Genomic DNA, 55,851 nt, shown 5'->3' with positions numbered 1-55,851 from the left:
CCGCCTGGATCGCGGAAAAATAGCCCCGGGGCGGCACGATCGCCCCGCCCGCGCCCATCACCGGCTCGGCAATGAACGCCGCCACCGTGTCCGGCCCCTCGCGCAGGATCGTCTCTTCCAATTCGGCGGCGAGGCGGGCCGAATAGGCCTCCTCGCTCTCCCCCGGCTCGGCGCCGCGGTAATGGTGCGCGCAGGATACGTGCAGGAAGCCCGGCAGCGGCAGGTCCCAATCCGCGTGGTTCGCCGTCAGGCCAGTCATCGAGGCGCTCGCCACCGTGACACCGTGATAGCCCTTCTGCCGCGCGATGATCTTTTTCTTCTTCGGCCGGCCAAGCGCGTTGTTGTAATACCAAGTGAGCTTCACCTGCGTATCATTGGCCTCCGACCCGGACGACGTGAAGAAAATCTTCGAGGTCGGGACCGGCATCAGTTCCTTGAGCGTCTCGGCGAGCTCGATCCCCGGATCGTGGCTGCGGCCGGAGAACAGGTGGGTGAAGGGCAGCCGCGCCATCTGCGCCTGGGCGGCCTCGACCAGTTCGGCGTTCGAGTAGCCGAGCGCCGTGCACCACAGGCCCGACATGCCTTCGATATAGGCGCGTCCCTCCGTGTCGTAGACGTGGACACCCTGGCCACGCTCCAGGACCAGCGGGCCGGTCTGCCGGTGCGTCGACAGGTTGGTGTAGGGGTGGAGCAGGGTTTCGACGTCGCGGGTCGCGAGATTGGAGAGCATCGGTCGCAAGGTCCTCGTGCGAGGGGATCCGCCACACTACCGACCCGATGCACCGGCAGGTAGCCCGGCGGACCCGCCTCCGGCCGTTGCCGGATGCATGCCGGACGCGCCATGCTCGAACCCGAATCCTTCGTCGCCCAGCCCGCCCCGGGCCGCGCCTGCGGGGCCTGCACGCTCTGCTGCAAGGTCTACGACGTGCCGGCGGTCGAGAGCGTGGCCGGCCAGTGGTGCCGCCACACGCGGGCCGGGCAGGGCTGCGCCATCCACGCCACGAGGCCCGACCATTGCCGCGCCTTCCACTGCCTGTGGATGACGGAGAGCTGGCTCGGCCCGGAATGGAAGCCCGATCGCGCCAAGATGGTGCTCGCCCTGGATCCGCTCACCCGGAACATGAACGTGCAGGTCGATCCCGGACAGGCCAATGCATGGCGGCGCGAGCCCTATTACGGCCAGCTCAAGCGCTGGGCCGCGGCCTCGGTGCCGCTGCGCCGCCACGTGCTGGTCCACGTGAACAAGACCACCACGGTCGTCCTGCCGGACCGAGACGTGAGTCTCGGGGAGGTCTCGCCCCGGGAGCGCATCGTCTCCCGGGAGCGGATGACGCCGCAGGGGCCGAGCTTCGACGTGGAGAAGGTCCCGGCCTGAGCGAGCCGCCGCGCTCAGCGGTCCGCGCCGGAGCAGCGGCGCATCACCTGGGATCCGGTCACCGGGACGGTCGTCCGGATCAGGATGAGGCCCGATTCATCGGTCACCGCGATGCGCCGGTCCTCGCTCAGGGCGATCCGGATAGCCTCGAGCCGGGCCGCCAGTTCAGTTCCCTCCGTGTCCAGCGCGGAACAGCCGTCATGGCCTGACGTGAAAGCGCGGCCGCCACGTCCTCGGATGACGTCGAGGCAGGGGGTACGGTCAACCTTCGCTCGCAGCCATGCCGCAGCGCTTTGCTGCGATTGACCGATTGCACATACCGATTGCGCCCGTGCCTCTGAGCCACAGGCCTTCATCGCTCACCACGCCGCGACGCATCGTCCCGCCGCGCGTCCGCCACGGGCTGGCACGGCCCATCTTGCGGACCGGACGGCTTTGCTCGACAGATCCCGCATGACGACGGTTTACGATTTCAGCGTCACCGCTGCCGATGGGACGCCCTATCCGCTCGCGCAGCATCGCGGCGAGGTGTTGCTGATCGTGAACACGGCCTCGCGCTGCGGCTTCACCCCGCAATACGAGGGGCTCGAAGCGCTCTGGCGGCGGCACCGGGAGACCGGCCTGACGATCCTGGGCTTTCCCTGCAACCAGTTCGCGGCGCAGGAACCCGGCGACGCCGCCGAGATCGCGCGCTTCTGCACCCTGCAATACGATGTCAGCTTCCCCGTGCTCGCGAAGGTTGCAGTGAACGGATCCGGGGCCGAGCCCCTTTTCACGTATCTCACCCGCGCCCGACGCGGGCTGCTCGGCACGCGGGCGGTGAAGTGGAATTTCACGAAGTTCCTCGTGGGGCGCGACGGCCGGGTCCTCGCCCGCTACGCCCCCGGCACGAAGCCGGCCGCCCTGGAGGCGGAGGTTCAGGCGGCGCTCGCCGCGGCGGCGTAAGGCTCGTCCGGCGCCGTCCTCAGGTCTCGCGCCCCACGGTCGCGGAGCCGCCCACGCACTTGTCGCCGGATCCGCAGACCCGCAGCACCGTCCGGAGGGACATCAGCGGGAAGGGGCGCACCGCCTCACGCAGGATCCCGGCAAAGAAGCGGATTTCCGCAATCTTGCGCAGCGTGGAACCCGAGGCGCCCTCGGTCAGGGCCCGATCTTCGAGGTCGCGCAGGGCATCGAACAGTGCATAGCGATCACGCCTATCGCCGAACGACTGTACACGCGCGGCGAGCGCGGTCATCTCACCCTCGAAGCTGCACGGGACGGACTGAGCGGCACACATGGTCGACCCGAACACGACGGGACTCGACCTTAAAACAGTCTTCGGGCCGAGTCAGCCGTCGGTACGGGACTTGCGCCGCAAGTTTCGGATTGTTGCGCGCGTGCATCGGTGGGACCGGCTCGTTCAGCGACGGGCCTCGACGAAGTCGGCAGCGGCCTCGAACTCGGCGCGGCGGGCCGCGAGACGCGCCTCCGCCTCGGCATCGCGGCCCCAGACCTCCGCCTGATAGGTCTCGTCGACATGGGCGGCGGCCCAGGCTTCCGCCGGCGTGAGACGGCCCCTGAGCACCGCCAGCGCGATCAGGAGGGAACCGGTGAGCGTCGTCAGCGTGTGCAGGCCGGCGAGGCGGAACGGGTCGGTCACCTCGGCCACCGCGGCGGTGAGCGCCCCCACCGTGTCGGCGGGCTGGGTGACGTGCATCACACCCTCGCTCAGGATCACCCGGGCGCCGAACGTCTCCCGCGCCCAGGCGAGGACCGGATCCCAGGACGCGGCCTGCGCCGCCACCAGCCGCTCCGGATCCCCGGCCCGGTAGGCGACCAGATCGGTGCCGGCATAGGCGCTCAGGTCCGCGGCGACCGCATCCAGCCGGGGGGCGACGCCGTCGATCGCCGTGTTGGCAAGGCGCGTCAGGGGCATCCGGGACGGATCGACCTGCTGGTCCTGGGCCGCCCATTCGGCCGCGACCCGCTCGGCCAGGGCGCGGGTGGGCAGGCGCAGCGGGTTGCGGGCCGGCGTGTTGGCCGGTCGGCCGTCGAGGGTCAGGCGGAACCCGTCCGGATCCTCCGCAAAGCCGGCCTCCGTGTAGAACCGCCGGGGCAGGGCGGGCTTGGCGTGGCCGCGGGCGGCCCGCACCGGGTCGGCTGTCTCGTCGTCGCGCGGCTGGCCAAGCCAGTCTGTCGTCTCATCGCTCATGGCAGCGAGATAGGCCTTCCCGGGCTCGCGCGCGAGCCTCAGGGACGCGCGGCCGCGGCGTCGAGGAGCCGGGCCTCCAGCGCGCCGGCGCTCGGCACCACGAAAGCGGCACCCGCCTCGTAGAGCGCCTCGGGCGGATGGTAGCCCCAGGCCACCCCGACGGCCTCGGCGCCGGCCGCGACCCCCATGGCGATGTCGAAGGTGGTGTCGCCGACCATCACGGTAGCCTCCGGCGCGCAGCCGGCCGCGTCCATGGCCTGCCGGAGCATGGTCGGATCGGGCTTGGACGGCGCGTCGTCAGCGCTCTGCGTCGTGACGAACCAATCCGTCCAGCCATGATGCGCGACGAGCCGGTCGACGCCGCGCCGCGACTTGCCGGTGGCCAGCCCGATCAGGAGGTCGTCGCGCGCCCGCAGCCGGGCCAGGAGCTCGGCCATGCCGGGGAACAGCGGCTCCGCATAGGCGGGATCGAGCCGCAGCCGGTTGTAGGCCAGCTTGTAGCTCTCCGAGAGTTCGGTGATCGGCCCGTCATCGCCGACGAGGCGGCGGAACGCCTGCGGCAGCGAGAGGCCCACGACCGACAGGGCTTCCCGCCGCCCGGGGGCGGGCAGGCCGTTCTCCGCGAAGGCGAGGCCCTGCGCCGCGACGATCAGGTGCTGGCTGTCGACGAGCGTCCCATCGACATCGAAGACCACGAGCCTCATCGCCGGCATCGGGCCGGAGACGGGTCGGCCGACCGGCATGCGCGTCTGCCGGACCGCATCACGGCTTCCGGCCCGGTTGTACCGATTGCCCGGCGGGCTGCCCCGGCTGCCCCGCGGCCGATCCCGCGGATTGCCCCGCAGATTGACCCGATTGGCCGCGGGTCCGCTCGTAGCCGAGCCGGCACCGGATCAGGAAGCGCCGGCGCTTGCCGCCGCGCAGCCCGCGCTGATGCGAGGCCCGGTTGCAGGCCGCGTAGGAGCGGCGTCGGCGTTCAACCCGGGCGCTGGTGCCCTGCCGGGCCTGCGCGGGCGCCGCCTCGCCGGGCGAATGCGGCATCGCGGTCTCGACCGGCCTGGCGCCGGTCTCCGGCATGGCCGGCTTGGAGGCCTCGCCGGGTGCGGCGTGCGCGATCGGCCCGGCGAGGCACAGGGCGGCGAGGCAGGCCAGCATCGCGAGCTTCATGCGTTCAGAGTCTCAAGCCGGGGACCAGCGCCGCGGCGGATCGGCGGCGCGCGGCAGCATATGAGGCGGCGCCTCCCCTTGCCAAGACGGGGGCCGGACATGAGACCCGGGCGACATCCGGATCGTGATCCGCGTTTCACCGGAGATTTCATCGGCCTGAACGCGGCCGGGATAGGGACGACGCTCCTGCAATGAATCTTCTGCTGCTTCCCGGCTTCATGACGGATAGCGACCTGTGGTCCGATCTTGCCGATGACCTCGCCCAGATCGGCCCGGTCACGTACGGCGATCCGAGCCGGGACGCCACGATTCACGCCATGGCGGAACGGGCGATCGCGGAGGCGCCGGCCCGATTTGCCCTCATCGGCTTCTCCATGGGCGGCTACGTGGCCCGCGCGATCGCCCGCCGCGTGCCGGACCGGGTGCACGCCCTGGTGCTCATCGCCACCTCGGCCCGGGCAGACACGCCGGCCCAGGCGCAGCGGAAGGCCGCCGCGGTCGCGCACGTCCGAAGCCGGGGCTTCGCCGGCCTCAGCCGGGGCGCGATCCTGCAATCGGTGCATCCGGCGCGCGCGGGCGATGCCGCCCTGATCGCGCGCATCCGGGCAATGGGCGACCGGCTCGGCGGCGCGGTCTTCCTGCGTCAAGCCGGACAGGCCCGCGGGTCCGACCGGGCGGAGCTCGGCCGGATCGCCTGCCCGACCCTGGTGGTCGCGGCCGCCCAGGATGCCCTGCGCAGCCGCGACGAGGCGCTGGAACTCCGCGACGGCATCCCCGGTGCGACCCTGACGGTCATCGAGGGATCGGGGCACATGCTGCCGATGGAAGCGCCCGATGCCCTGGCGGCGGCGATCGTGCCCTGGCTGCGGTCTCAGGCCTCCGGCGCCTCGACGATCGGGTCGTAGCGGGCGGCGTCGAAGCCGAGGAGGTTCCAGCTCTGGGCCATGTGGGGCGGCAACGGGGCGCTGACGTCCACGGGCTTGCCGGTGCGCGGGTGCGGGATCACGATCCGCCGGGCGAGCAGGTGGAGGCGGTTCTGGATTCCGCCCGGCAGCTCCCAGTTCTCGACCGAGAAGTATTTCGGATCCCCCACGATCGGGTGGCCGATATGGGCCGCGTGGGCGCGCAACTGGTGGGTGCGGCCCGTCACCGGCTTGAACGACAGCCAGGACAGCTTCTGCGCCGCCTGATCGACCATCGCGTAGTAGGTGAGCGCGTGACTCGCGCCCTCGTCGCCATGCTTGGCGACGCGCATCCGCGCGTCGGCATCGGTCGGCTCGTCCTTCGCCAGATAGGTCGAGACCCGCCCCTGGCGGACCCGCGGCACGCCGGCGGTGAGCGCCCAGTAAATCTTTCGCGCGGCCCGTGAGCGAAAACTCTTGGCGAGCGTCGCGGCGGCGAGCCTAGTCTTGGCGACGATCAGGCAGCCGGCCGTGTCCTTGTCGAGCCGGTGGACGAGGCGGGGCTTCTGGCCATCCGGGCCGGTGAGCGCCGCCAGCAGCCCGTCCACGTGCCGGACCGTCCCCGAACCGCCCTGGACCGCGAGGCCGAAGGGCTTGTTCAGGATCATCATGTCGGCATCCTCGTAAAGGATCAGCGAGCGGATGAAGTCGGCGTCGTCCTGGTCGCGCCCGGCGTTGCGCGGGCGCTCGGTCGGCTGATCGAGGCGGAGCGGCGGCACGCGCACGCTCATGCCGGGCTCCAGCCGGTCGTTGGGCTTGGCGCGCTTGCCGTCGACGCGCAGCTCGCCCTTGCGGACGATGCTCTGCACCCGGGTGAAGGGCAGGAGCGGGAACCGGGCCGTGAGGAACCGGTCGATCCGCATGCCGGCCTCGTCCGCCTCGACCGTCAGGGTCTGCACCCCGGAGGCCAGGGTCGCGGATGCGGCCGCGCGCTGCTCGCGCCGGGTCGGTCCGGCCTGGGGGGCGGGGGGGCGCTCCGTCGGACCGGGCCGCGCGGCGACGGCTTTGGTCCCGAGCCGCGACGGCCCCTTCCGCGTGGCGGCGGCAGGCTGGCCGCGCGCCTCGCCGGACGCGGCGCGCGGCGCCGGTTTCTTCGTGGCTGGGGCAGCACGCTCGGCGGTTCGTGCCGTCCAGGGATCGCGGGCCCCGGCATCGTCACAGCGGTTGCGGGCCGCGCGTTCGGCGGCGTCGCGGGCGCTGGTGCGGGGGCCCGTGCGGGCACGCCCGTCGGGCCGAACGGCGCCGGGCGGGGACCTGCGTCCCTTCGGGCCGCCGCGTGAGGGGGGTCGTGTCGTCATGACTCTGCCAGAACCCGTCCCGCTGCGGACGGACCATCCGGGCGCAGCCGCCTCCGCTTCGCGGGACCGTGCGGACCGAGGGAGGGGAGGGTCTAGCATTGCGGACAGGTCGCGGCAAAGGCGCGGGACCGATTGCCGGGCGGCCCGGTCACGGGCCGTCTTTCTCGATACGGCGAGCAGTCGTGAGCTTCGCCGATGCGGCAAGCCCGAGACCGCACACCGATCGTCAGACTCAAAGACCCAGGCGCCGGCATCCGGCAGCAGCGCGAGGCGTGAAGCCGTCCGGCCGCATCCATGACGGTCAGGTCGCGCGGCTCGATGACGTTCCGGAGAACGTAGCGGCCAGGATGGCCGGGATTCTGCAGTCGATAGGGCATAGTCGGCATACCTTTGTCGCGAGAGATCTCGGGGCGATACGTATCTTCGACTACAACTCGAAATCAAAACCCAGTTATCTTTCGCGATCCTCTCCAGCTGAAGCAGATTTATTAACTACGCGGAACACGGAACGAGGTTCGATGATCGCGCCTGACCTATCTAAATTAAATCATAAGTGCATGATAAGACATTATATCGGTGGTGTTGATAGATATATTGCGGCACATTTTACGAACATATCGGAAAAGATATGACTTTTGAGATCTCAAGACCGAGATAGCATCCTTCGCAACGGCAAGCGACGAGCCCTTCACCGCCACGACACTGGGTCGAGCGGCCCGGAAAGACGGCGTCAGGGCGGCGATCCGCGAGCCGGCGGACCTGCCGCCAGCCATGGTCACAGGCGGGACGCGGCGGACGGGGTGACGTGCCACGGCCAGGCGCCCGCGACCCCGTTGCCGAAGGGTCGGCAGGCCCCCGAGGCTGTCCCCGCGCAACGGCGCACACAGCCTTGGGTCCGACCGGCAAGGCAGATCTGCTTGCTCTATGGAAAGGCTCGACCCGGCAATCCCGGCTTGGTCTTCTATTGTCCGTCGGTGGGGCGCTCGCCGCGGGGTGCTTCGTCCGCGCAGTTTCCGCAGGCCCACATCCCGAGATAGCGCGGCAGCGTCTTGTCGGTGACGAGGTCGAACGGGATCCAATCGTATTGCTGGACCGGCTCGTGCCGGATCAGCTTGACCGCGTCGTCGACCGCGCGCCCGCCTTCCAGCGCCGCGTCCTGGAAGACGGTCACGTGGATCCGCTCGCGGTGCATGGCCGCGATGCCGTCGCGCGTCCCATCCACACCACCGATCAGGATCTGTCCCAGGGGGATCTTGGCCGCCTCCAGCGCATCCGCGGCGCCCATGGCCATCTCGTCGTTGTTGGCGGCGATCGCGTCGATCTTCCGGCCGTTGGCGAGCCATCTCGACACGAGGGCCGCGGCCTGCTTCCGGTCCCAGTCCGCGGGGGCCTCTTCGACGACCGTGATGCCGGCGAAGTCCGCCAGGACCTCCTTGACGCCCTGCGTCCGCAGGGCCGAAGCCGAGTGAGACGCCGGGCCCCGGATGATCGCGAGCCGTCCCTGGCCATTCATCATCTGCGCCAGCATGGTCATCTGCAGGCGACCGGCGACGAGGTCGTTCGGGAGGGCGAGCGCCACCCGCCCGGCAAACCAATCCTCGCGCGGTCCGTTGTTCACGTAGACCAGGGGGATGTCGGCCTCCTGCGCGAGCCGGGTGATCTCCTTGGTGGCGGCGGCCTCCACCGGCAGGACGATCAGCGCGTCGACCTTGTCGCGGATGAACGCCTTGATCTGCTCGATCTGCTTCGCGCCGTTCCCGGTCTCGGCGTGGGCGAATCGCATGGACTGGCCCGGATGGGCCTTCACCCGCTCCTGCATCCCGTCGCGAAGGAGCTGGAAGAACGCCTCGGGGGGAACCATCGTGACGCCGATCGTGCCGGCGGCTGCGGGGGACGCGCCCACGACCAGCGCGATTTTGAGGATCAGCGCGCGCGCCGAACGCCCGAAGCGGCTGGGAGGGGCCGCGGGAAATCCGTGTGTGGTCACCATGTGCTCGTGTCTCTGGGAGGAATCGTGGGGGCGAGGTCGGCGATGCCGTCGACGACCCCGGAGGCGGTGCGGGCTGGGATCAGGCCGCCCGGATGGTGCGGAGGAACTGCGCGACCTCGGTGCCGAGGTTCTCCGCCTGGCCGGACAGCGCGTTGGCCGCCTCCAGCACCTGACCGGCGGCGGACCCGGCATCCTGAGCCCGGCTCGCGACCCCGGTGATCGTCGCCGTCACCCCCCCGGTTCCGGTCGCGGCCTGGGTGATGTTGCGGGCGATCTCCCGGGTCGCGGAGTTCTGCTCCTCGACCGCCGCGGCGATCGAAGCCGCCGCAGCGCTCATGTCCTGGATCCGGCTGGTGATGCCGCCGATGGCGGCCACGACATCCGAGGTGGACCCCTGGATCGTCGCCACGAGGCGCGCGATGTCGTCCGTCGCCGCGGCGGTCTGGGCCGCCAGCGCCTTGACCTCGGACGCCACCACGGCGAAGCCGCGCCCGGCGTCCCCGGCACGGGCGGCCTCGATCGTGGCGTTCAGGGCCAGCAGATTGGTCTGCTTGGCGAGGGTGGAGATGATGCCGACGATGTCGCCGATCTGTGACGCCGCGCCGGTCAGCGCCTGCACCAGGGCGGCCGTCTGCGCGGCCTCCCCGGCGACGCCGTTGGCCATGGCGGAAGAGACTTCGGCCTGACGGCCGACTTCGCGAACCGACGTCTCCAGATCCCCGGCCGCGCGCGCCACCCTGTTGACGTTGGCGGCGGCTTCCTCGGCCGCGCTCGCCACCGCGGTGGATTGCATCGCCGTCTCGCTGGCGATCCCGGTCATCGACTGGGCCGTCCCGCGCAGCTGTGTGGAAGCTGCGGCGAGCGTGTTCACGATCCCGCCCACGGCCGTCTCGAAGCGGCCGGCCAGCGCGACCATCTCCTGGCGGCTCCGCGCCTCGGCCTCCACACGCGCCTCCGCCGCCTCACGCTCCAGGGTCTTGGATCGCCGCATGTTGTCCTGGAACACCCGCAGGGCTCCGGCCATGGCACCGATCTCGTCCGTGCGCCCGCCCCCCGGGACCGTCACGTCGGAGTCGTTCTCCGCGAGGCGCCGCATCACGCCGGTCATCGTCATGATCGGCGTGGCCACCCTGCGGATGATGAAGCCGCTGACGACGAAGGTCAGGATCGCCACGATGCCCAGGGCGGAGGCCACCGAGAGCATCGAATTGCGTCCGACAGCGTCGGTCGCCGCGGTCTCCTCGGCGACGCGCGCCTGACGAAAAGTCAGGACCGCGCGCACCGCCTTCCGGAATGCGTCGGCGTCTGCGCCGAAGGCCCCGAATACGACGGTGTCGGCGAGCGCGCGCTCGCCGGCCCGATCGAGGGCTGAGACCTGACTCTCGACGGCGAGAAAGTGCTGCCATGCGTCCCTCAGGCGATGTGCGAGCGCCTGCTCCTCGGGACCGGACACGGTCGGCGCATAGCGGCTCCAGGCGGCCGAGAAGACTTCCTGCGCCTTCTCGAGTTGGGCCGTGTAAGACCGCGCCTCGTCCTTGCCGCGGGCGTTGTGGGCGAGGATATCCAGGGCGCGCAGTTCCTGGCTCACCTCGTTCATGAGGCCCAGGTTCGCGACGGCATCGATCTCACCGACCACCGACTGTGTCGCCCGGTTGATCGAACCGACCCGCGTGATCGCAAAAATTCCGATCATCATAGACAATAAAAATAAGATCACGAATGATCCTGCGATCAATTTCCGCAGGCTGAAAAATGATAACTCACCAACACGATGGACCTCGCGCGTCATTTTCCTGGATGTCCTGAAAGCGAATCACATTCGAGCGGAAGATTATAGAGCACAGGCGCGCTCATTTATGGAAGGCAGCGGATCTTACAAGGAAATATTATACTATTAAGAATATTTGGCAGCCATATCGTTGTTCAATGATAAAATCGATTTGATTATAAAATACAATATTTTGCAAAGATCACAACTATGGGCGTACAACTCCAGTCTTCATCGTGCCTGTGCCGCGCCGTACGATCAGATCCGATCGCCGCTCTACCGAGGACGACGGCCTGCCGGATGCCGCGTTGCCGCGGCCACGGGTAGCGCTTTCCCAGAGCTTGACGCGCCGGATGCTCACGGCCAAGCTCAGCCGCGACGGTTCCCCTCGGGGATCAAAAGGGAACGCGGTGAGGGGTTCGCCCCGAGGCCGCGGCTGCCCCCGCAACTGTAAGCGGCGAGCCCTTCACCACAACGTCACTGGATCACCAGATCCGGGAAGACGGTGTCAGGGCGGCGACCCGCGAGCCAGGAGACCTGCCGTCAACCGTGGTCACACGCGAAACGCGTCGGGCGGGGTGTCCTGACGGGTGTCGAGACGCCCGTGCGCGCACGGGCGACGAGGCCTCGTTCGCGGTGACGTGCCACAGCAAGCGCGCCCGCGTCGCCCGTTCCGATGACCGTTCACGCCACCGCCATCCGGTTCCACTCGTCCGGACCGACTGCCCACGCTGGGATGCGCCCGCGTTCGCGGATGGCGGAAAATTGTAATGTTATTACAATTCCTGTACGGCATGGGGCCGGCGCCGACCGCGCCAGGATCACGTTTCCCATGATCTCGTCGACCCATCGCACCCGCGCCAGCGGTACGGCTCCGCTTTGCGGCGTCCTCCTCGCGTTCCTGGCGAGCCCGGCCGCCGCTCAGGAGAGCATCGCCCTGGATCAGCTCTCCGTCGAGGGGGAGGGCGGGGATCCGAACCGCGCCAGCCCGACCGGCCTCAACCTGCGCACGCGGGACCGCACCGCGAGCCGGATCGGCCTCACGCCCCTGGAAACGCCTGCGAGCCTCGACATCGTGTCGGGCGACACCGCGCGATTGCGCGGCCAGGACACGATCGCCGAGGCCGTCACCCAGGACGCCACCGGCATCACCACGATCGCGGCGCCCGGCAACGGCAACGGCGCGTTCACGTCCCGGGGCTTCGCCGGGCCGAACTCGATCCAGCAGCTCTACGACGGCACACGCTTCTACGTCGGCGCCAACACCGTGACCTTCCCGTTCGACACGTGGAACGTCGAGCGGATCGAGGTGCTGCGCGGACCGTCCTCGGTGCTCTACGGCGACGGCGCGATCGGCGGCGTCATCAACGTCGTGCCGAAGCGGCCGGTCTTCGTGCCGATCAACGCCGCCCGCGCGGTGGTGGGGACGGATGGCGTCGCGCGGCTCGCCCTCGATTCGGGCGGTGCGATCGGCCAGGCGGAATTCGGCGACACCTTCGCGTATCGCCTCAACGTCAGCGGCAACCGCGCCGACGGTTGGATCCGGCCCGAGGGCGATTTCCGCAATCTCGCGGTCTCGGCCGCCCTGCTGTTCCGGCCGAGCGCGGATCTCGCGTTCACGCTGAGCCACGACCTCGGCTACCAGGAGCCTGCCCGCTACTGGGGCACGCCGCTGCTCGAGGGCCGGATCCCGGACATGATCCGGTTCAATAACTACAACGTCCGCGACGCGAAGATCACCTGGGCCGACAACTGGACCCAGCTCAAGACCGAGTGGTCGCCCTCGGCCGACATCACGGTGCGCAACACCGCCTACCGGCTCACCAGCCGGCGGCACTGGCTCGACGTCGAGCAGTATTCCTACAACCGCGGCACCGGACTGGTGGACCGGGGCGATTACCTGGAGATCTATCACAGCCAGGAGCAGGTCGGGGACCGGCTCGACGCGACTGTCCGGGGCAGCCTGTTCGGGTTGCCCAACCAGTTCGTGGCCGGCTTCGACGTGAACCACATCGACTTCCGGCACACCAACAACTTCTATTTCGATCAGACCACCAGCGTGCCGCTGACCGGCTACGATCCGGGATACTTCCCGCAGAATGGCCGGGCGCGCCCGGCCTACGCCACACAGACGAGCCAAGCCTCGGTCTTCGCCGAGGACCGGGTGATCCTGTCCGACAAGCTCTCGTTCCTGACGGGCGTTCGCCTCGACGTGCCGAGCCTCCACCGGGAGGACCTGCAGACCGGTTCGCAGTTCGACAAAACCTACCGTGCCCTCGGCTACCGGTTCGGCCTCGTCTACAGCCCGACGCCCGACAGCGCGCTCTACGCACAGTACAGCTTCGCCACCGATCCGGTGAACAGCCTGATCACGCTGTCGCAGTCGCTCGCGGGCTTCAAGCTGGCCACCGGCGATCAGGTCGAGATCGGCGCCAAGGGTCTGGCCTTCGACGGCGCCCTGGAATGGACGATCGCCGGCTACCGGATCGTCAAGGACAACCTGATCTCGGCCGTTCCGGGCCAGCCGACGCTCTCCACGCAGGTCGGCAGCCAATCCGCGCAGGGCTTCGAGCTGGCGCTCGGCTGGCGCTTCGCCCCGGGCTGGCGGCTCGACGGCAACCTCGCGCTGCTGCACGCGCAGTACGACCGGTTCGACCAGGGCGTGAACGGCGCCACGGTCTCGTATGCCGGCAATCAGCCGATCGACGTGCCCGAGCGCGTCGCCAACCTCTGGCTGACTTGGGATTTTGCGTGCGCCTGGACCGCCCGGGTCGGGCTGCAGAACGTGGGCCAGGTCTACAGCGACTTCGGCAACACGGCGCGCCGCCCGGCCTACAATCTCGTCAACCTCGTCCTCGACCGTCAGGTCACGGCGGAGTCGCGCCTGTCCCTGCGGGTCTATAACCTGTTCGACAGGGTCTACGCGATCAGCGGCAACGCGGTGAACGGGGTCGGCACCAACTGGCTGCTCGGGCGCCCGCGCTCGGTCGAGGTCGCCTACACGGTGACGTGGTGAGCCTGCGGCGACGGCTCGGCAAGGCGGGGCGGCGCTGGCTGCTCCTGTTCCATCGCTGGGCCGGGATCACCGCCGGGCTGTTCTTCGCCCTGTGGATCTTTTCCGGGCTGGTGATGCTCTACGTGCCGTTCCCGACGCTCACCGGAGCCGAGCGCTTGGCGCGGCTCGCCCCGATCGCCTGGGATCGGGTCGCGGTCGCACCGGATGAGGCGCTCCGCGCCGGCGGGCTCGGCGGTGTGCCGGCCGAGTTCGATCTGGAGATGCGGGGCGACGAGCCGGTCTATCGGATCGCCGGCCGCGACGGGGCGCGTGCGACGGTCTCGGCGCGGACCGGGGAACGGCTCGGCCCGCTGACGCCCGCAGACGCGCTGCGTCTCGTGGCCGAGGGGGTGCCGGAGGCGCGGGTCGAGCCGGTCGCGCGCGATCAGTGGACCGTCACGGCGCGCTACGACCCGCTCCGGCCGTTCCTCAAGGTCGCCCTCGGGGACGCGGCGGGAACCGAACTCTACGTCTCGCAAGTGACCGGCGCTGTCGCCCTCGACACGACCCGGTCCGAGCGGGCCTGGAACTGGGTCGGTGCGGTGACGCACTGGATCTACCTAACGCCGCTGCGTGCCCGCGCGGAGCTGTGGCGGACGGTCCTGCTGTGGCTCTCGGGCTTCGCGGCCCTCGGGGCGCTGAGCGGGTTCGCGATCGGGGTCTGGCGCCTGCGCCTCCGGCGGCGCTACGCGGGTGGGGACGTGACGCCCTACCGCGGGCTCGCGCGCTGGCATCACCTGTTCGGCCTCGCGGGTGGGCTGGGCTTGTGTGCCTTCATCGTCAGCGGCTGGATCTCGATGAACCCGAATCGCTGGTTCACCTCAGCCAGCCCGCCCGCGGACCTGCGCGCCGCCTACGCGGGAATCCCCCCGGCCTTCGGGCTCGATCCGCAGCAGTTGCGGAGCTTCGCCGTGCCGGAGACCCGCGCCCTGCGCTTCACGCCCCTCGGCGGACGCTGGTGGGTGGTCGCGGAAGCACCCGGCCGCCCCCGTGCGGTCGGACTGGACGGTGCGACCCTCCTCGATGCCGGCACCATCGCGACCGCGGCCGCGCGGGGTTTCGTGGACGGGGCACTGTGGTCGGTCCGCCCGCTCACCGCCTACGACGCCTATTGGTACCCGCACGGGACCGACCCGCGGCCGCTCCCGGTGCTGCGCCTGTGCTTTTCCGATGCGGCCGCCACGTGGCTCCACATCGATCCCCGCGACGGCGCGATCCTCCAGCGCCTCGACCGCTCGGGCCGGATCAACCGCTGGCTGTTCGACGCGGCCCACCGCCTCGACCTGCCGGGGCTGATCGACAACCCGCCCCTGCACGATGCCGCCCAGTGGGTGCTGAACCTGCTGGCGGCTGGGATCGCGGCCACCGGAATCGTCGCGGGCTGGCGGCGGCTGCGCCGGACCCGATTCGTCTGAGGGCGGTCCCGCAGGTCCGGCAGGGCAGCCGATGCCGGTCCGGTCGGCGACGGCGATCCAGGCCGATGGTGGGCGAGCGTCTCGTGCAACGGGGCCGTTGCGGCCCGCGCGCTGGCGCGCTATCGAAGGGGTGTCGGAAAAGGCAGACTTGGTTTGGTAAGCCCAAGTCCTTTCGGTAACGAAAGCTCTGGTCTTTGGCCCCGTGCCGCGGATCCCCACGACGAACGACGGACGCGTGCGCGTCCGGTTGTTCGTCCGCGCGGGTCTCGGATTCGGGAAACGCTCCGGTCGAACATCGACTCCGGAGCCCAGCCATGCCCGCATCATCGACGCTCTACGATACGATCATTGCGGGCGCAGGGCCCGTCGGCCTGTTCCTCGCCTGCGAATTGTCGCTGGCGGGTTGTTCGGTGCTGGTCCTCGAACAGGCGCACGATCCCGGCTCACCGTTGAAGCACGCGCCGTTCGGACTCCGCGGCCTGTCGGTCCCGACGATCGAGAGCCTCGACCGGCGCGGTCTGCTGAACGCGATCGAGGCGCACGCGGCCGGCCGCGCCACGCCCGGGACGGCGCACTGGATGACGCAGTCACGCCGGCCCGGCGGCCATTTCGCCGGCATCCCGTTCTTCCACGACCGGATCGACACCGCCCGCTGGCCGCACCGCCTGCCCGGTCCGGTCAGCAGCGTTGCCGTGGAACTGGCGCGCATCGAAGCCGTCCTGGCCGAGCGCGCGGAGGCGTCGGGCGTCGCGATCCTGCGGGGCAAGGGCGTCGAGGGCTTCGCCCAGGCGGATGAGTCCGTCACCGTCCAGGCGGGCGGCGCGGCGTTCCGCGGCCGCTGGCTCGTCGGCTGCGACGGCGCCCGCAGCGCGGTGCGCAAGGCGGCGGGGATCGGCTTCGCCGGAACCGAACCGGAATTCACCGGCTACTCCGTTCAGGCCGAACTGGCCGACGCGGACGCACTCAAGCCCGGCCGTCACTACACCGCGCAGGGCATGTACCTGTTCACGCCGCCCGGCACGGTCGCGATGGCGGACTTCGACGGGGGTGCGTTCCATCGCTCCGCGCCGATCACGCGCGCGCATGTCGAGGCGGTCCTGTGCAGGATCTCGGGCACCGATCTCACGGTGACGAGGCTCGACCGCGCCACGACCTGGACGGACCGTGCCTGCCAGGCGAGCGCGTATCGCAGCGGCCGCGTCCTGCTGGCCGGCGACGCCGCGCATATCCACGCGCCGCTGGGCGGACAGGGTCTCAACCTCGGGCTCGGCGATGCGATGAACCTGGGCTGGAAGCTCGCGGCCACGATCCGCGGCGATGCGCCGGCGGGCCTCCTCGACAGCTACGCCTGCGAGCGGCATCCGGTCGGCGTGCGCGTCCTCGACTGGTCGCGGGCCCAGGTTGCGCTGATGCGGCCGAGCCGAAGCGCCCGCGCGCTCGAAGCCATTATCCGCGACCTCATCGAGACGCCGGACGGCGCAACCTACTTCGCCGAGCGGGTCTGGGGCGTCTCGCTCCGCTACGATCTCGGCGGCGCTCATCCGCTGATCGGGTGCAGCGTTCCCGATCTCGCGCTGAGCGACGGCCGGCGCGTCGGCGACCTGTTGAGCGACGGCAAAGGCCTGGTCCTGGACTTCGACCCCAGCCCGTCGCTCCAAGCCCTCGCGAAACGGCGATCCACGGGGGTGCGCTATGTCGCGGCGGACGCGCGGGACCGGCTCGGCTTGCAAGCCGTGCTCGTGCGGCCCGACGGGATCGTCGCCTGGGCCAGCGCCGCCGCCCCCGACGAGGCGGCCTTCGACCGAGCCATGACGCGATGGTTCGGTGCATGATCGAGGCCGGTGGAGCTGGCGCGGAAGCGTCGACCTCGCGGCAAACCTCGCTCCGGTACCGGCAGGCTGAACCAACCGTCCCGGAGATCACCGCGGGCAGGCCGATCGCGTCGGCCGCCTACGGCATCGTGCGCCTCAGAACCGCGCCGTCAGGAACACCCGCACGTTCCGGCCCGGCAGCAGGATCTCATCCTTCTTGAAGGAGGTCGCGTTGCGGATGTCGTCGTTCAGGAGATTGCGCCCCTGCACCCCGAGGGTGATCGCGCTCGCCCCGTAGACCTTGGGATCGACAGCCTTCGTGTAGCTCAACTCGGCGCGCAGGTCGTCGTAGCCTGGGGTCGGCGTCTCGAACGACGCCGTGGCGTCGTGGCTGAAGGCGTGGAGCAGGTTCACCCGGGCGAACCAGCCGTCGGCCCGCAGGTAGACGCCGCCGCCGAGCCGGTAGGGCGGGATCCGCGGCACGTTGGTGCCGTCGTCGAACTTGGCGCGGACGAAGTCGAACTGCCCCTCGATGCCGGCAAACCCGTTGCCCACCGGCACGAGGTCGACCTGGCCGATGATCTCGGTGCCGTAGAAGGTGGCGTTCTGTTGCTGGTAGACGATTTGCCGGTTGTCGGTGCCGGTGCCGCAGGAGGCGAAATCGTCGTCGCAGGTGAGCCCGGTGTAGTTGCGGTAGATGAAGCCGGTATAGCGCGTGTAGTAGCCGGTGGCGTCCAGGCGGAACGGCCCCTCGGCCCGGCGGATGCTCGCCTCCACCGTGCGGGCGCGCTCCTTCTTGAGGTCCGGGTTGCCGATCTCGAACGTCGCGGTGGCATCGTGCGGCCCCTGTGAGAACAACTCGTAGCCGGTCGGCCCGCGCTCGACATAGGAGCCGGTCAGGCTCGCCACGAAGCCGTAGGGCAGGTCCTGCAGCGCACCGACGCTGGCGCTCTTCGGGGCGAACCGCCGGGTCCGGGCGTATTGAAACGGCTCCTGCCCGTCGACCGGGACATAGTCCGAGGGGAATTGAGCGGCCGTGCTCGACAGCCGGTCGACCTCGTAGCGTCCCGCCGCCTGGAGCCGCGTGCCGGGGCGCAGTTCCAACTCCTCGAACAGGTAGACCGCGTTGGCGCGGGACTCGGTCTGGGGCAGGAAGGATTCGAGCTGCGTGTTGATCACGCGCCGGTCCGACTGGAAGCCGAGCGCGCCGGTGAGCTTGCCCAACGCGGTGAAGACCGGGACGTGCTGGAGTTCCAGGCGGCCTTCCGCCTCGCGGTTCTTGAAGATCGCCTGGACGCCCTCGATCCCGTCCTCGCCGAAGCCGACCTCGTCGTGGCGATAGACCGAGTAGCCGGCCCAGTAGCGGATCACCTCGAAGAACCCGTCGAGCGGGCGGTACTCGCCCCGGGACAGGACCCGGTCCTGGTTCGGGGTGAGGCGGGTGCGGTCCTGCTCGGCCACGCCGCCGGGGATCGCATAGACCGCGTCGTAATGGCTGAACGAGATGCCGACGAAGCCGCGGTCGCCGATCGCCGAAATGCCGACCGCGCCGCCCTGCGATTCGTTGTAGGAGTTGCGCTGGATCCCGCCGGGGATCGCGTAACTGTCGTTGGCGGTCTTGAACCCGTCGGCATGGACCGCGATGCCGTCGCGGCCGGCATCCACCGTCGCGGCGCCGAGGCGGCCGTTGTCGACGCTGGAGAAGCCGCTGGTCACCTGTCCCTGAATGCCGTTCGCCGGGATGAAGGTCGGTACCCGGTTGTTGTCGGCCGAGACGACGCCGCCGATGGCGCCCGAGCCGTAGCGCAGGGTCGCGGGGCCGCGGATCACCTCGATCCGGTCGGCGACCAGCGGGTTCACCGGCACGGCGTGGTCCTCGCCGAGGTCTGAGACGCCGCCGTTGACGATGCCGTTCTCCTGGATGCGCACCCGGGCGTTGTCGAGGCCGCGGATGATCGGCCGCGAAGCGGCCCCCAGCGCGTAGGTCGTGCCGGAGATTCCGGGCCGGTCGAACAGCGCGTCGCCGAGGGTGCGCGGCTGATCGCGGGCGATCTGCTCCTGAGTCACCACCGTGACGGGCGAGAACGTATTGGTGGCCACCGGCAGCACGCCGACCGGCACCACGGCATCGGCCGCCACCGCCGCCCGCGTTGGCTGGATCGGGCTCGGGCTGGTGACGCTGATCTCGTCGAGGGCGACGGCTTGCTGGGCCCGTGCCGTGGATGTCGCCAGCAGGGCCGTGCAGAAGACCGACGGCAGGATCGTGCTGGCGAGAAGGCCGAAGCGGTGCGACGCGGACATCGAGATTCACATAGTGTTATATCATTTCATCTTGCCGTTCCACAGCGGGGACGCAATCGGGGAACGTCCCGGTCCAAGACGCAGTCCGGCAACGTCACATCATTGCAACATCGAGGTGACGAAGAGTGCTGGCGCTGCGAATGTCTCGTCCGGCGAGACGGGCCAGCAGCGAAGCCGAGCGCAAGGCGCCCACCGTCCCGGCAACGCGCACCAAATCTGTATTGCCTGTATGGTGACACGGGTTTCGCGATAGTGGCCGTCGGTTTTGCGACGAGACCCTGCGGTCCACCCGGGACGTGAGCGGACGAAGCGTCGGCCGGCCAGCGGTAAACGACAGCACGCGGTGACAGCTTGATCGCATGATCCCACCCGCCCCCATCATCCTGAGGTGCCCGCGTCAGCGGGCCTCGAAGGAGGGCTCCAGCCAACCGCGCCATCCCTGGCGGGCTCCCACGAGGTCTGCGCTCCGCACCGGCGCCCAGGATGTGAGGGGGTTGGGTGGGACAGCCGCTCGGAGGCATCCCTGTCCTGTGTCGCGTACCGTGTGGCCTGCCAACGCTAACCGGCTTCGGACGCGCGCGCGTCAGGCCGGCAGCGCCTCGACCTCGTCCTCCACCTCGGCCTCGATCTCGGCATCGACGTCGGTGGACTCGCCGGCGGCGCCCGCCGCCTCGGCGAGGCCGCGGGCGGCCTTGCGCAGGAGCTTGCGGAGCCGGCGGCGGTCGGTCTTGTCGAGGTTGTCGAGCAGTTCCGCCTCGACTTCCGCCTGGATCTGCTCGATGGCCTCGGCCTTCGCGAGACCGGCCGGCGTCAGCTGGACCCGCACCACGCGGCCGTCGCCCGATTCGGCCCGGCGCTCGACGATGCCGAGGGCGGCGAGCCGGGTCACGGTCTTCGAGGCCGTGGGCGGCCGCACCCGGAGGAGGGTGGCGAGGTCACCCATCGTCATCGTCCCGGCGCTGGCCAGAGCCTGCACCACCTGCTCCTGCCCAGCGAACAGGCCGAGCTTGGCCAGGCGGTCGCCCGTCCGGGCGCGATGCAGGCGCGCCGCCTGCACCAGCGCCCAGCCGACGCTCCGGATGCCGGGCGGCCGCATCTTCTTGGACGTCAGCTCCTGGGCCGCCGCCTCGCCGTCCTGTCGATCTCGTTTCTGCTTGTCGCCCACCGGAGCGCCCGCGTTTGTGCCGGCGGCCGCCGGGAGATCCAGAGTCTGCACGATCCACTCCCGTCGCCGACCGCCCAGGACCCTGTGGCCGCGGCCGGTGACGGTGAGATGACGGGTTCGCGCCGACGACCGGTCAGCAATGCATGAGGCGTTGGAGACGATCCAGAATGTCCTGGCCGGTGCAGGGCCGCGCGATGAAGTCGGCGTGCCCGGGCATGCGGGCCGGGTCGGGGGCCGCCCGGCCGGACACGATCAGGATCGGCAGGTTCGGCCGCGCCTCCGCGACCGAGCTGGCGAGGTCGAATCCGTCCGTCTTGCCCGAGAGCTGGACGTCCGTGACCAGCCCGCAGATGTCCGGGCGCGCCTGGAGTATGCTAAGCGCCCGCTCCGCGGAGGCGCATTGGACGGTGTCGTAGCCGCCCTCCTCCAAGACATCGCCGAGGTCCATGATCGTCAACGCCTCGTCCTCGACGAGGAGGATCACCGGCCGATTCCCACCCGAACCCGTCTGCTCACCCGCCACTGTGCACTCCCTCCGGCAACGTCCGGCTGCGAGGGCCGCCGCACGCGTCTTCAGCCTTAGGCCCAACGGCAGAAACGGCCTCGGGTTGCAGCCCGCTCTCCCGGCCGCTGACAGGCGGCCTCCTGCGCTCAGGATGCCGCCGACACCCCTTCCGCCACCACGAAGGTGATCGCCTCGATCAGTCGATCGAGGTCCGCCGCCCCGATGGTCAGCGCGGGCGTGAGGTACACGATGTCACCGAACGGCCGCACCCAGACGCCCCGGTCGAGCAGCCGGGCCTTGAGGGCGGCGAGGTCGGGCGCCTGCGCGAACTGCACCGCCCCGATGGCACCGAGCACACGGACATCCGCGACGCCGGGCACGCGCCGCAGCGGTTCGAGGCCGGCCGCGAGCCGGGCTTCGATGGCGCGGGCCTGGGCGAGGCGCGGCTCGGTCTCGAACAGGTCGAGGCTGGCATTGGCTGCGGCGCAGGCCAGCGGATTGGCCATGAAGGTCGGACCGTGCATCAGCGCGGCCGCCGGGTCGTCGGACCAGAAGGCCGCGAACACCTCCGTGCGGGCAATGGTGGCGGCGAGCGCTATCGTGCCGCCGGTGAGCGCCTTCGACAGGCACAGGATATCGGGCACGATTCCCGCCTGCTCGCAGGCGAACAGGGTGCCTGTGCGGCCGAACCCGGTGAAGATCTCGTCGGCGACCAGCGGCAGGCCGTGGCGCCGGGCGAGGCGCGCCACATTGGCCAGCACCTCGGGCGGGTGCATGCGCATGCCGCCCGCCCCCTGGACCAGCGGCTCGACGATCACGGCCGCCAGGGTCTCGTGATGGGCCGCGAGCGTCGCGTCGAGCGCTCCGGTCTCGGCCTGGGTCCGTGGCAGGTCACAAAAAATCTGGGTCGGCAGGTAGGCGCCGAAGCGGCGGTGCATGCCCTCCTCGGGGTCGCAGACCGACATCGCCCCCATCGTGTCGCCGTGATAGCCGCCCCGGAAGCCGAGCACCTTCGTGCGGCCGCTCACCCCGCGGTTGAGCCACATCTGAACGGCCATCTTGAGCGCGACCTCGACGGCGACCGAGCCCGAATCGCTTAGGAAAACGTGGTCGAGATCGCCCGGCAGCAGGGCGGCGAGCCGGGCCGCCAGCTGCTCGGCCGGCTGATGGGTGAGGCCGCCGAACATCACGTGCGGCATCCGTGCGAGCTGATCGGCGACAGCGGCGCCTATGTGGGGATGGTTGTAGCCGTGGACCGCCGTCCACCACGAGGCGATGCCGTCCACGAGTTCGCGGCCATCGGCAAGGACGATGCGGCTGCCCTGGGTCGCCACCGCCTCCAGGGGCGGGGCGGCGTGGCGCATCTGGGTGTAGGGGCGCCAGAGATGGGTTCGGGAGCGGTCGAACGACATGCCGTTGGGATGCGTGTCCGGGGTGGGTGGGTCAAGCGCGCGCCGCTCGGCTATCGTGCCGCCGCATCACACCCGATTCCCGATCGATCCACACGACGATGAGCCTGATCCACAACGAACGGACGAAGCTCTCGGCGACCGCACTGAACGGGACTGCGCTGGCATCGATCGCCGCCGGCTTCATCACGCCGCTGGCTGCCATTTCCTTCGACGTCCCCGGTTCGGCCGCCCGCGGTGCGTTGCCAACCACGCTGTTCGCGCTCGCTTGGCTTGTGACGGGCGGCATCTTACATTTGGCAGCTCGGTACCTGCTCGGGAGCCTACGGGAATGAGCTGGTCAGACCTTTATCTCATGGCCCTGGGACCGATCCTGGCGCTCGCTGCCGGCCTGTTCATTTTCGTGACGGCGACGCTCGGCACACGGCGGCATGATCGAAAAACCCTCGGGTCTGGCAACAGCCACCGGATCGTCCCCTAGGCGGCGAGGCTGGGGCGTCTGTTGCCTTGACTTCCCCGGGACAGCCGGCCCCATCACGGCACTATGGACAGCCTCGACGCCTTCGCCCGTACGAAACTCGACGCCCTGGACGCCGGCAGCCTGCGCCGCCGCCTCGTGCCGACCGAGCGCGGGACCGGCGCGGCGGCGGCGCGGCGGGGCCGGGCGCTGGTCTCGTTCTCCTGCAACGATTATCTCGGGCTCTCGCACCATCCCCGCGTGATCGCGGCCGCGCAGGCCGCGGCGGCGTCCTACGGGGCAGGGGCCGGCGGGTCCCGCCTCGTGACCGGCGACCATCCCTATCTCGGCGCGCTGGAAGCGCGGCTCGCGCGCCACAAGGGCACCGAGGCGGCGCTGGTTTTCGGGAGCGGCTATCTCGCCAATCTCGGCATCACCCCGGCGCTGGCCGGCCGCGACGACCTCGTCGTGCTGGACGACCTGTCCCATGCCTGCATGTGGGCCGGGGCGCGGCTGTCCGGGGCGCGGGTGCTCACCTTCCGGCACAACGACCCCGCCGATCTCGCCGCGACGCTGGCGGCGAATCGCGCCCGGCACGGCCGCGCCCTGGTGCTCACCGAGCGGGTCTTCAGCATGGACGGCGATCGGGCGCCGCTCGGCGACATCCTCGGCGTCGCGCAGGACCACGATGCCTGGACGCTGGTGGACGATGCCCACGGGATCGGCGTCGTCGAGGATGGGCCGCGGGCGCCCCTGGAGATGGGCACCCTGTCGAAGGCGCTCGGCTCCTACGGCGGCTATCTCTGCGCCTCGCGGCCGGTGATCGACCTGATGGTGAGCCGCGCCCGCAGCTTCGTCTACACGACGGGCCTGCCGCCGGCCTCGGCCGCCGCCGCGCTGGAGTCCCTGGCGATCCTGGGGGAAGAGCCGGAGCGGCGCGCCCGGCCGCTGGCCCTCGCCCGGCGCTTCACCGCCCGCCTCGGCCTGCCCGAGGCCGAGAGCGCGGTGGTACCGGTGCTGGTCGGCGAAGCGCAAGCCGCGCTCGACATCTCGGCGGCCTTGGAGGCGCAGGGCTACCTCGTGGTGGCGATCCGCCCGCCGACTGTGCCGGCCGGCACCGCACGGCTGCGGGTCGCCTTCTCGGCGGCCCAGGATGAAGCACAGGTCGACGGCCTCGCCGACGCGGTAGCGGCCCTGATCGGTTGAGCCTGCGCGCTTTCCGTCCACCGCGCCGACACTTCTCCACGCTGCTCCAACGGGTTGCCTCGAAAGTCGCGCGCCGAACCGTTCGACCCCTTCGTCTTGGCGAGCGGAGCGAAGCCATCCCGTGTCGCGCCATGACCTCCGAGATCGCGCGGCCCTCGGTTGCTTCGCGCCGCTCGCAAAGACGGTGAGGGTTTCGCGGCAACCTGCTAAGACGCTTCGCACAGCAAGAACCCGATCCGGCGCAGCCGAGATCGGGCCGCATCATCGAGAGGACGACGCCATGGACGCCACCGCGCTGCGAGCCCTGCAGGCTCCGATCAAGGACAAGTACCGCAGCGCGCCGGATGCGGCGGTCATCACCCTCAAGGCCAAGGGCACCCTCGACGACACGAAGATCGCCTGCAAGGTCGAGACCGGCCGGGCGATCGCGGAGGCCGGGCTCCACCCGGCGACCGGCGGCTCGGGGATGGAACTGTGCTCGGGCGACATGCTGCTGGAGGCACTGGTCGCCTGCGCGGGCGTAACGCTCAAGGCCGTGGCGACCGCGCTGGAGATCCCGTTGCGCTCCGGCACGGTCAGCGCCGAGGGCGATCTCGACTTCCGCGGCACGCTCGGCGTCGACAAGGAGGCGCCAGTCGGGTTCCGCAACATCCGCCTGTTCTTCCAGCTGGATACGGATGCCTCGGAGGAGACGCTGGCGCAGCTCCTGAAGCTCACCGAGCGCTACTGCGTGGTGTTCCAGACCCTGAACCACAAGCCCGCTCTGTCGGTGGCGGCCACCACGGCCTGAGGGAGGATCGAACCATGGCGGGCGGCATCACCCAGGCCGAGTACTGGAACGGCGAGGTCGGCACGCGCTGGGCCCGCAATCAGGCGGTGCTCGACGCCACGTTCGCGCCGCTGACCGAGGCCCTGTTCGACCGCGCGGGGCTGAAACCCGGGGCCACGGTGCTCGATATCGGCTGCGGCTCGGGCGCGACGACCCTCGAGGCCGCGCGCCGGGTCGGATCCGCCGGCCGCGTGACCGGGGCCGATATCTCGGCGCCGCTCCTCGCGGTCGCCCGGGATCGCCTTGGTGGGGAAGCCCCCGGAGGCGCCGCGGTCACCTTCGTGGAGGCCGACGTGGAGCAGGCGGAACTCGGCCTCTTCGAGGCGGCCCTGTCCCGCTTCGGCGTGATGTTCTTTCCGGACTCGCCGCGCGCCTTCAGCAACATCCGCCGGATGCTGCGGCCGGGCGGAAGCCTGACCTTCCTGTGCTGGCGGGCGCTCCCCGAGAACCTGTGGGTGCAGGTGCCGCGCGAGGCCGTGATGCCCCTGCTGCCGGAGATGCCGCCGCCCCCGACCCCCGATACCCCGGGGCCGTTCCGCTTCGCGGATGCGGACGCGCTCGGCGCGCTGCTGCGGGGTGCCGGGTTCGGGACAATCACCTGCGAACCGCTCGACCGGGACGTCGTCCTCGGCCGGGGCGAGACCGACGCCGCGGCCGCCGAGGCGGCGGCCCATGTGGCGCTGAACCTCGGCCCGAGTTCCCACCTCGTCCGCGAGGCCGGGCCGGATCTCCGGGCGCGGGCCGAGGCGGCGGTGACGGAGGCCCTGCGCCGACACGCGGCGGGCGGAAAAGTGCACCTGCGGGCGGCGTGCTGGCTGGTTCAGGCTGGGTGAGTCGCTTCCGGTTTGGTTTCGAGCCGCTTGCGCGGCACTTCCTGTGCTGGGTCCCGGATCAGGTTCCACTTCGCTCCACCTGTCCGGGAAAGGGGGTGGTGCAGGATGAAACGCAACACCCTTTCCCGGGCGCATGCAGCGTCAGCGGAATGCGACACGGGACCCAGCACAGGACTCGCCGCGCAGCGGCTCCATCCCCCCTCACAGCCCAGACGAGCCGCCATCCGAGCGCGGATCGTGCGTGGCCTCGATCCGGCCGTCGCGCGGGTGGCGGACCAGCATCCCCGCATGGCCCAGCGAGTCGATGTAGGCGCCGCCGAGTTCCTCGATCTCGTGGCCGAGCCGCCCGAGGGCCGCGATGCAGGCCGGATCGAACCGGTCCTCCACCTTCACGCTGAGCGAGGGCGCCCCCCAGGTCCGGCCGTAGAGGAGGCGCGGGGCGTCGACGGCCTCGGCCACCCCCATCCCGTAATCGGCGTAGCGGGTGAAGATCTGGGCCTGGAACTGCGGCTGTCCGTCGCCGCCCATGCTGCCGTAGCTCATCACCCGCCCGTCGTCGAAGGCGGCCAGCGCCGGGATCAGCGTGTGGAACGGGCGCCGGCCCGGCTCCAGCGGGTTCACGGCCTTCGGGTCGAGGGAGAACGACATGCCCCGGTTCTGCCAGCAGATCCCCGTCGTGGGCAGCACCGTGCCGGAGCCGTATTCCCAGTAGACCGACTGGATGTAGGAGACCGCGAGCCCGTCCGCGTCGATCGCCCCCATCCAGACCGTGTCGCCGTGGCCGGGCTCGGGCAGGGGCACCTGGGCGGCGCGGCCCCTGTCGATCAGCGCCGCCTCGCGGGCGAGGCGCTCCGGCGCCAGGAAGGCGGCCGGGTCGTGCCGCAGGCGGTCGAAGTCGGTGACCACCCGGTCGCGGATCGCAAAGGCCCGCTTCGTCGCCTCGATCAGGCCGTGGTAGTGGGCGGTGGTCTCCGGCTCCGCGATGTTCAGCCGGTCGAAGATCCCGAGGATCAGCAGCGCCGCGAGTCCCTGGGTCGGGGGCGGGAAGTTGTAGAGCGTCGCGTCGCGGCGGCGGATCGACAGGGGCGCCCGCTCGACCGCCACGAAGGTTTCGAGATCCGCCCGGGTCACCGGCGCGCCGAGGCGCTCCAGATCGGTGGCGATCTCCCGGCCGATATCGCCCCGGTAGAAGTCGCCGAGGCCCGCATGGGCGAGCTGTTCGAGCGTGGCGGTCAGCCGGGGGAGGGCCCGGATCTCGCCCGCGGGATAGGGCTTGCCCTCCTTCAGGAAGGTTTTGGAGAAATTCGGGGCGTCGTGGAGCGTGTCGAGTTCCTGGGGCACGTAGCGCGCCTCCGAGGGCGAGACCGGCACGCCCTCCCGCGCCTGCTTGATCGCATCCGCCAGCAGCGTCTCCAGGGGCAGGCGACCGCCCAGCGCCCGCGCCAGCTCCAGGGCGAGGCGCCAGCCGCCGACCGCGCCGGCCACCGTCACCATGGCGTCGGGGCCACGGGCCGGAATCGCGTCATACCCCTTCTCGCGGTAGCGCTGGATCGTGGCGAGGCGCCCGGCCGGGCCGCAGGCCTCGATGCCGCGCACCCGGCCGCCGCGCTCGCGCACCAGCCAGAAGCCGTCGCCGCCGATGCCGTTCATGTGCGGGTAGACCACCGCGATGGAGGCGGCCATCGCCACCATCGCCTCGATGGCGTTGCCGCCCTGGGCCAGCACGGTCTGGCCGGCCTGCGCGGCGAGGCTGTGCGGCGCGGCGACGGCGGCGGTTGAGAAGACGGGCGTCTCGGGCATGGCGGGTCCTTGATGCGTCAGCAGAGGGTTAGGCGAGCCCGCGCCGCCTGCAAAGGGCGGGGGTCCGACTTGGCTTCAAGGATCCCACGCCGCCGGGTCGCACCGGGAACGGTCGCGCTGCGCCAGGTCTTTCGACGATATGGAGATCTTCGAGTGGGTCGTCGGCGTCCTGTTCGGCGCCGTCCTGTTGGCGGGGCTGGCGCGGCGGCTGGGGGCGCCCTATCCGGCCTTCCTGGCGCTGGGGGGCATCGGCCTCGCCTTCGTGCCCGGCGTGCCGAACCTGCGGCTCGATCCCGAACTCGCCCTGGCTCTGTTCCTGGCCCCGGTCCTGCTGGATGCCGGCTTCGACGCCTCGGTGCGGGACATGAGGGTGAACTGGCGGCCCGTGCTCGGGCTCGCGGTCGGCGCCGTGGTGGTGACGACGCTCGCGGTGGCGATCGTGGCCCGCCTGATCGTGCCCGACATGCCGTTTTCCGCCTGCATCGTGCTGGGCGCGGTGGTGGCGCCCCCCGACGCGGTGGCGGCGCTGGCGGTGCTCAAGCACGCGCCGATGCCCCACCGGCTCGCCACGATCCTGCGCGGCGAGAGCCTGCTGAACGACGCCGCCTCGCTGCTGATCTACCGGCTCGCGGTCGCCGCCGCGATGGCCGGCAGCTTCCATCCCACCGAGGTGGCGCCGGCCTTCCTGCTCGGCGTGGTCGCGAGCCTCGTCGTCGGGCCCTGCCTCGGCCTGCTCTTCGTCGCCCTGACCCGGCACGTCACCGATCCGGCGAGCGCGATCGTGATGCAGTTCGTGGTCGCGTTCGGGATCTGGCTGGCGGCGGAGCGGCTGGAGATGTCGGGTGTCCTGATGATCGTGGCCTTCGCGGTCACGGTCGCGCGCAAGGCGCCCGGCGTCACGGCGCCCCGCGCCCGGGTGATCTCCTACGCGGTCTGGGACACGGCGGTGTTCGTGCTCAACGTCCTGGCCTTCGTGCTGATCGGCATCCAGATCGATCCGATCCGGGAGCGGCTGTCGGGGGCGGATGCGTGGCAGGCCCTGATCCTGGCGGCGGCGACCTTCGCGACCGTCGTGGTGACCCGGCTCGCCTGGGTGATGCCGACCACGGGGCTGCGCGGCTTCGGCCTGCGGCAGGCGGGGGCTCCGGCCCGGCTCGGCCCGGGGCTCGCGCTCTCTTGGGCGGGGATGCGCGGCATCGTCACGGTGGCGGCCGCCCTGGCGCTGCCCGCCGATTTCCCCCGCCGGGATCTCGTGGTGGTCGCGGCCTTCGTCACCGTGCTGGGCACGCTCGTGGTGCAGGGCCTGACCCTGCGCCCGCTCCTGGCGCACCTGAGGCTGGAGGATGACGATCCGGTGGGCCGCGAGACCGGGCGCGCCCGGGCCGCCGCCTACAAGGCGGCGCTCGAGTCGCTCGCGGACGCCGAGGACGAGCCGGCGACCGACGCCCTGCGGGCCGAGTTCCGCGCGGCGCTCGCCGAGGCCGAGGAGCACGAGGAGGGGCGCGCCCCGGAGAGCCTGCCGGCGGATGCCGCCCGGCGCCGGGCCGTCGAGGCGGCCCGCGACGCAGTCCTGGCCCTGCGACGCAGCGGCCGGATCGGCGACGACGCCTATTACCTGCTGGAGGAGGAGTTCGACTGGGCCGAACTCAGCGCGACGCCGCGGGCGGAGACGTGAGCGCGGGAGTCCATCCCGCGGATCACACCCCCTTGCGCGCCGCGATCCGCGCCTCGATCGCGTCCCAGACCGCCGCCGCGAGATCCGGCCCGCCGAGCCGCCGGATTGCCCGGATGCCGGTGGGGGAGGTGACGTTGATCTCGGTCAGGTGGCCGTCGATCACGTCGATCCCCACCAGGATCAGCCCCCGGCGCGCCAGTTCCGGCCCGATCGTGGCGCAGATCTCGCGCTCGCGCTCGGTCAGCTCGGAGGCCGAGGCGGCGCCGCCGCGGACCATGTTGGAGCGGATGTCGTTCGCCGCCGGCACGCGGTTGACGGCCCCCATCGCGACGCCGTCGACCAGGATGATGCGCTTGTCCCCCTCGGTCACCCGGTCGAGGTAGCGCTGGATCACCCAGGCCTCCCGGAAGGTGGTGGCGAACAGGTCGAACATCGAACCGAAATTCGGGTCCTTCTCGGTCACCTTGAACACGGCCGCGCCGCCGTGCCCGTGCAGCGGCTTCATCGCCACCGTGCCGTGCTCCAGCCGGAACGCCTCGATCTCCGCCTTGTCGCGGCTGATCAGGGTCGGCGGCATCAGCTCGGGGAAGTCGAGGACGAACAGCTTCTCCGGGGCGTTGCGCACCTCGAAGGGGTCGTTGACCACGAGCGTGTCCGGATGGATCCGCTCCAGCATGTGGGTGGCCGTGATGTAGGCCATGTCGAAGGGCGGATCCTGGCGCATCAGCACCACGTCCGCCTCGGCGAGGTCGATCCGCTCCGGCGGCGTCAGCGTGAAGTGCGAGCCCTCGACGTCCTGGACGGTCAGCCGCTCGACCCGGGCCGTCACCCGGCGGCCCTGCATCGAGAGGCGGTCCGGGGTGTAGTACACGAGGGTGTGGCCCCGCCGCTGGGCCTCCAGCAGCAGGGCGAAGGTGGTGTCGCCCGCGATCCGGATGTTCTGGATCGGGTCCATCTGAACGGCGACGGTCAGGCTCATGCGAAACGCCCCTCGCCCGCGGTGCGCATCACGATCGGACGCGCGCTCAATCGTCGGACAGCGACTTGCTGCCCGTGCGCTTGTCGTAGCTCGTGATGGCCGCGCGGCACTCGGGCGACAGGCGCTTGCGGTTGCGCACCATGCACTTGTCGGCGTCGGGGCTGTTCGGATCGACGCCGGCGCAGAGGCGGAAGTAGTCGTTGGCGCAGCCGAGCTGCAGGCCCTGGTCCTCACGCTGGGCGTAGGCGGGGCTGGCGGCGAGCGCGAGCAGCGCCAGCGCAGGCAGCCCGCGGCGGCGGAAGGCACGCAGGGATCGTTCCGGAACCAGTCGCATTCAGCGGTGTCCTCACATCTCGTTCGGGCGGAGAACCGATGCGGCGGTCCCCCCTCCACCCGCATCCGCCATATCGGTCGCGCCGGGCGGTAGGCAAGCGCCGCGGGTTCGACGGAGTGCCGCGCAGCACCGTCGCAGCCTGGCTGCGGAACAGTGTGGCCGCCGGGCCGCAGCGCCGGATCCCGCAGCCTGCCGGAGCCCCCGATAAGAAAGGGCCCCACCCGGATCCGGGCAGGGCCGCAAGTCGAAGGGAGGAAACGCCCGCCATGGGCGAAGGAAGGTTAGCAATTCGCGCGCCAACCCATTCCGAGGGGCCCGACCAAGGGCCCGATACCGGCTCGCCAACCGGAAAGAGTCCGTTAACCACCCCGTGATGGATTGCCTGCGTAGCCCTTGCCGACGCCCTCGCTGGGCCCGGGCCGGATGCTCGGACAGCCGACAGGAGCCGGAGACCATGACGCCTTTCAAGCCGCAGGAGATCGCCGACCGCCCACGCACCCGGGTCGGTGCAATGGGCGAGTCCGCGCCGGCCGCGCACGCCATCGTGATTCCCTTCCCAGGCCCCGAGGCGGGCCGCGCCCGCCGGATCCCGCGCTCGGGCGAGCCCCGCGGCGAGATCCTCCTGTTCCTCGGCGTGCGCTACGAGCGCCTCGCGTCCTGACGGCGATCGGGGGGATGCCCGCGCGGCGACGCGACCTGCCAGACGGCGCCCCGATCCCGGGCCGAGGATGCGGCCGCCCGGCCCGCCTGCTGACCGCCTGCGCGGCGCTGGTCCTGCTCGCCGCCTGCACGCAGAGCGGCGATTTCGGACGGCCGCGGACGGGCGTCTGGAACGGGCTGATCGACACGACCGGCAGCTTCAGCACCCATGACCGCGGGCGGCTCCTGCTCGATTCGGGGCTCACCGACGACGAGCAGGCCCTGCGCGACCGCGCGTGGCGGTTCGTGCAGCCCGCCAGCACCTTCGCGGCGTTTCAGGATCTGCTGCTCGGCCTCGCCAGCGCCCACGCGATGCCGGCGACCTGGCGCTTCGAGGAGATCGACGCCTATTACGGCGCCCTGACCGCCGAGCCTTCCCGCTCGCCGGTCTCCCGCTACCGGCAGCTCGGCGACGACGCCACCGCGGATGCCCGGCTGATCCCGCTGTTCACGGCGCTGGCCGCCCGGGTGATCGATGCGGATGCCGCGCGCCTGCGCAGCCTGCCCTTCGCCAAGACCCTCGACGCGGCCGACGTGCGGGACGCCGCCCGGCGCGTCGCCGAGAACCGCTGCCTGATCGCCTGGGTGCGGATCGAGGCCGGCCTGCGGCTCGCCCGCTACCGCTTCGCCCTCGAGCACCTGTTCGCCGCCGCGCCGGCGCAGGAATCGGTCTCGGCCGAGCGCACCCTGATGATGCTGGCGGCCCGCCGCAACCTGCTCGACCCGCTCCTGCCCGCGGATGCCGCCGCCCGGTGCGGGCTGGAGGCTGCGCCGCTGCCGGTCGCCCAGGCGGGGCCGCTGGTGGTCAAGGACTGAGCGGGCGCGGCGGGCGGCGGTCAGGCCGCGGAGGCCCGAGGTCCGGAGGACCCGGCCGGCGGCGTCCGAACGGGCCGGGCGGAACCCTTGGCCCGACGCCCGAGCCCGCCCGCAGGCGTTGTGGCGACGCAGCCCGGCGGGGGCCTAAGCGGACCAGCATCGGCAGGCCACACGGTACGTGACCCAAGACCAGGAAGCCTCTGATCGGCCGTCCATCCCACGACCTCATCCCGAGCGGCCCAAGCGCAGCGGAGGCCTCGCAGGAGGCCTCCAGGGATCGCGCGGCCGGTTGGCGCTCACCTTCGAGGCCCGCTTCGCGGTCACCTCGGGATGAGGTGATTGGGTCGGATCGCCCGATGCCCCGACCATCGAGCGCAGTCGTGCCCCGTGGGCAGGCCGACGCTCGGTCTGCTCAGAGCTTCGGTGTGCCGCAGGCTCGCGTCGCAGAACCGGCGGCCATTCCCGCGAAACCCGCTCAGGCGGATGCCGCCAGCGGCACGTCGGCGGACGTGTCCGGGCAAGCCGGCGTCGCGGCGAACATCTCGATGTCGTCCGCGAACTGCTCGGTGATCGCGCCCGAATTCGCGAGGCATACCGGCAGGTAGGACGCTAGGGACGGCGCTGGCTCGAAACCTTCCGCGAGGAGACGATCGTTGGCGAAGGTCAGGTCGAGGGCGCAGAAGGCGTAGTAGGCCCGTGTGGCGCGCAGCATCGCCCGCTTCGCGGCGTCGCCGAGGCCGAACACCTCCGCGAAGCGCTTGCGCAGCGCTGGGCGATCCCGATCGAGGTCGAACTGCCGGAACGCCCGCACGCCGTCGCTCGGGTCGGCCGTCTCGAAGGCCGCGATCACGTCGGCCCAACGGGTGCGGCCGGTCGTGCCGGACGAGAGGTGGTAGAGATCGTGCTTCAGCTCGGGCTTCATCAGCAGGCCGAGCAGCATGTCGGCGACCCAGTCGGTCGGAACGATGTCGACGCAGCTCTCCGGGCTGCAGGGCAGCATCCGCAAGGCATCGGCGGCCCGCAGCACCCAGAGGATGCTTGAACTCGGCGCGGCACCGAGCGTCGCGTGGCCGACGACGATGGAGGGCCGCGCGACGACGATCGGCAGGTCCGGGAACTGCGCGGCGAGGGAAACCTCGGTGGCCGCCTTCGACTCGGTATACCCCACGATGTGCCGGGCCGCGGCGGCCGGATAGGCGGTCTCGTCCACGAGGCGCGGCGCATCGGCGCCGCAGATCATGGCGGTGCCGACATGCAGGAACCGTTGCAGGCCCGCCATGGCCTGGGCCCGGCGCGCGAGCGCCAGCGTGCCATCGTGGTTGGTTCGGAAGACCCGTTCGCCGCCCCACCACGAGGTGTCGGCCGCCAGATGGAGGACGTGCGTGCACGCGTCGAGGCGCGGATCCCGATCGAGATCGGCGCGGGTGAAGTCGCCGGGCACGATCTCGATCTTGCGCACCAAGCGCTGGGCCGTGAACGGATCCGTGAACCGCGCCAGGCGCGCGGCGACGCGCTGGCGACCCTGGTCCACATTCGCGCAGCGGACGAGGCAGACCCAGGTCGCGTCGTCGTCGCCCGCGAGCGCTTGGTGCAGCACGGCACCGCCGATCAATCCGGTCGCGCCCGTCAGAAGAATGCGTTTCACGGGACTCTCCACTTACACGCGGAGCAGTAAGCAGAAAAATTTTGGAAATAATCCGGCTTCGACGGGGCTGCGCCGAGAAGAATCGTCCATGTGTCTAACCGGCAACAGTCTTCACAGGATCGTGATCTCTGCTGTCGATGACGGCCTTGCCATTTGAGCTGTGTTGAGCGTCACGGGCTCAGACGAAACGAATAGATCGCACCAGCCGCAACTGTGAGTTGGTTCGGCGTGCCGATGCGCCGGGTAATCGGCGAGTCCGAGGCGGATGCGATCAACCGGTCGTAGCGGACGTAACTGAAGATCTGCCACGCTTCGGTCCAATCGTAACTGACGGCCGCCGTCGCCCCGCCCGAGCGCGGCCCGGCGGCGGCGCGGAACGGGCTCAGGATCGGGTTCACGACCGGCGTCCCGACCGGCACGTCGAAGTCGAGCCGCATCGCGGCCTCATCCCCGTGGACGAATCGCGGCCCGGCGCTGAGCGTGAAGCGGCCGAACCGGCCCACGAGATCGGCGCCCAGCTTGGCCAGGAGTCCGTCATGGGCCCGGATACCCTGCGTGATCTCGGCCCGCAGCCTCAGCGTATCGGCGATGGGCCAGACCTCGCCGAACAGGCCGAGGCCCACCGTCACGGGCAACCGCGGCAAACCCGCGAGGCGTCGGTCATCGCTCAAGTGGCGGCCATCGCGGACATCCAGGACGACGCCCGCCTGCACGCGCCCCTGTCCGACGAGGGTCGCATCCAGGGCGTCGTCCGGCGACCACCACTCGCGCGGCTCATCGGCCTTGCGGAACGACAGGTAGGGTAACCCCCAGAGCCCTGCCTCGCGGCTACCCTGGAAGCGGGGGCCGCTCCCGACGAATCCCCCGGCCGACACGATCGTGTTCGGATCGAACAGGGCGCTGAGATCCTCGGCCGTGGCAGGCTGGGCGGCAACAATCAAAAGTAGTGCAAGGAGAGGACCGATCCTGCCACCGCACAGATCGGGCAGCCAATCTCCTAAACCTTTGCTCGACTGCCCCACCTTCAGGATCACCGACAGAATCCACGGCCGGTCCGGCCGAGCTGGCTGGCTTTAGCACGACTCCGTGAACGCCGGGCCGCCGGCTGCCGTCCACAGGGCGTGTTTGAACGGGCGCAAACGGAATCGTGATGGACCGATACCAAGCCGCGGTGACCGCCGCGCCTTCGCGCGGACGAACCTCGACGCGTCGGGCTCATCAGGGTTCGGCACGGGACGGTCCCTCCGACCATCCGGCGAAGCGTGGTGGTTGACGTCGCTTCGCAGGTCGCGGGTCGCCGAACGGATGCGATCGCGACGATCCGCTAACGCCCCGCACCCTTGCCGGACGACTCCTTCCCCGCCGGCGCATCGTCCGTGGCCGTGTCGGTGGTGCAGGAGACCGCCTGGATCGCGGCATTGGCGGCCGGGCGCTGGCTCGGCAGGCTGGCGATCACCCGCACCACCACGAAGCCGCGTGTGTCCGGCGCCACGATGCGCACGTCGCGGCTCGGATCGTTCTCGTCGTCGTCGGCCAGCGCCTCGTCGTATTGGGCGCGGGTGAGGATCACGAGGTCCAGGGCGCCCCGGACCGCCGCCTGGTCGGTCACCGCGTAGAAGGCGCCGCGCCGGGCATGGGCGGCGAGGGAGAGGGAAAGCGAGCCGGTCCGCGCCGAGACGCGCATCGGCCCGTCGGACAGATCGTAGGCACAGACGCCGACCGCCACGGCGGGGTCCGGGATCGGCAGCCACGCTTCGGGCGGGGAGGGGTCGTCGCCCGTCGCCACCGTGTAGATCGACTGCGGATGGTCCAGGCTCTCGCTGGTCCGGGCGCGCGAGACGGCGTCCTTCTCGGACAGGACCGGGATCGCCAGCACCGCCGCGATGTGGACGATCCCGGCAAGCACGAGGCCCAGCAGCGTGGCGTAGACGAAGCGCAGGCTCACGACGCGCATCCCAGGCGGGTGATGGCCGGCACCGACGACCGGTCGAGGGAGCCGACGCTGGCGGCGGCCGGCGTGTCGTAGAGCCGCAGCGCCAGCCGCACCGGCCCGCTCGCCCGGGGGCTCGGGAGCCAGTTGCCCGGCTGAGCGTCCGGCGCGAGCACCACCGCGAAACGCCCGTCGGCCGAGCGCAGAACCTCGGTGGAGGTGAAGCCCTCGCGCAGGGACGGCCGGCCGGGTTCCCGGGGTCCGCGGCCGGCGACCGTGATGGTCCAGGCCCGGGCGGGCGGCGTCCCGCCGCCGATCCGGTAGGTGCAGGCGGCGTCGAGCGCCTGACCGGCATCGTCCTGAGCGGCCGTCAGGAGCAGGCCTTCGCCCACCGCCAGCGGGATCTCGCCCCGGCGGGCATTGACCGCGCGGGTGTAGGGATCGGCATTCGCGGCGCCGGCGCGCGGCCAGGCCGTCCAGGCGCCGACCTGGACACCGCCGAACGGATAGCCGCCGCGCGTCGCCCAGTCGGCGCTGGCGAGGCCGAGGGCGCCGCCGAGCGCCATCGCGTAGACCGCAAGCCCCGCCACCGAACTCTTGCGCCACAGGTGCCGGACGAACCGGATCACGCCGCGGCGCGGAGCCGTCTCGGACGCGCCGGCCGGGCCGCCGGGCGCTAGGATCGCGTCCCTCATGCGCTCACCGGACCTCGACGAAGCCGCCGGGCGCGCGGATGCCCTCGGCCATGGCCCGCGCCCTGTCGAGGGGTCCGGCCGAGGCGCGGTCGTCGGGTTTGGCCGCGCCCTTCCGCGCGTCGCCCGCGCCGGACCGGTTCGGCGGCTCGGCGGACGGCGCGCGCTCGACCGTGCGGAACAGGCCGTTCAGGCCGCTGATCACCTCGAAGGAGCGGCGCGACAGCTTGCCGTAGGCGCTGGCGTTGGGGTCGGTTGGGGCGGTGGGGCCACCGGAGGCCTGCTGCTGGGCGGCGCGGGGGCTGTCCTTCAGCCCCGGCAGCGGCTTGATCTCGATGCCCTGGTGGGCCGGCTCCATCACGTCGTGCCAGGTCTGGGCCGGGAGCGAGCCGCCGGTCAGCTTGTTGGTCGAGGTGTGGTCGTCGTTGCCGAACCAGACGGCGCCGACGTAATTGCCGGTGTAGCCGACGAACCACGCGTCCCGGTAGGCGTTCGTGGTGCCGGACTTGCCCGCGACCTTCACGCCGTCGAGCTGGGCCCGCTTGCCTGTGCCTTCCTCGACCACCTTGTTGAGCATGAAGTTCATGTCGGCCACGACCTGGGGCGACAGCACCCGGTCCGGCGGTTCGTCGGCGTGGCGGTAGATCACCTCGCCGGAGGAATTCTTCACCTCCATGGCGGCGTAGGGCTTGGCGCGGAAGCCGCCATTGGCGAACACCGCGTAGCCCGCCGCCTGATCGATCACCGTGACCTCGTCCGAGCCGATCGGCATCGAGACCGTGTCGATCAGGTTCGAGGTGATGCCCATCCTGTGGGCCGTCTCGATGATCTTGGCGCGGCCGGCCTTGGCGGCCTTGGCCTCGTGGGTGATGCCCATGCCCTTGCCCAGGGCGATCGAGATCTTGATCGGGATCGTGTTGATCGATTTCGCCACGGCGAGCCACATCGGCACGCGCCCGGCATAGGAGCGGCCGTAATTCTGCGGGCACCAGTTGCCGATGCAGACCGGGCTGTCGACCACCACCGTGTCGGGTTTGAACAGGCCCGAGGCCAGGGCCGCCGAGTAGACGTAGGGCTTGAACGAGGAGCCCGGCTGGCGCAGCGCGTCGGTGGCGCGGTTGAACTGGCTCTCGCCGTAATCCGCGCCGCCCACCATGGCGCGCAGCGCCCCGTCGGGGTCGAGGATCACCATGGCGGCCTCGTCGACATCCATAGCGTCGCCGGACTTGCGCAGGATGTCGGCCACCACCTCGTCGGCGCGCTTCTGGATGGCGAGGTCCAGGGGCGTCTTCACGGTCAGCACGCGGTCGTTGCGGAGCTTGCCGGCATCCGCCATGGCCTTGATCTCGCCGAAGGCCCAGTCGAGGTAGTAGTCGGCGGTGATGTCGCGGGTGCGGGTCACCGGCGTCGCCGGGTTGCGAAGCGCCGTCTGGATCTGGCCCTCGGTGACGAAGCCGGCCTCGACCATGTTGTGCAGCACGTCCGCCGCCCGGGCGCGGGCCGCCGGCAGGTTGACGTGCGGGGCGTACTTGGTCGGCGCCTTGAACAGGCCCGCCAGCATGGCGGCCTCGGCGAGGCTGATGTCCTTGAGCGGCTTGCCGAAATAGTAGTCGGCCGCCGCCACCGCGCCGAAGGTGCCGCCGCCCATATAGGCCCGGTCGAGGTAGAGCTTCAGGATCTCGTTCTTGGTGAGGTGGCTCTCCAGCCACAGGGCCAGGAACGCCTCGTTGATCTTTCTTTCAAGAGACCGCTCGTTGGTCAGAAACAGGTTCTTGGCGAGCTGCTGGGTGATCGACGAGCCGCCCTGCGTGCCGTTGCCGCCCTTCGAGTTGTTCACGAGTGCGCGCAGGGTGCCGATCGGGTCGATGCCCCAATGCTCGTAGAAGCGCCGGTCCTCGGTGGAGACCAGCGCCTTGATCATGATGTCGGGAAACTCGTCGAGCTTGAGCGAGTCGTCGTGCTTGATGCCGCGCCGGCCGACCTCGGTGCCGTAGCGGTCGAGGAAGGTGACGGCCAGATCCTGCTGCTTCAGCCAGTTCTCGCTGGTGAGCTGGAAGGCGGGCTGGGCCAGCGCCAGCATCAGCACCGCGCCGCCGGTGCCGATGGTGACGCCCTCGCTGGTGAGATCCAGGACGACGCGCTTCCAGCCGCGCACGGCGAAGCGGCCCATGAAGCGCCGGAACCGCTCGTAGGCCTCGCCGGTCGAGCGGCCGCTGTCGTACAGGCTGGCATTGACCCAGGCGTCGAACGCGAGGGCGGCCCGTTCCAAGCGGATCTTGATCTCGGTGAGCGTCGGCAGGCGCACGATGTCGAACCCGGATGTCGAGCGCCTCTGCGGCGGGGCGTGGAGCGTCCGCACCGCCGGTACGGAACCTGCGGCCGAGCCACCTTACGGCATCCCCATCCATAGCAGGATCCGGAACCGCGGGCGAGGCTCTGCGCAGTCTCGCGAATCGCCGCGGACGCGCGCGCCCGCGGCGACGCTTGCTCCGCGGGCGCGGCTCGGGCAGAGAGGTGCCTTCCCGATCGAGAGACCTCATCGATGCCCAAGCCCGAGGCGGAGCGCCGCGGGGCGGCCGAGCCGTTCTGGCGGACCAAGACGCTTGAAGCCATGACCGCCGCAGAGTGGGAGAGCCTGTGCGACGGCTGCGGCCGGTGCTGCCTGCTGAAGCTCGAGGACGAGGATACCGGCGAGGTCCACCACACCGATATCGGCTGCACGTTGCTCGACGGCCTCACCTGCCGGTGCCGCGACTACGCCCGCCGCCAGAAGCGGGTGCCCGATTGCGTCCGGCTGACGCCCGAGGCGGTGCGGACGATCGCGTGGCTGCCGCAGACCTGCGCCTACCGCCTCGTGCGGGACGGCGAGCCGCTCTATCCCTGGCATCCCCTGGTCTCAGGTAGGGCCTCGAGCGTCCACGAGGCCGGCATCTCGGTGCGCGGCCGGCTCGCCGGCAACGAGGAGGAGTTCTCGGAGGAGGAGTATCCGGACCGGATCGTGGACTGGCCGGTGCTCGATCCGCAGGCCGGCTGAAGACGGCGCGACACGTCCGGGTTTTCCAAAGGGCGAGCCCTTTCGCGGGTCCAGGGCTGAGCCTTGGAATCCGTCAGGGCCTTGCCCTGACAACCCACCTAAGGGCTCGCCCTTTGGAAAACCCGGGACCTCGGGTCAGACCGGTTCCGAGGCGTTTCGCGCCGCGCGGGCCGACGGAGCGAGCAGCCGTCCCCCCGCCAGACCGTTCACCGCGATCACGATGGCGACCGCCGCGGCATGCATGAGGAGGTCCGTCGCGGTGGCGTCGTGCGGGTGGACCGGCATCAGCAGAGCCGCCGCCGCCGCCGATACCGCGAGGCCGCCGAGCGCCGCCGTCAGGTTCGGCCGGAGCGGGCAGGCGCGGCGCAGCATCACGACGATCAGCGCCGACAGCGGCACCGAGACGCAGAGCAGGAAGCTGAAGCAGCCCGTGGCCGTATGGACCCCCGGGATGTCGGTGCCGGGGGCGATCCAGTCGCGCAGGCAGCCCAGCCCGCTGGCGCCGATCCAGAGGGCCAGCGGCGGCAGCGGCAGCAGCGCCCAGCGGCCGGAGCGACCCGGCACGCTCGTGGCGAAAGCCGCATAGGCCGCCGTGATCGCCGTGAGGACGGCGCCGACCGCCGCCAGGGCGAGATCCGGCACCTGCATGCGCAGCATGAAGCCCGTCAGGCCGGCCTCGGCCACCAGGAGCAGCCCGGCCAGCATTGCCACGCCGAGCCACAGGGCCGCGCGGATCCCCGGCGCAGGCAGCGGCCGGACTGGTTCCAGCCCACCGGCCAGCGCCTCGACGAGCCGGTCGTGACGGGAGGCTTCGAAGCCGGCGCGCTCGGCCATCACTCCGCCTCCCGCGTCAGGCTGGTCCGGAGCGCCTTCAGCGCCCGATGCAGATTCACCTTCAGGGCTCCCTTGCTGCGGCCCGTGAGCGCCGCCGCCTCGTCGAGCGACAGCTCGCGCAGGCCGAGATGCTCCACCGCCTGCCGCTGCCCCTCGGGGAGGGACGCCACCGCGCGGGCGAGCGCCGCTGCACGGTCCCGCGCCTCAAGGCCCTGTCCGGGGGCGGGGCCGGGATCGATTTCGGCCTCGTAGGCGAGGGGATCGCTGACCTCCCGGGGGCGCCGCCCCGCCCGGCGCAGGCGGTCGATCGCCCGCCGCTGGGTGATGGCCCGCAGCCAGGGCATGAACGGACGGGCGGGATCGTAGCTCGCCCGCGCCCGGTGGACGGTCATCAGCGTGTCCTGCACGACGTCGTCCACCGCCTCGCCGCGCACGCCCTGCGCCCGGGCGATCGCCGAGACCACGGGCAGGCAGGCCGTCAGCAGCGCGCGATAGGCGGCCGCGTCGCCGCGTTGCGCCGCCGCCATCAGACCCGCCAGTTCCTGTTCGAGCACCATCCGGGTTCCGCCGCCGCTCCGCCCCCCGGCTCGCGCCGCATCTTGCCCGGCCTCGGCGCCCGGCGCCAGCGACCAGCCGCACGCGGCGAGACCGGACGGCGCGGCGAGGATCATCGCAGCGCCTCCCGCGCCCCGTTCGGACCCAGCCGGGCCGCGCCGAGGATGCGCCCATCCGCCGCCTGGAGCAGAACCGCCGCCGTGTCGCCCTCGGGACGCGCGGCCGCGAAGGTCGCGGCGCTCCCCGACCAGCGGCCGAGATCGTGGATCGAGCGGACGACGTTGGCCTGTTCGAGGGTGCGCCCGGCATTCTCGCCGCGCAGCACCCGGGTGGTGTGGCTCGGATCGAACCCGACCAGCAGGACCTGCGCGGCCCCGGCCCCGGCGCCGACCCGCACTTCGAGCCGGTCGCCCTGGCGGGCCAGCGCCACCGGGATGCCGGGTCCGGCCGCCCGGGCCCGCGCGACCGCGGCGCGCACCGCCGCCTCGTCGGATCCGACGAGGCCGACCGTCCCGTCGATCACGGCCTGCGGCGTGTAGCTGGGGCCGCCGAGCCGGGCCGCATAGGCGTCCTGCCGGGCGGTCGCCGCCGTCAGGGCGTAGGGGTCGCGCCAGTTGAGGTGGTTCCAGTAGGTGACGTGGAACGCGAGCGGCAGGACCTCACCGCCCTGATGCGCGAGGCGGCCGATCACCGCTTCCGCGGGCGGGCAGGAGGAGCAGCTCTGCGAGGTGAACAGCTCGACGACGACGGGGCGTTCCGCCGCGGCGGCCGGGCCGAGGGCGGCACCGAGGAGGGCGAGGGCGACCGAGACGACAGGGCGCATGGCGAGGATTCCTGCGTGCCGGCGGATCGATCCGGCGCACCGAACTCTTCGCCCTGCGGGCACGGCGGTTACGTCGGGCCGGTCCCGTCGAGCTCGAAGCCGTCCACGTCGCGCAGCAGCGCCGCGAAGGCCTGCGCCCCGTGGGCGAGGGCCGCGTGCCCGGCCTCCGCGGTGCCGAGCCGCGCGTCGCCGATGGCGCCGGAGGGGTGGAGATCCCCGGCCTTCCAGGCGAAGGCGGCGGGCCGGCCGGCGCGCAGATGGGTGAAGTCGCGGACCATCGCGCGCGTCCGCGGCGGGAAATCGGCGATCCGGTCGGTCCGCACCAGGTCCGGCCGCAGGGCCAGCATCAGCGCGGTCTCGACGCCGCCGGCATGGATGCCGTGGGCGATCTCGTCGGTCGGGAACAGGGTTTCCGGATAGCCGAACCGCGCCCAGGCGGTGGTCACCGCCACCATGCCGTGCCGCGCGCGCAGCTCGGCCGCCACGAGATCGATGAGCGCGCTGTTGCCCCCGTGGCTCGTGACGATCACGAGCTTGCGGCAGCCGGCCCGGTGAAGGGCGGCGCCGATTCCCGTCCAGGCGGCGAGCGCCGTCCCGGTCTCCAGCGAGAGCGTGCCCGGAAAGGCGTCGTGCTCGTCGGACTTGCCGATCGCCTGCACGGGCAGGATCAGCACGTCGAGATCCGCCGGGATCCGCTCGCGCATGGCGGCGAGGTAGCCCTCCGCGATGATGGTGTCGGTGGCAAGCGGCAGGTGCGGCCCGTGCTGCTCGGTGGCGGCCACCGGCAGCACCGCGATGGCGCGCCGCATGTCGCGCTGTCTCAGCTCATCGGTCGTGAAGTCGGACCAGAACCGCGCCGCCATGCCTGCGGGAATCTCCCTCTGCCGCCAAGCGGCGACGGGTCACCGGGACGCTCTAAGGGCCCGTTCGACCGGAGCACAAGGTGTTTTGCGCCGCACGGATGGATCGAGTCGTGGTTTCGAGAGGACGAGACCTTTCGCGGGTCCAGGGCGGAGCCCTGGAAAGAAGCTTCAGGGCTCCGCCCTGAAACCCCGCCAAACGGCGAGCCCTTGGGAAACCCGGCTCTCAGTCCTCGCTTCGACGCAGCCTCTGTCGCGGAATTCGGCCGGGCGCGCTCGCGCCGCAACCCCGGGCGTCCGAACCGATTCGCGTCAGCCGAACAGCGCGTCGATATCGTCCTGGGACGGAACCGCCGCATCAGCCTGCGGACCGTTCAGCATCAGATCCTCCGCACGGGACCGGCGGGCGCGCTCGGTCGGGTCGATGGAGGCAGTGTCGCGTGCCTTCACGGCGCCCACGAATCGGGCCAGACGCTGCTCGAACAGCCGCAGCGATTCGACCACCTTGGCGATCCGCTGCCCGGTGATGTCCTGGAACGCGCAGGCCTCGAAGATCGTGTTGATGCGCTCCTCGACCGCCTCGCGGTAGCCCGGCCCATCCGGCAGGCCGAGCATGGCTTCGGCCGCCTCCATGATCGTGTTGGTGGCGCCGGCCGTCGCCGCGACGACGCTGCCAAGCTCCTCATGCGCCATGGGGATCCGGTCGCGACTCATCTCGTTCGCGCGCAGCGCCCCGATCTCCTCGCGGAGATGGGTGATGTATTCGGCGATCTCGCTCAGCTCGGCGATGACGGCCTGGGGCTCCCGGAGCCGCACTTCGGAGTGCCGGGGGACGGCTAACGACATGCTGTTCTCCTGAGATCGGCCTCCGTCCGGACTTCCCCCGCCGCGGCCGGGCGTCTTCCGAAGCATCGGCGAGGCGGCCGGACGGCGCGGGGAGCGTTTCATCGATCCCAAATCAGCTGCCGCACACGGCTTCGATCTTCGATTTCAGCGTCGCGGCGTTGAACGGCTTGACGATGTAGTTGTTCACGCCGGCCTTCTTGGCGGCGATGACGTTCTCGGTCTTCGATTCGGCGGTCACCATGATGAACGGCGTCGTCCGAAGATTTTCGTCGGCCCGCACGTGCCGGAGCAGCTCGTACCCCGTCATCGGCTCCATGTTCCAATCCGAGATCACCAGTCCGTACTTGCGGTCCTTGAGACGCGCCAGTGCTTCCGTACCGTCGGACGCATCATCGACCTCCTCGAAGCCGAGCTGCTTCAGAAGATTGCGAATAATGCGGACCATCGTCTGGTAATCGTCGACAACGAGGATCGGCATGCTCAAGTCGAGAGCCATCGAACCACTACTCCGTATTGCCCGGCGGGAAGCCGCGGCGGCTCCCGGAAAGATTAACGCGTCGCTAAGGCTGCAAGTTAGCTGCGCCGCACGTGATTTTAAATAGGGCTTGCGCATTGCGAAGCCGTTAATCGGCGTCGACAGCGCATGGCCGGGCGAGTGTTGCGCCGCAGCACCCACCCCTCGCTTGACCCCCCGGGCGCCTTTCGGCAGGGTCCGGTCGCGTCGGGCCCCAACGGGCATGGCATGCGATCCGAACCCGACTTTCCGAGCACCCGACCCCGACACTATGGCCTCAGGCGACGACACGGCGGCGCGGTCCTTCACCATCTGCCGCCCTGACGCGCCGGTGCCGCCGGCCCTGTCGGGGGCCGTGGCGGCGATCGGCAATTTCGACGGCGTCCATCTCGGCCACCGCGTGCTCGTCGAGAGCGTGCGGGCGGCGGCCCGGGACGCCGGCCGGCCCGCCGTGGTGCTGACCTTCGAGCCGCATCCGCGCGCGTATTTCACCCCCGACGCGCCGATGTTCCGCCTCACCGGCCTCGCCGCCAAGGAGATCGTGTTCGCGCGGCTGGGTCTCGACGGTCTGATCGTGCGCCGGTTCGACGGCGCGCTCGCCGCCACCGGGGCGCGCGCCTTCGTGATCGCGTTCCTGAAGGGCTCGCTCGGCCTGTCCGGCGTGGTGGTCGGCCACGATTTTCATTTCGGCCGTGGCCGCGAAGGCACACCCGCGATCCTGGCCGATCTGTGCCGGGAGGCGGGCCTGAGCTGCCGGATCGTGGCGCCGGTCGCCCACGGCGACGAGGCCGAGCCGGTCTCGTCGAGCGCGATCCGCGCGGCGCTCGCCGCGGGGGACGTCGCCCGGGCCAACGCCCTGCTGGGCTACCGCTGGTTCGTGCTGGGCGCCGTCCGCCACGGCGACAAGCGCGGCCGGACGCTCGGCTTCCCCACCGCTAACCTGACGCTGCCCGAGTGCGACCTCGCGCACGGGATCTACGCGGTGCGGGTGCGCCTCGCCTCGGGCGCGTTCCGCGACGGCGTCGCCAGCTACGGCCGCCGCCCGACCTTCGACGACGGGGCGCCGCTCCTGGAGACCTACCTGTTCGACTTCTCGGGCGATCTCTACGGACAGGAGATCGCCGTGGAGTTCGTCGGCTACATCCGCGGCGAGGCGCGGTTCGCCAGCGCCGACGCGCTGGTCGAACGGATGCATATCGACGCCGACGCGGCCCGGTCCCTCCTGGCGCACGATGAAACCCGGTCCATGCTGGCTTGATGTCCCGGGGGGATCACCGGCCGCGCCGATCGTGTAGAACGGCGCATCGAGCAGGAGGCGGACGTGCTGGGTCGTTACGAGCGTGCGAACAACGGCGAGGCGGTGGTCGAGTACGGCGACGGCACGATGCGGGTGGTCAAGCCCGGCAGCTTCGTGCGCTGCGCGGTGACCGGCGAGCCGATTCCCCTCGACGCGCTGCGCTATTGGAGCGCGCTGCGCCAGGAGGCCTATGCCTCCCCCGAGGCGATCCTGAAGCGGCTGCAGGAGACCGGCCGGCCCTGACGTCAGGGCGCGGCGTCGAGCGCCCGTCGGAGCTGGCGGCGCAGGGCCTCCGGGTCGTCGAACACGAGGCGCACGCGCAGCACCCGCACCCGGGCCGCGAAGGCTGCCGGCAGGCGCACCGCGTCCTTCGCGGTCGTGACGAGCGTGGCATCGAGGCGTTTCGCCTCCTCGGCGAGGGCGGCTAGTTCGCCATTCTGATACGCATGGTGATCCGGGAAGGGGCGCCGCGCGGCGATCACCGCACCGGCCCCGGCCAAAGTGGCAAAAAATTTTTCCGGGCGCCCGATCCCCGCGAAGGCGAGGCAGCGCCGGCCCGCCCACTCGTCCGACTCGGGAACAAGGCGCGCCCGGTGGACCGGCAGGCCCCGGGTCCCGGCCGCCCGGGCGACGTCGTCGCCCGGCGCACCGGTGCCGATCACGATCAGGCCGCCGACATGCGGCCATTGCCGGGCGAGCGGCGCCCGCAGCGGTCCCGCCGGGAAGGGCAGGCCGTTGCCCACGCCGACGGGCGCGTCGACGACCGCGAGACCGAGATCCTTCGTGAGCGATGGATTCTGCAGCCCGTCATCCATCACGATCACGTCCGCGCCGAGCCGCCGGCACAGGGCGGCCCCCGCCGGCCGATCGCGCGACACGATGGTGGGCGCCCGGCGGGCGAGCAGCAGCGGCTCGTCGCCGACCGCCGTGGCGTCATGCCGCTCAGGCTCGACCCGCACCGGACCGGCCTCCCGTCCGCCGTAGCCGCGGGTCAGGAAGGCCGGGACGCGCCCGAGTTCACCGAGCAGCGCCGCGACGATGAGCGCCGCGGGCGTCTTGCCCGCCCCGCCCAGGGTGAAGTTGCCCAGGCATACGACCGGACAGCCCGCCCGCACCCCCGCCCGGTCCATGCGCCGGGCCACCAGCGCCCCGTAGGCCGCCCCCGCGGGCGACAGGACGCGCGCCAGCGGGTGATCCGGTCCGGACGCCCAGAATCCCGGAGGCCGCATCAGGCCCGCGCGAGCGGACGCGCGCGGCCGCCGCGCTCGAGGCGTTGCAGCTTCATCTGCGCAACGAACGGATCCAGCACCGCGAGGGTGCGGGCCACCGCCCCCTCGAAGGGGCGCAGGGCGTTCTGCCCCGCCTGCGCCATCACGGCGAGCCGGGCCCGGTCGCCGAGGAGTTCCCCCACGATCGCCGCCAGCTCGACCCCATCCTGGACCGGCACGGCACCGCCGGCGCGGTCGAGCGCTTGATAGACCGCGCCGAAATTCCCGGTGTGCGGCCCGTGCAGCACCGCCGTATCGAGGCGCACCGGCTCGATCGGGTTCTGGCCGCCCCGCGGCACCAGGGAGCCGCCGAGGAACCCCAGGGGGGCGAGGCGGTAGAACAGGCCCAGCTCGCCAATCGTGTCGGCGACGTAGACGTCGACGGACGGGTGAGGCCTCCCGCCGGCGGAGCGCCGGGCGCTGCGCAGGCCCAGGGTGGACGCGCACTCGACGACCTCGGCGCCTCGGGCCGGATGGCGCGGGGCGATGAGCGTGAGGAGCTGCGGGAACCGCTCCTTCAGCAGCGCGTGCGCGTAGGCGATCACGGATTCCTCACCCGGATGGGTGCTGGCCGCGATCCAGATCGGCCGGCCGGCCACCATGGTGCCCAGATAGGCGAGCTGCTGCGGATCGGCCGGCGGCACCGGCGCATCGAATTTCAGATTGCCGGAAATACTGACCCGCGGCGCGCCGAGCTTGGCGAAGCGCGCCCCGTCCTCCTGGGTCTGGCTGAGGCAGATCGCGATCCGCGACAGCAGCGCCCTGGCGGTGCGCGGGCAGCGGTCCCAGCCGCGGAACGAGCGCTCCGACATGCGCCCGTTGACGAGGATCAGCGGGATCTCCCGCGCGTCGAGCGCCAGGATCGTGTTGGGCCAGATCTCCGACTCGGCGACGACCGCGAGGTTCGGCTGCCAATGGTCGAGGAACCGCGCCATCCAGCGCGGCGCATCGAGGGGCATGTACTGATGGACGGCGCCGGCCGGCAGGCGGGCGCCGATCAGGTCGGCGGCCGCGCGCGTGCCCGTGGTCACCAGCACGGAGAAGCCGCGGGCGATCATGCCCTCCACCAGCCCGATCAGCGACAGGACCTCGCCGACGCTGGCGCCGTGCATCCACACCAGGGGGCCGACCGGGCGGGCCCGCCCCGGCAGGCCGCGCCGCTCGGGCAAGCGCCGCGGGTCCTCCTTGCCGCGCTGCGCCCGCCACGCGAGGAGCCCGGACAGCGCCGGCTCGCCGATCCACAGGCCGGCCCGGTAGACCTGCAGCGGCAGGGTCAGGGCGGGACGCCTCACGCGGCGTCTCCCACCGGCGCGGCGGCGTCGACCGGCGGCGCATCGCGGTAGAGCGCCGCCCGGTCGGCGCGCCCGACCAGGGCGTAGGCGCGGGCATGGACCCGGTTCATCTCGGCCTCGACGAAGCGCCGGAGCGTCTCGAACGCTTCGCCCGCACTGTCGCGCGGAACGTAGATCGGATCGCCCAGCACGATCGCGCCGCGCCCGAACGGCAGGCCGAGGCAGGCGCGGTCCCAGGACGTGAAGCGCAGGTGCCGGCTCGTCACCACGGCCGCCGGCACGATCGGCCGGCCCGAGAGGCGGGCCAGCGTCAGGATCCCGGCGTCGCACCGCCGCGAGACCTTTGGCACGTCCGCGCTGAAGGCCACGGATTCGCCGTCCTTAAGCGCCCGCAGCATCGCCCGCAGGCCCTCGGCCCCACCCTTGGCGCGGACATCCGTCGCCCGGGTCCTGCCGCGGGCCCCCGAGGCCCGGATCACCCGCACCCCGAGCCGTTCCAGCGCGATGGTGTTGATGTTGCCGTCCGCGTTCCGCGAGATGATCGTGGCGACCCGATCGGTCCGGCGGCGCAGCAGCGGCATCATGATGTGCTGGCCGTGCCACATGCCGGCGATCATCGGCGTGCAGGCGTCGATCCAGGCATCGGCCCGTCCGGGCGACGCGCTGCCGGCGTAGACCGCGAAGCGGTTGGTCCGCCGCACCAGCCGCAGGTAGTCCGCCGCGAGACGGCCCAGCAGACGCTGCACGGCGGGCCGACGAAGAAAACGCTTGCCGAGGCTCATGTCACGCCTGGGATGGCCGGGCCACCCGATCAGTTCCGGATCGACATCGATCGCACATGCTCTAGCCCCCGCGCATGAGACGAGACAATCGGACCGGATCACAACCTGCGCGCTCGACGCACCGCCGCCGCCGCCGGCCCGGGGCGACGCGGATGCTCCCGCGGCGCGGCGAAAACACGGCGGGACGCCTTGTTTAGATCTATTCCAGACTATAGATTGGAATCGATCTAGAAAGGAGAATAGAGATGGCAGCCGTCCTCGAGGTCACCGCCGCGCCGGCCGCGGAGGCCCGCCGCGCCTTCGTCCTGCGCTATGTGCAGCCCGGCCTCGCCGGCCTGATCGACGGCTCGGTCTCGACGCTCGCGCCGATCTTCGCGGCGGCCTTCGCGACGGGCCACAACGGCGCGACCTTCCTGGTGGGCCTCGCGGCCTCGGTCGGGGCGGGGATCAGCATGGGGTTCACCGAGGCCCTGTCGGACGACGGCAGCGTCACCGGTCGCGGCGATCCCTGGATCCGGGGCCTCGTCTGCGGCGTGATGACGACGCTGGGCGGCCTCGGCCACACGCTACCTTACGCGATTCCCGACACGCTGCCCGCCGGCTGGCCGAACCCGTTCTGGCTCGCCACGAGCCTCGCCGTGCTGGTCGTCGTGGTCGAACTCGCCGTCATCGCGGCGGTCCGCACGCGCTTCATGGCGACGCCGTTCTGGCGGGCCGCCCTGCAGGTGATGCTCGGCGGTGCGCTGGTGCTGATCGTGGGCATGCTGATCGGAAGTGCTTGACGGCGGGGCCCGCGCCCGCGATGCGAAGGCCGTTCCCGGCCTTGTCCTGGCCGTCCCGCGCGTGATTCCCGGCGTTGACCTTCCGCCTCGCCCATCTCAGCGACCCGCATGTCGGCCCGCTCGGCCGGGTGCGCCTGCATCAGCTCATCGGCAAGCGGGCGACCGGCTACGCCAACTGGCGGCGCGGCCGGTCGCGCAGCCACGACATGACCGTGCTGGAGGCCCTGGTGGCCGACCTGAAAGGGCAGGGGGCCGGACACGTCGCCTGCACGGGCGACCTGTGCAACATCGGGCTCCCCAGCGAGTGGGCCACCGCACGCACCTTCCTGGAGGCCCTGGGCTCACCGGAGGCGGTGAGCTTCGTGCCGGGCAATCACGATGCCTATGTCCGCGGCTCCCTGGAGGGGCTGCTCGACGCCTGCGGCGCCTACACGGGCGACGATTCGGGATCGGTCGGGCGCTTCCCCTATCTGCGGCGGCGCGGGCCGCTCGCCCTCGTCGGCCTGTCGAGCGCGATCCCGACGAAACCCTTCGTGGCCACGGGCCGCCTCGGCGCGCCGCAACTGGCCGGGGCCGAAGCCCTGCTGCAGGCGCTGGCCACCGAGCCGGGGCGGCCGTTCCGGGTGGTGCTGATCCATCACCCGCCGCAGCCGGGCGGCGCGGCCCCGGGGCGCGAGCTGACCGACGCGGCAGAATTCACGGCGATGATCGGGCGCGCGGGCGCGGACCTGATCCTGCACGGCCATAACCACGTGATCAGCAGCGTCCGCATCCCGGGACCCGACGGGCGCGGCGTGCCGGTCGTCGGCGTCTCCTCGGCCTCGGCCAGGGCGGATGGGCACGGGGTGATCGCCACGCGCCGGGCTTCCTACATCCTCTACGAGGTCGCCCGGGCGGAGCACGGCTACGCGCTCAGCGCTCGGCGACGCGGACTGGGCGCCGAGGGCACGATGTGCGACCTCGGCCCCGTCGATGTCGCCTGATCCGATCAGGCGGCGGCCGGGCGCTGCTGCCGGTTCAGGCTGGCCTCGTAGCGCTCGGCCTGGAGCCGGGTCAGGCCGCAGATCACCGCCAGAGTTCCGCGATACACGGTGTACGTGCCATCATGCGTCGGCTTGACGCGAATCACCTCTGCCATGGGTCTTTTCCTGTGTGAGAGGTTGCTTGCCGTGGACTGAGGAGATCGTCCCTCCCTCGTAAATCGGCCGGTCGAACGTCCGAACAACGACAGGTTATCGATCGGATTTACACTGGCAAGGGCTGGATACGGATGAATGCTTAGGTATTTCTGCTGCGCCGCGGCAAATCGTTGACCTGGCTGACGATCCTGCGATGCGCAAAAAAGCGGCGGATGGCCTGCATATTGAATGCACTGCTACCACCCCGTCCGATGGCGCGAATCGCCGGGCGGACCCGGCCCCGGCGGGGCGCTCGAAAGGATCCATCATGCAACTCTGGCGTCTGACGGCGACCGACCTCGCGGACCTGATTCGAAGCGGCCGGGTCTCGGCCCGGGAGGTCGCCCAGGCGGCGCTGGACCGGCTCGACGCGGTGAACGGCCGGATCAACGCCGTGGTCGAGCATCGCCCGGAGGAGGTGCTGGCGCAGGCGGACGCCGTCGATGCCGCCCGCGGCCGGGGCGAGACCCTGGGGCCGCTGGCGGGCGTGCCGGTGACCGTGAAGGTGAACGCCGACCAGCGCGATCACGCGACCACCAACGGGCTGCGGCTCCAGCGCGACCTCGTCGCCCGGGACGATAATCCCGTGGTCGCCAATCTCCGCCGGGCCGGAGCGGTTTTGCTCGGGCGGACCAACACGCCGGCCTTCTCGTTGCGCTGGTTCACCACCAACCAGCTCCACGGCGCCACGAAGAACCCGCGCGATCCGGCGCTGACGCCGGGGGGCTCGTCGGGCGGGGCCGGCGCCGCGGTGGCGGCCGGGATCGGGGCGATCGCCCACGGCACCGACATCGCCGGCTCGGTGCGCTACCCGGCCTATGCCTGCGGCGTGCACGGCCTGCGCCCGAGCCTCGGCCGCATCCCGGCCTGGAACCCCTCCTCACCGGAACGCGGGATCGGGCCGCAGCTCATGGCTGTGTCGGGGCCGCTCGCCCGCAGCATCGCGGATCTGCGCCTCGCCCTGGAATCCATGGCGGCCCCCGATCCGCGCGACCCCTGGTGGGTGCCGGCGCCGCTCGACGGTCCGGATGTCCCGCGCCGGGTCGCCCTGTGCGTGCGGCCGGGCGGCCTCGCCACCGGACCGGAGGTCGAGGCCGCCCTGCGGGACTCGGCCCGCCGGCTGTCGGAGGCCGGCTGGAGCGTGAGGGAAATCGCCGACACGCCCCCGATCCGCGAGGCGAGCGAACTCCAGCTCCAGCTCTGGCTGGGCGACGGTTACGCGGCCGTCCGAGACGCGGCGGAGCGCGAGGGCGACCCGGCGGCGATCGATCTCCTGGAAAGTTTTCGGAAGCGGGCCGAGGCGATGGCGCCGGACGCGATCGCACAGGCGCTGACGCGGCGGGCCACCCTGACCCGGGAATGGTCGCAATTCCTGACCGAGAATCCGGTGCTGCTCGTGCCGGTCTCGGCCGAGCTGCCGTTCCCGGACGGGCTCGACCGGACGGAGGCCGGCATCGCCCGGGCCTTCGAGGCGAACCTGCTTCAGGTCGGGCTGGCGCCCCTCGGGATCCCCGGGCTGACGGTGACCACGGGCCTCGTCGGGCGCACGCCCGTGGGCGTGCAGCTCGTGGCGGCTCGCTATCGCGAAGACCTGTGCCTCGCCGCCGGGGCGGCGATCGAGGCGGGCGGGGTACCGGAGATGCCGGTCGATCCGGTCTGAATGTCTCGTGACCCGGGTTTCCAAAAGGCTCCGCCCCAGCGGTTTCATCGGGTCCTCGGACGAGCCGGGCCTCACCGGTCGGTTGAGCGGGACGGCCATTCGAGGCGACCACGCGCCCTCCCTCCCCGGCAGAGGGGGAGAGGGAACCGGCCGCCCGATCGCCCGCCCGGCCTTGAAAATGGTCCTCTTTCGTACTCATTCGCCGCCACCTGTCCGCGGCGCTGCCGGGCTGTCCCGCGGGGTGGTCCTGCAGCGTCCCGCGGGGGCCCGCCCGGTGGCTGACCGGGCGGGTCTGCGGGCGGGCGGTGCCGCGGGGCGCCGCGGGGATCGGATCCCGCGCGTCACTTGGCCGACACCTGGGTTCCCGCGGGGTCCCGCGTCCCTCATGTCGTCTCTCGTGTCGTCTCTTGGGCCATGCCCCCGCGCCGAAAGGCGAACGGGGAGGATGACGCATGTCCATCGCCGGGCGTCGTCACCTCCGAGCCGGGCGGCCCGTCGGGTCTACATCGCCGCCCCGAGAGTCGCCAGCAGTGCCGCGAACAGCCGCGCCCGCCGGGGCAGCGTCTCGATCAGCACGTGCTCCTCCAGGGTGTGGTAGCCCTGACCGAGGGGGCCGAGGCCGTCCAGCGTCGGGATGCCGTTGGCGCCCGTGAAGTTGCCGTCCGAGCCGCCGCCGGCACTGCGGTGCGGCAGGGGGTGGCCGAGCGCCTCACTCAGCGCGCGCGCCCGGGCGTACAGGGCCATGCAGCCGGCGTCCGGCTCCCAGACCGGCCGGGTCACGCCCCGGGTCACGGTGGAGCGGACGCCGTCCTCCTCGCCCGAAAGGGCCAGCATCCGCGCGACGCCGCGGTCGAGGTCGGCCTGGCGCTTGGCCATGCTGAGCGCCTGCCCGCGGCAGACCGTCGGCACACAATTGACCCATTGGCCACCGGAGACGATGCCGGTGGAGAAGGTGCAGTCGGCATCCGATAGGGCGTCGATGGCGAGGATCATGCGCGCCATGGCGCGGATCGCCGAACGCCCCTCATGCGGGGCGGAGCCGGCATGGCTCGGGCGGCCGGTCGCCTCCAGATCGAACCGCGCGATGGCGTAGCGGCCGGTGACCACGCCGTTCTCCGGCTGGCCGGGCTCCGGCACCAGCACGAAGGCGTGGCGGGCGGCCTCGGCCTCGATCAGGTCGCGGGTCGAGGGGCTGCCGACCTCCTCGTCGCCGGTGAACAGCACGGTGACCGGCAGCGGCGTCTCGATGCCGGCCGCCGCGAGCGCACGGATCGCCGCCAGCGCGATCACGTTGCCGCCCTTCATGTCGAGGATGCCTGGCCCGTAGGCGCGCTCGCCCTCGATCCGCCAGGGCAGGGCGCTGAGCGTCCCCACCGGGTGGACGGTGTCGAGATGGCCGAGGATCAGGATCCCCGGTTCATCGCGACGCGGATGCGCGAAGCGCGCACGGACGCAGTCGCTCAGGCCCATCCGCCCGGGGATGGTCTCGACCTGCGCCCCCAGGAGGGCGAGGTCCCGGGCGGCTACGCCCATCATCCGGTTGACCGCGGCCGCATCGTAGGTCGGGCTCTCGCACTCGACCCAGGGGCGCAGCGTCGCGAGAATCTTGTCCGTTTCGAAGTCCAGGTCCGGGATCATCGGGCGGCCTCTTCGGCGCAAGGGTCGGCGCAGGGATCGGCGAACGGATCGGCGACCCGCGGCCAGTAGAGGCCCGAGCGCTTGGTGTAGGGGATGGCACCGTAATCCGGCGGGACCGCGCCGGGCGCCGCCACGTAGCGGACCTCGCTCGCGACGGGCGCGAAGGCGGCGTAGAAGTGCTGCATCGACTTCACCACGACGATCCGCTTGTCGTCGAGGGTGAGCCCGAGCCCCGTGAAGGCGTCCGGCGCGAAGGCCTGCTGGCGCCGGTGGGTCAGCACGACGTGGATCCCGTCCGCCTCGACCCAGGCGGCGGGGCCGAGCTGTGCCCGGCCGCCGCTGAGGCCCGTCTGGCTGTGGTCCGCCGAGAGGCCGCGCACGGTGACGCGCAGGTCCACGGGATCGCCCGAGGTGACGCCGCATTTGCCGCCGATCCGGAGCGTGAAGCGCGCTCCGAGCCCGGCCTCGTGGCAGATCCCGACCGCGCCGGGATCCCAGATCAGGCCGAGGGCGACGTCCCGGATGCCGCGCTCGGCGAGGCGGGCGAGGATCGCGGTGTTGTCCGACGGGGCGCCCGCGCCGGCATTGTCGGCGAAGTCGGCGAGCACCATCGGGCGTGGGTCGTCGGAGGCCAGCGCCGCATCGATGGCGGCATCGATCGTATCGCAGCGGCTCGCCGCTTCCTCACGCATCGCCCAGACGGCGCCGGCGAGTTCGTCGGCGAGCGCCTGGGCCTTGCCGGCATCGCCATCGGCGACGACGAGCATCTTGGCGCCGACATCGGCCACGTCGCCCCAGGGGAAGCCGTGCCCGAACGAGACCGACAGGATGCCGTCCTTCCCCTCCAGCGATTCCATCCGGCGCACGAAGCCCGCGACCGGCTCGCGGCTGGTGCGCCACATGTTGACGATCCGGCAATCGGCATAGGCCATGACCGGCCGGATTTCCTTTGAGACGGTCCGGATCACCAGCGGATAGAGGTCGCGGGCGCGGTCGACGATGTCGGTGTGGGGGTATTCCTTGTAGATCACGATGACGTCGGCGCTCCGCCGCATCGTCTCGGTGAGATGGCAGTGCAGGTCGAGCTCGACGCCGATCGTCGCGTCCGGCCCGACGATCGCGCGGACCCGCTCCAGGGTGTCGCCCTCGCAATCGTCGTAGCCCTCGGCCACCATGGCGCCGTGCATGAACAGCAGCACCGCGTCGACCGGCAGGGCCGCCGTCAGATCCTCCAGCAGGGCGTCGCGCAGCTCCTCGTAGACGGCCCGCAGGGTGATCCCGCCGGGCTGCGCGAAGGTCGAGAGGCTCTCGACAACCGCGTGGCCGTCGGCCTCGGCGCGTTCGCGCCAGGCCTTCAGGCCGATATTGCTGAGGCTCGGCGAATTCCGGGTGCCGTCCCGTCGGGCATAATCGGCATGGAAGGCCGCGCGACCCGTGGGCAGCGGCGCGAAGGTGTTGGTCTCGGTGGCGAGGCCGGCGATGAAGATCTTCAAGGTTTCAGTCCCACTCCGTCCCGGCCGCCCGGTCAGGCGGGGGTCAACGCGATGATCGTCTCGGTGGCGGCGTCGACGGCCGCGCGGCCGTAGAGCATCGGCACATGGTCCTGGCGGCCCCAGACCGGGGCGAGGTCGGCGTAGTGCGGGCTGCCCGGGTCACCGGACTGGCCCGGCACGTTGACGAAGACCGAGCGGTCCCAGTCGCCCACGTCCACGATCATGCGGAACGAGGCGCCGTGGGTGAGCCGGAACGTATCGGTCCGGTACTCCGCGTGCATGACCGATGCCGCGGAGCCGCCCACGGGGAACGGGCCGACATCCCAGGCGCGGTCGGGCCTCAGGCCGGTGAGGGGATGGGCGAACACAGCGTGGTGCAGGCGGCCCCAGGACCAGCCGTTGGGGGCGGTCGTCTCCGCATCGCTCCCTCCCCCCTCTGTGGGGGAGGGTGGCTCCTGCGTCAGTAGGCGGCGGGTGAGGGGAACCCGGCTTCCGGATTTGGTGCGAGATTCATGAAGGCCGCCGCCCACACTTGCACCGTCGCTACCCCATCCCGACCCGCTGCGCGGGCCACTGTCTCCCGCCGAGGGGGGAGGCAGTGTGTTCACCGCATCTGCCGTAAGTCTCCGCTCGGGATACGGCCCGATACGCCCCAGACAATCCCGGAACGCCGCTCCGGGGCCGT

52 protein-coding genes, 1 pseudogene and 1 riboswitch (1 of these 54 only partly in view) are annotated in these 55,851 nt (G+C 71.3%); of the genes and pseudogenes, 20 read left to right on the top strand and 33 right to left on the bottom strand.

Features of this window, described 5'->3' with window-relative positions:
• Positions 1–730: the 5' portion of an aminotransferase gene (locus MKK75_RS28365; protein WP_244045824.1), read on the bottom strand. The gene continues 659 nt to the left of window position 1, outside the view; only the first 730 of its 1,389 coding nucleotides appear in the window; it begins with the start codon at positions 728–730; its stop codon lies beyond the left edge, outside the window.
• 111 nt (positions 731–841) lie between these two features.
• Here MKK75_RS28365 and MKK75_RS28360 point away from each other — a divergent pair, with 111 nt between their 5' ends.
• Positions 842–1,375 carry a hypothetical protein gene (locus MKK75_RS28360; protein WP_244045823.1) on the top strand — a complete coding sequence of 178 codons (534 nt, stop codon included), beginning with the start codon at positions 842–844 and terminating at the stop codon, positions 1,373–1,375.
• A 453-nt stretch (positions 1,376–1,828) separates the two neighbouring features.
• Positions 1,829–2,320, top strand: a complete 492-nt coding sequence (locus MKK75_RS28355) for a glutathione peroxidase (RefSeq protein WP_244045822.1) — start codon at positions 1,829–1,831, stop codon at positions 2,318–2,320.
• Positions 2,321–2,339: 19 nt separating this feature from the next.
• Here MKK75_RS28355 and MKK75_RS28350 read toward each other — a convergent pair whose 3' ends face one another.
• From MKK75_RS28350 to MKK75_RS28335, 4 genes are all read right to left on the bottom strand, one after another.
• Positions 2,340–2,612 carry a hypothetical protein gene (locus MKK75_RS28350; RefSeq protein WP_244045821.1) on the bottom strand — a complete coding sequence of 91 codons (273 nt, stop codon included), beginning with the start codon at positions 2,610–2,612 and terminating at the stop codon, positions 2,340–2,342.
• Positions 2,613–2,777: 165 nt separating this feature from the next.
• Positions 2,778–3,569, bottom strand: a complete 792-nt coding sequence (locus tag MKK75_RS28345) for an ATP12 family chaperone protein (RefSeq protein ID WP_244045820.1) — start codon at positions 3,567–3,569, stop codon at positions 2,778–2,780.
• A 38-nt stretch (positions 3,570–3,607) separates the two neighbouring features.
• A complete protein-coding gene (locus MKK75_RS28340; protein ID WP_244045819.1) occupies positions 3,608–4,273 on the bottom strand; it encodes an HAD-IA family hydrolase in 666 nt (221 codons plus the stop codon).
• Between the two features lie 58 nt (positions 4,274–4,331).
• On the bottom strand, positions 4,332–4,736 hold the full coding sequence (locus MKK75_RS28335; protein ID WP_244045818.1) for a hypothetical protein: 405 nt from the start codon (positions 4,734–4,736) through the stop codon (positions 4,332–4,334).
• A gap of 191 nt (positions 4,737–4,927) precedes the next feature.
• Between MKK75_RS28335 and MKK75_RS28330 the strand changes: the two genes are divergently transcribed.
• On the top strand, positions 4,928–5,641 hold the full coding sequence (locus MKK75_RS28330; protein WP_244045817.1) for an alpha/beta fold hydrolase: 714 nt from the start codon (positions 4,928–4,930) through the stop codon (positions 5,639–5,641).
• Here the strand turns inward: MKK75_RS28330 and MKK75_RS28325 are convergent.
• From MKK75_RS28325 to MKK75_RS28315, 3 genes are all read right to left on the bottom strand, one after another.
• Positions 5,608–6,996, bottom strand: a complete 1,389-nt coding sequence (locus MKK75_RS28325) for an RluA family pseudouridine synthase (protein ID WP_244045816.1) — start codon at positions 6,994–6,996, stop codon at positions 5,608–5,610. The two genes, MKK75_RS28330 and MKK75_RS28325, sit on opposite strands and share 34 nt — an antisense overlap.
• 961 nt (positions 6,997–7,957) lie before the next feature.
• Positions 7,958–8,986, bottom strand: a complete 1,029-nt coding sequence (locus MKK75_RS28320) for a substrate-binding domain-containing protein (RefSeq protein ID WP_244045815.1) — start codon at positions 8,984–8,986, stop codon at positions 7,958–7,960.
• A gap of 79 nt (positions 8,987–9,065) precedes the next feature.
• Positions 9,066–10,775 (bottom strand): methyl-accepting chemotaxis protein, encoded by a 1,710-nt coding sequence (locus tag MKK75_RS28315; protein WP_279594193.1) that lies wholly within the window; start codon positions 10,773–10,775, stop codon positions 9,066–9,068.
• A gap of 341 nt (positions 10,776–11,116) precedes the next feature.
• Positions 11,117–11,314, top strand: a riboswitch (cobalamin riboswitch).
• Positions 11,315–11,586: 272 nt separating this feature from the next.
• On the opposite strand from MKK75_RS28315, the gene MKK75_RS28310 reads away from it, so the two are divergent.
• From MKK75_RS28310 to MKK75_RS28300, 3 genes are all read left to right on the top strand, one after another.
• Positions 11,587–13,770: a TonB-dependent receptor gene (locus MKK75_RS28310; protein ID WP_244045814.1), complete on the top strand. Its 2,184-nt coding sequence runs from the start codon at positions 11,587–11,589 to the stop codon at positions 13,768–13,770.
• Positions 13,764–15,224: a PepSY domain-containing protein gene (locus MKK75_RS28305; protein ID WP_244045813.1), complete on the top strand. Its 1,461-nt coding sequence runs from the start codon at positions 13,764–13,766 to the stop codon at positions 15,222–15,224. Before MKK75_RS28310 ends, MKK75_RS28305 begins: the two co-directional genes overlap by 7 nt.
• Positions 15,225–15,538: 314 nt before the next feature.
• On the top strand, positions 15,539–17,056 hold the full coding sequence (locus tag MKK75_RS28300) for an FAD-dependent monooxygenase (protein ID WP_244045812.1): 1,518 nt from the start codon (positions 15,539–15,541) through the stop codon (positions 17,054–17,056).
• 135 nt (positions 17,057–17,191) lie between these two features.
• On the opposite strand, the gene MKK75_RS28295 is transcribed toward MKK75_RS28300, so the two are convergent.
• The 4 genes from MKK75_RS28295 to MKK75_RS28280 form a co-directional block, all read right to left on the bottom strand.
• Positions 17,192–19,336: a TonB-dependent receptor gene (locus MKK75_RS28295; RefSeq protein WP_244045811.1), complete on the bottom strand. Its 2,145-nt coding sequence runs from the start codon at positions 19,334–19,336 to the stop codon at positions 17,192–17,194.
• A 583-nt stretch (positions 19,337–19,919) separates the two neighbouring features.
• Positions 19,920–20,552, bottom strand: a complete 633-nt coding sequence (locus MKK75_RS28290) for a MarR family winged helix-turn-helix transcriptional regulator (RefSeq protein WP_244045810.1) — start codon at positions 20,550–20,552, stop codon at positions 19,920–19,922.
• An 82-nt stretch (positions 20,553–20,634) separates the two neighbouring features.
• Positions 20,635–21,024: a response regulator gene (locus MKK75_RS28285; protein WP_244045809.1), complete on the bottom strand. Its 390-nt coding sequence runs from the start codon at positions 21,022–21,024 to the stop codon at positions 20,635–20,637.
• Positions 21,025–21,152: 128 nt separating this feature from the next.
• Entirely contained in the window at positions 21,153–22,418 is a 1,266-nt protein-coding gene (locus MKK75_RS28280; RefSeq protein WP_244045808.1) for an adenosylmethionine--8-amino-7-oxononanoate transaminase, read from the bottom strand.
• A 98-nt stretch (positions 22,419–22,516) separates the two neighbouring features.
• Here MKK75_RS28280 and MKK75_RS28275 point away from each other — a divergent pair, with 98 nt between their 5' ends.
• The 5 genes from MKK75_RS28275 (at position 22,517) to MKK75_RS28255 (ending at position 25,740) form a co-directional block, all read left to right on the top strand.
• Positions 22,517–22,750, top strand: a complete 234-nt coding sequence (locus MKK75_RS28275; RefSeq protein WP_244045807.1) for a hypothetical protein — start codon at positions 22,517–22,519, stop codon at positions 22,748–22,750.
• On the top strand, positions 22,747–22,896 hold the full coding sequence (locus tag MKK75_RS28270) for a hypothetical protein (RefSeq protein WP_244045806.1): 150 nt from the start codon (positions 22,747–22,749) through the stop codon (positions 22,894–22,896). The genes MKK75_RS28275 and MKK75_RS28270 overlap by 4 nt, the downstream gene beginning before the upstream one ends.
• 63 nt (positions 22,897–22,959) lie before the next feature.
• The gene (locus tag MKK75_RS28265) at positions 22,960–24,078 is read left to right on the top strand and encodes an aminotransferase class I/II-fold pyridoxal phosphate-dependent enzyme (protein ID WP_244045805.1); all 1,119 of its coding nucleotides are present in this window, start codon (positions 22,960–22,962) and stop codon (positions 24,076–24,078) included.
• A 280-nt stretch (positions 24,079–24,358) separates the two neighbouring features.
• Complete coding sequence (locus tag MKK75_RS28260) at positions 24,359–24,868, top strand: OsmC family protein (protein WP_244045804.1); 510 nt, start codon at positions 24,359–24,361, stop codon at positions 24,866–24,868.
• 14 nt (positions 24,869–24,882) lie between these two features.
• Positions 24,883–25,740, top strand: a complete 858-nt coding sequence (locus MKK75_RS28255) for a class I SAM-dependent methyltransferase (RefSeq protein ID WP_244045803.1) — start codon at positions 24,883–24,885, stop codon at positions 25,738–25,740.
• A 201-nt stretch (positions 25,741–25,941) separates the two neighbouring features.
• Here the strand turns inward: MKK75_RS28255 and MKK75_RS28250 are convergent, their stop codons facing one another.
• A complete protein-coding gene (locus MKK75_RS28250; RefSeq protein WP_244045802.1) occupies positions 25,942–27,540 on the bottom strand; it encodes a gamma-glutamyltransferase family protein in 1,599 nt (532 codons plus the stop codon).
• 139 nt (positions 27,541–27,679) lie between these two features.
• On the opposite strand from MKK75_RS28250, the gene MKK75_RS28245 reads away from it, so the two are divergent.
• Complete coding sequence (locus tag MKK75_RS28245) at positions 27,680–29,215, top strand: cation:proton antiporter (RefSeq protein ID WP_244045801.1); 1,536 nt, start codon at positions 27,680–27,682, stop codon at positions 29,213–29,215.
• Between the two features lie 22 nt (positions 29,216–29,237).
• Here MKK75_RS28245 and gshB read toward each other — a convergent pair whose 3' ends face one another.
• Both gshB and MKK75_RS28235 read right to left on the bottom strand, forming a co-directional pair.
• Complete coding sequence (gshB, locus tag MKK75_RS28240; protein ID WP_244045800.1) at positions 29,238–30,194, bottom strand: glutathione synthase; 957 nt, start codon at positions 30,192–30,194, stop codon at positions 29,238–29,240.
• 46 nt (positions 30,195–30,240) lie between these two features.
• Positions 30,241–30,528 carry a hypothetical protein gene (locus tag MKK75_RS28235; protein ID WP_244045799.1) on the bottom strand — a complete coding sequence of 96 codons (288 nt, stop codon included), beginning with the start codon at positions 30,526–30,528 and terminating at the stop codon, positions 30,241–30,243.
• 454 nt (positions 30,529–30,982) lie between these two features.
• Between MKK75_RS28235 and MKK75_RS28230 the strand changes: the two genes are divergently transcribed.
• Both MKK75_RS28230 and MKK75_RS28225 read left to right on the top strand, forming a co-directional pair.
• Entirely contained in the window at positions 30,983–31,189 is a 207-nt protein-coding gene (locus MKK75_RS28230; RefSeq protein WP_244045798.1) for a hypothetical protein, read from the top strand.
• Positions 31,190–31,203: 14 nt separating this feature from the next.
• A complete protein-coding gene (locus tag MKK75_RS28225; RefSeq protein WP_244045797.1) occupies positions 31,204–32,043 on the top strand; it encodes a hypothetical protein in 840 nt (279 codons plus the stop codon).
• A 475-nt stretch (positions 32,044–32,518) separates the two neighbouring features.
• Here the strand turns inward: MKK75_RS28225 and MKK75_RS28220 are convergent, their stop codons facing one another.
• From MKK75_RS28220 to MKK75_RS28200, 5 genes are all read right to left on the bottom strand, one after another.
• A complete protein-coding gene (locus tag MKK75_RS28220; protein ID WP_244045796.1) occupies positions 32,519–33,688 on the bottom strand; it encodes an SDR family oxidoreductase in 1,170 nt (389 codons plus the stop codon).
• 170 nt (positions 33,689–33,858) lie between these two features.
• A complete protein-coding gene (locus tag MKK75_RS28215) occupies positions 33,859–34,629 on the bottom strand; it encodes a MipA/OmpV family protein (protein ID WP_244045795.1) in 771 nt (256 codons plus the stop codon).
• 383 nt (positions 34,630–35,012) lie between these two features.
• Entirely contained in the window at positions 35,013–35,642 is a 630-nt protein-coding gene (locus MKK75_RS28210) for a hypothetical protein (protein WP_244045794.1), read from the bottom strand.
• Positions 35,630–36,313, bottom strand: a complete 684-nt coding sequence (locus MKK75_RS28205; RefSeq protein ID WP_244045793.1) for a DUF1214 domain-containing protein — start codon at positions 36,311–36,313, stop codon at positions 35,630–35,632. Before MKK75_RS28205 ends, MKK75_RS28210 begins: the two co-directional genes overlap by 13 nt.
• 4 nt (positions 36,314–36,317) lie before the next feature.
• Positions 36,318–38,615, bottom strand: coding sequence for a transglycosylase domain-containing protein (locus MKK75_RS28200; protein WP_244045826.1), 2,298 nt, complete (start codon positions 38,613–38,615; stop codon positions 36,318–36,320).
• Positions 38,616–38,852: 237 nt separating this feature from the next.
• Between MKK75_RS28200 and MKK75_RS28195 the strand changes: the two genes are divergently transcribed.
• The gene (locus tag MKK75_RS28195) at positions 38,853–39,344 is read left to right on the top strand and encodes a YcgN family cysteine cluster protein (protein ID WP_244045792.1); all 492 of its coding nucleotides are present in this window, start codon (positions 38,853–38,855) and stop codon (positions 39,342–39,344) included.
• A gap of 135 nt (positions 39,345–39,479) precedes the next feature.
• Here MKK75_RS28195 and MKK75_RS28190 read toward each other — a convergent pair whose 3' ends face one another.
• The 6 genes from MKK75_RS28190 to MKK75_RS28165 form a co-directional block, all read right to left on the bottom strand.
• A complete protein-coding gene (locus MKK75_RS28190) occupies positions 39,480–40,178 on the bottom strand; it encodes an NrsF family protein (protein ID WP_244045791.1) in 699 nt (232 codons plus the stop codon).
• On the bottom strand, positions 40,178–40,735 hold the full coding sequence (locus MKK75_RS28185; protein ID WP_244045825.1) for an RNA polymerase sigma factor: 558 nt from the start codon (positions 40,733–40,735) through the stop codon (positions 40,178–40,180). The genes MKK75_RS28190 and MKK75_RS28185 overlap by 1 nt, the downstream gene beginning before the upstream one ends.
• Positions 40,736–40,845: 110 nt before the next feature.
• Positions 40,846–41,556 (bottom strand): DUF1223 domain-containing protein, encoded by a 711-nt coding sequence (locus MKK75_RS28180; protein WP_244045790.1) that lies wholly within the window; start codon positions 41,554–41,556, stop codon positions 40,846–40,848.
• 68 nt (positions 41,557–41,624) lie between these two features.
• Entirely contained in the window at positions 41,625–42,419 is a 795-nt protein-coding gene (locus MKK75_RS28175) for a creatininase family protein (RefSeq protein ID WP_244045789.1), read from the bottom strand.
• Positions 42,420–42,728: 309 nt separating this feature from the next.
• Positions 42,729–43,262, bottom strand: a complete 534-nt coding sequence (locus MKK75_RS28170) for a protein phosphatase CheZ (protein ID WP_244045788.1) — start codon at positions 43,260–43,262, stop codon at positions 42,729–42,731.
• Between the two features lie 112 nt (positions 43,263–43,374).
• Complete coding sequence (locus tag MKK75_RS28165) at positions 43,375–43,758, bottom strand: response regulator (RefSeq protein WP_091719055.1); 384 nt, start codon at positions 43,756–43,758, stop codon at positions 43,375–43,377.
• 289 nt (positions 43,759–44,047) lie between these two features.
• On the opposite strand from MKK75_RS28165, the gene MKK75_RS28160 reads away from it, so the two are divergent.
• Both MKK75_RS28160 and MKK75_RS28155 read left to right on the top strand, forming a co-directional pair.
• Positions 44,048–45,034 (top strand): bifunctional riboflavin kinase/FAD synthetase, encoded by a 987-nt coding sequence (locus MKK75_RS28160; RefSeq protein ID WP_244045787.1) that lies wholly within the window; start codon positions 44,048–44,050, stop codon positions 45,032–45,034.
• A 63-nt stretch (positions 45,035–45,097) separates the two neighbouring features.
• The gene (locus tag MKK75_RS28155) at positions 45,098–45,316 is read left to right on the top strand and encodes a DUF2093 domain-containing protein (protein ID WP_244045786.1); all 219 of its coding nucleotides are present in this window, start codon (positions 45,098–45,100) and stop codon (positions 45,314–45,316) included.
• Between the two features lie 2 nt (positions 45,317–45,318).
• Here the strand turns inward: MKK75_RS28155 and lpxK are convergent, their stop codons facing one another.
• From lpxK to MKK75_RS28140, 3 genes are read right to left on the bottom strand one after another with little or no spacing between them, the layout of a single operon-like run.
• Complete coding sequence (lpxK, locus tag MKK75_RS28150) at positions 45,319–46,302, bottom strand: tetraacyldisaccharide 4'-kinase (protein WP_244045785.1); 984 nt, start codon at positions 46,300–46,302, stop codon at positions 45,319–45,321.
• Positions 46,302–47,633: a 3-deoxy-D-manno-octulosonic acid transferase gene (locus tag MKK75_RS28145; RefSeq protein ID WP_244045784.1), complete on the bottom strand. Its 1,332-nt coding sequence runs from the start codon at positions 47,631–47,633 to the stop codon at positions 46,302–46,304. Before MKK75_RS28145 ends, lpxK begins: the two co-directional genes overlap by 1 nt.
• On the bottom strand, positions 47,630–48,415 hold the full coding sequence (locus MKK75_RS28140) for a lysophospholipid acyltransferase family protein (RefSeq protein ID WP_244045783.1): 786 nt from the start codon (positions 48,413–48,415) through the stop codon (positions 47,630–47,632). Before MKK75_RS28140 ends, MKK75_RS28145 begins: the two co-directional genes overlap by 4 nt.
• A gap of 290 nt (positions 48,416–48,705) precedes the next feature.
• Here MKK75_RS28140 and MKK75_RS28135 point away from each other — a divergent pair.
• Both MKK75_RS28135 and MKK75_RS28130 read left to right on the top strand, forming a co-directional pair.
• Positions 48,706–49,197, top strand: a pseudogene (locus MKK75_RS28135) (VIT1/CCC1 transporter family protein); the annotation flags it as partial.
• A 74-nt stretch (positions 49,198–49,271) separates the two neighbouring features.
• A complete protein-coding gene (locus tag MKK75_RS28130; protein ID WP_244045782.1) occupies positions 49,272–50,180 on the top strand; it encodes a metallophosphoesterase family protein in 909 nt (302 codons plus the stop codon).
• Between the two features lie 5 nt (positions 50,181–50,185).
• On the opposite strand, the gene MKK75_RS28125 is transcribed toward MKK75_RS28130, so the two are convergent.
• Complete coding sequence (locus tag MKK75_RS28125) at positions 50,186–50,335, bottom strand: hypothetical protein (RefSeq protein ID WP_244045781.1); 150 nt, start codon at positions 50,333–50,335, stop codon at positions 50,186–50,188.
• A gap of 308 nt (positions 50,336–50,643) precedes the next feature.
• Here MKK75_RS28125 and MKK75_RS28120 point away from each other — a divergent pair, with 308 nt between their 5' ends.
• Positions 50,644–52,035: an amidase family protein gene (locus MKK75_RS28120; RefSeq protein WP_244045780.1), complete on the top strand. Its 1,392-nt coding sequence runs from the start codon at positions 50,644–50,646 to the stop codon at positions 52,033–52,035.
• 501 nt (positions 52,036–52,536) lie between these two features.
• On the opposite strand, the gene MKK75_RS28115 is transcribed toward MKK75_RS28120, so the two are convergent.
• Genes MKK75_RS28115 through MKK75_RS28105 form a run of 3 tightly spaced genes read right to left on the bottom strand, consistent with a single transcriptional unit; the run spans position 52,537 to position 55,696 of the window.
• Entirely contained in the window at positions 52,537–53,673 is a 1,137-nt protein-coding gene (locus MKK75_RS28115; RefSeq protein WP_244045779.1) for a M20/M25/M40 family metallo-hydrolase, read from the bottom strand.
• On the bottom strand, positions 53,670–55,166 hold the full coding sequence (locus tag MKK75_RS28110) for a M81 family metallopeptidase (protein WP_244045778.1): 1,497 nt from the start codon (positions 55,164–55,166) through the stop codon (positions 53,670–53,672). Before MKK75_RS28110 ends, MKK75_RS28115 begins: the two co-directional genes overlap by 4 nt.
• Before the next feature lie 32 nt (positions 55,167–55,198).
• On the bottom strand, positions 55,199–55,696 hold the full coding sequence (locus MKK75_RS28105) for a penicillin acylase family protein (RefSeq protein ID WP_313901898.1): 498 nt from the start codon (positions 55,694–55,696) through the stop codon (positions 55,199–55,201).
• Positions 55,697–55,851: the final 155 nt, after the last annotated feature.

The organism is Methylobacterium sp. J-030 (assembly GCF_022829545.1).
Taxonomy (GTDB): domain Bacteria; phylum Pseudomonadota; class Alphaproteobacteria; order Rhizobiales; family Beijerinckiaceae; genus Methylobacterium.
Note: the sequence above shows the minus strand (reverse complement) of the source record. Positions and strands in the feature narration are given on the sequence as shown.

What these genes read in the sequence shown, in the direction of transcription:
- MKK75_RS28360 (WP_244045823.1), top strand. Translation starts at nt 842, where the DNA reads ATGCTCGAACCCGAATCCTTCGTCGCCCAGCCCGCCCCGGGCCGCGCC.
- MKK75_RS28355 (WP_244045822.1), top strand. Translation starts at nt 1,829, where the DNA reads ATGACGACGGTTTACGATTTCAGCGTCACCGCTGCCGATGGGACGCCC.
- MKK75_RS28350 (WP_244045821.1), bottom strand. Translation starts at nt 2,612, where the DNA reads ATGACCGCGCTCGCCGCGCGTGTACAGTCGTTCGGCGATAGGCGTGAT.
- MKK75_RS28345 (WP_244045820.1), bottom strand. Translation starts at nt 3,569, where the DNA reads ATGAGCGATGAGACGACAGACTGGCTTGGCCAGCCGCGCGACGACGAG.
- MKK75_RS28340 (WP_244045819.1), bottom strand. Translation starts at nt 4,273, where the DNA reads ATGAGGCTCGTGGTCTTCGATGTCGATGGGACGCTCGTCGACAGCCAG.
- MKK75_RS28335 (WP_244045818.1), bottom strand. Translation starts at nt 4,736, where the DNA reads ATGAAGCTCGCGATGCTGGCCTGCCTCGCCGCCCTGTGCCTCGCCGGG.
- MKK75_RS28330 (WP_244045817.1), top strand. Translation starts at nt 4,928, where the DNA reads ATGAATCTTCTGCTGCTTCCCGGCTTCATGACGGATAGCGACCTGTGG.
- MKK75_RS28325 (WP_244045816.1), bottom strand. Translation starts at nt 6,996, where the DNA reads ATGACGACACGACCCCCCTCACGCGGCGGCCCGAAGGGACGCAGGTCC.
- MKK75_RS28320 (WP_244045815.1), bottom strand. Translation starts at nt 8,986, where the DNA reads ATGGTGACCACACACGGATTTCCCGCGGCCCCTCCCAGCCGCTTCGGG.
- MKK75_RS28315 (WP_279594193.1), bottom strand. Translation starts at nt 10,775, where the DNA reads ATGACGCGCGAGGTCCATCGTGTTGGTGAGTTATCATTTTTCAGCCTG.
- MKK75_RS28310 (WP_244045814.1), top strand. Translation starts at nt 11,587, where the DNA reads ATGATCTCGTCGACCCATCGCACCCGCGCCAGCGGTACGGCTCCGCTT.
- MKK75_RS28300 (WP_244045812.1), top strand. Translation starts at nt 15,539, where the DNA reads ATGCCCGCATCATCGACGCTCTACGATACGATCATTGCGGGCGCAGGG.
- MKK75_RS28295 (WP_244045811.1), bottom strand. Translation starts at nt 19,336, where the DNA reads ATGTCCGCGTCGCACCGCTTCGGCCTTCTCGCCAGCACGATCCTGCCG.
- MKK75_RS28280 (WP_244045808.1), bottom strand. Translation starts at nt 22,418, where the DNA reads ATGTCGTTCGACCGCTCCCGAACCCATCTCTGGCGCCCCTACACCCAG.
- MKK75_RS28275 (WP_244045807.1), top strand. Translation starts at nt 22,517, where the DNA reads ATGAGCCTGATCCACAACGAACGGACGAAGCTCTCGGCGACCGCACTG.
- MKK75_RS28270 (WP_244045806.1), top strand. Translation starts at nt 22,747, where the DNA reads ATGAGCTGGTCAGACCTTTATCTCATGGCCCTGGGACCGATCCTGGCG.
- MKK75_RS28265 (WP_244045805.1), top strand. Translation starts at nt 22,960, where the DNA reads ATGGACAGCCTCGACGCCTTCGCCCGTACGAAACTCGACGCCCTGGAC.
- MKK75_RS28260 (WP_244045804.1), top strand. Translation starts at nt 24,359, where the DNA reads ATGGACGCCACCGCGCTGCGAGCCCTGCAGGCTCCGATCAAGGACAAG.
- MKK75_RS28255 (WP_244045803.1), top strand. Translation starts at nt 24,883, where the DNA reads ATGGCGGGCGGCATCACCCAGGCCGAGTACTGGAACGGCGAGGTCGGC.
- MKK75_RS28250 (WP_244045802.1), bottom strand. Translation starts at nt 27,540, where the DNA reads ATGCCCGAGACGCCCGTCTTCTCAACCGCCGCCGTCGCCGCGCCGCAC.
- MKK75_RS28245 (WP_244045801.1), top strand. Translation starts at nt 27,680, where the DNA reads ATGGAGATCTTCGAGTGGGTCGTCGGCGTCCTGTTCGGCGCCGTCCTG.
- gshB (WP_244045800.1), bottom strand. Translation starts at nt 30,194, where the DNA reads ATGAGCCTGACCGTCGCCGTTCAGATGGACCCGATCCAGAACATCCGG.
- MKK75_RS28235 (WP_244045799.1), bottom strand. Translation starts at nt 30,528, where the DNA reads ATGCGACTGGTTCCGGAACGATCCCTGCGTGCCTTCCGCCGCCGCGGG.
- MKK75_RS28230 (WP_244045798.1), top strand. Translation starts at nt 30,983, where the DNA reads ATGACGCCTTTCAAGCCGCAGGAGATCGCCGACCGCCCACGCACCCGG.
- MKK75_RS28225 (WP_244045797.1), top strand. Translation starts at nt 31,204, where the DNA reads ATGCCCGCGCGGCGACGCGACCTGCCAGACGGCGCCCCGATCCCGGGC.
- MKK75_RS28210 (WP_244045794.1), bottom strand. Translation starts at nt 35,642, where the DNA reads ATGCGCGTCGTGAGCCTGCGCTTCGTCTACGCCACGCTGCTGGGCCTC.
- MKK75_RS28205 (WP_244045793.1), bottom strand. Translation starts at nt 36,313, where the DNA reads ATGAGGGACGCGATCCTAGCGCCCGGCGGCCCGGCCGGCGCGTCCGAG.
- MKK75_RS28195 (WP_244045792.1), top strand. Translation starts at nt 38,853, where the DNA reads ATGCCCAAGCCCGAGGCGGAGCGCCGCGGGGCGGCCGAGCCGTTCTGG.
- MKK75_RS28190 (WP_244045791.1), bottom strand. Translation starts at nt 40,178, where the DNA reads ATGGCCGAGCGCGCCGGCTTCGAAGCCTCCCGTCACGACCGGCTCGTC.
- MKK75_RS28185 (WP_244045825.1), bottom strand. Translation starts at nt 40,735, where the DNA reads ATGGTGCTCGAACAGGAACTGGCGGGTCTGATGGCGGCGGCGCAACGC.
- MKK75_RS28180 (WP_244045790.1), bottom strand. Translation starts at nt 41,556, where the DNA reads ATGCGCCCTGTCGTCTCGGTCGCCCTCGCCCTCCTCGGTGCCGCCCTC.
- MKK75_RS28175 (WP_244045789.1), bottom strand. Translation starts at nt 42,419, where the DNA reads ATGGCGGCGCGGTTCTGGTCCGACTTCACGACCGATGAGCTGAGACAG.
- MKK75_RS28170 (WP_244045788.1), bottom strand. Translation starts at nt 43,262, where the DNA reads ATGTCGTTAGCCGTCCCCCGGCACTCCGAAGTGCGGCTCCGGGAGCCC.
- MKK75_RS28165 (WP_091719055.1), bottom strand. Translation starts at nt 43,758, where the DNA reads ATGGCTCTCGACTTGAGCATGCCGATCCTCGTTGTCGACGATTACCAG.
- MKK75_RS28160 (WP_244045787.1), top strand. Translation starts at nt 44,048, where the DNA reads ATGGCCTCAGGCGACGACACGGCGGCGCGGTCCTTCACCATCTGCCGC.
- lpxK (WP_244045785.1), bottom strand. Translation starts at nt 46,302, where the DNA reads ATGCGGCCTCCGGGATTCTGGGCGTCCGGACCGGATCACCCGCTGGCG.
- MKK75_RS28140 (WP_244045783.1), bottom strand. Translation starts at nt 48,415, where the DNA reads ATGAGCCTCGGCAAGCGTTTTCTTCGTCGGCCCGCCGTGCAGCGTCTG.
- MKK75_RS28125 (WP_244045781.1), bottom strand. Translation starts at nt 50,335, where the DNA reads ATGGCAGAGGTGATTCGCGTCAAGCCGACGCATGATGGCACGTACACC.
- MKK75_RS28120 (WP_244045780.1), top strand. Translation starts at nt 50,644, where the DNA reads ATGCAACTCTGGCGTCTGACGGCGACCGACCTCGCGGACCTGATTCGA.
- MKK75_RS28115 (WP_244045779.1), bottom strand. Translation starts at nt 53,673, where the DNA reads ATGATCCCGGACCTGGACTTCGAAACGGACAAGATTCTCGCGACGCTG.